Annotated in this window: 46 protein-coding genes and 1 pseudogene (1 of these 47 only partly in view); 2 read left to right on the top strand and 45 right to left on the bottom strand. The window is 43.1% G+C overall.

All coding sequences use genetic code 11. The annotated features are described in order from the left end of the window. Nucleotides 1–591, bottom strand: partial view of an N-acetyl-gamma-glutamyl-phosphate reductase gene (gene argC / locus J7E78_RS00255; protein ID WP_215074401.1) — the 5' portion only. Its footprint begins 459 nt before the window's first position; only the first 591 of its 1,050 coding nucleotides appear in the window; it begins with the start codon at nt 589–591; its stop codon lies off the left edge, out of view. A 330-nt stretch (nt 592–921) separates the two neighbouring features. Here argC and cls point away from each other — a divergent pair, with 330 nt between their 5' ends. Beyond that, complete coding sequence (cls, locus tag J7E78_RS00260; RefSeq protein ID WP_215074402.1) at nt 922–2,370, top strand: cardiolipin synthase; 1,449 nt, start codon at nt 922–924, stop codon at nt 2,368–2,370. A 247-nt stretch (nt 2,371–2,617) separates the two neighbouring features. Here the strand turns inward: cls and J7E78_RS00265 are convergent, their stop codons facing one another. The 7 genes from J7E78_RS00265 to J7E78_RS00295 all read right to left on the bottom strand — a co-directional run bounded on the left by J7E78_RS00265 (nt 2,618) and on the right by J7E78_RS00295 (nt 13,096). After that, complete coding sequence (locus tag J7E78_RS00265) at nt 2,618–3,526, bottom strand: YitT family protein (RefSeq protein ID WP_215074403.1); 909 nt, start codon at nt 3,524–3,526, stop codon at nt 2,618–2,620. 135 nt (nt 3,527–3,661) lie between these two features. Then, a protein-coding gene (gene prfB / locus J7E78_RS00270; protein WP_215074404.1) for a peptide chain release factor 2 occupies nt 3,662–4,775 on the bottom strand; the annotation gives its coding sequence in 2 pieces (ribosomal slippage) (nt 3,662–4,702 and nt 4,704–4,775; 1,113 coding nt in all). Between the two features lie 441 nt (nt 4,776–5,216). Then, nucleotides 5,217–7,721 (bottom strand): preprotein translocase subunit SecA, encoded by a 2,505-nt coding sequence (secA, locus tag J7E78_RS00275; protein WP_215074405.1) that lies wholly within the window; start codon nt 7,719–7,721, stop codon nt 5,217–5,219. A gap of 980 nt (nt 7,722–8,701) precedes the next feature. Next, nucleotides 8,702–9,265, bottom strand: coding sequence for a ribosome hibernation-promoting factor, HPF/YfiA family (hpf, locus tag J7E78_RS00280; RefSeq protein ID WP_017691993.1), 564 nt, complete (start codon nt 9,263–9,265; stop codon nt 8,702–8,704). Nucleotides 9,266–9,689: 424 nt separating this feature from the next. After that, a complete protein-coding gene (gene ltrA, locus J7E78_RS00285; RefSeq protein WP_215074406.1) occupies nt 9,690–10,982 on the bottom strand; it encodes a group II intron reverse transcriptase/maturase in 1,293 nt (430 codons plus the stop codon). A 631-nt stretch (nt 10,983–11,613) separates the two neighbouring features. Further along, a complete protein-coding gene (locus J7E78_RS00290; protein WP_024631599.1) occupies nt 11,614–11,811 on the bottom strand; it encodes a cold shock domain-containing protein in 198 nt (65 codons plus the stop codon). Nucleotides 11,812–11,992: 181 nt separating this feature from the next. Then, on the bottom strand, nt 11,993–13,096 hold the full coding sequence (locus J7E78_RS00295) for a hypothetical protein (RefSeq protein WP_215074407.1): 1,104 nt from the start codon (nt 13,094–13,096) through the stop codon (nt 11,993–11,995). A 219-nt stretch (nt 13,097–13,315) separates the two neighbouring features. Here J7E78_RS00295 and J7E78_RS29205 point away from each other — a divergent pair. Next, nucleotides 13,316–13,600, top strand: a pseudogene (locus tag J7E78_RS29205) (transposase); the annotation flags it as partial. A gap of 183 nt (nt 13,601–13,783) precedes the next feature. Here J7E78_RS29205 and J7E78_RS00300 read toward each other — a convergent pair. The 37 genes from J7E78_RS00300 to J7E78_RS00480 form a co-directional block, all read right to left on the bottom strand. Continuing rightward, on the bottom strand, nt 13,784–14,221 hold the full coding sequence (locus J7E78_RS00300; RefSeq protein ID WP_215074408.1) for a formyltransferase family protein: 438 nt from the start codon (nt 14,219–14,221) through the stop codon (nt 13,784–13,786). Between the two features lie 128 nt (nt 14,222–14,349). After that, entirely contained in the window at nt 14,350–14,577 is a 228-nt protein-coding gene (locus tag J7E78_RS00305) for a hypothetical protein (protein WP_215074409.1), read from the bottom strand. Beyond that, nucleotides 14,574–15,011, bottom strand: coding sequence for a polysaccharide deacetylase family protein (locus J7E78_RS29925; protein WP_397330434.1), 438 nt, complete (start codon nt 15,009–15,011; stop codon nt 14,574–14,576). Before J7E78_RS29925 ends, J7E78_RS00305 begins: the two co-directional genes overlap by 4 nt. Then, entirely contained in the window at nt 14,935–15,891 is a 957-nt protein-coding gene (locus tag J7E78_RS00315) for an IS30 family transposase (protein WP_215074411.1), read from the bottom strand. The genes J7E78_RS29925 and J7E78_RS00315 overlap by 77 nt, the downstream gene beginning before the upstream one ends. Nucleotides 15,892–15,995: 104 nt before the next feature. Beyond that, nucleotides 15,996–16,589, bottom strand: coding sequence for a polysaccharide deacetylase family protein (locus tag J7E78_RS00320; protein WP_215074412.1), 594 nt, complete (start codon nt 16,587–16,589; stop codon nt 15,996–15,998). A 45-nt stretch (nt 16,590–16,634) separates the two neighbouring features. Further along, nucleotides 16,635–17,792 (bottom strand): DegT/DnrJ/EryC1/StrS family aminotransferase, encoded by a 1,158-nt coding sequence (locus J7E78_RS00325; protein WP_215074413.1) that lies wholly within the window; start codon nt 17,790–17,792, stop codon nt 16,635–16,637. Between the two features lie 7 nt (nt 17,793–17,799). After that, complete coding sequence (locus J7E78_RS00330; protein WP_215074443.1) at nt 17,800–18,438, bottom strand: acetyltransferase; 639 nt, start codon at nt 18,436–18,438, stop codon at nt 17,800–17,802. Nucleotides 18,439–18,493: 55 nt separating this feature from the next. Further along, complete coding sequence (gene neuC / locus J7E78_RS00335) at nt 18,494–19,633, bottom strand: UDP-N-acetylglucosamine 2-epimerase (RefSeq protein WP_215074414.1); 1,140 nt, start codon at nt 19,631–19,633, stop codon at nt 18,494–18,496. Then, a complete protein-coding gene (gene neuB, locus J7E78_RS00340; protein ID WP_215074415.1) occupies nt 19,630–20,658 on the bottom strand; it encodes an N-acetylneuraminate synthase in 1,029 nt (342 codons plus the stop codon). Before neuB ends, neuC begins: the two co-directional genes overlap by 4 nt. 50 nt (nt 20,659–20,708) lie before the next feature. Beyond that, a complete protein-coding gene (locus tag J7E78_RS00345) occupies nt 20,709–21,410 on the bottom strand; it encodes an acylneuraminate cytidylyltransferase family protein (protein ID WP_215074416.1) in 702 nt (233 codons plus the stop codon). Then, nucleotides 21,407–22,426: a UDP-N-acetylglucosamine 4,6-dehydratase family protein gene (locus J7E78_RS00350; protein ID WP_215074417.1), complete on the bottom strand. Its 1,020-nt coding sequence runs from the start codon at nt 22,424–22,426 to the stop codon at nt 21,407–21,409. Before J7E78_RS00350 ends, J7E78_RS00345 begins: the two co-directional genes overlap by 4 nt. Before the next feature lie 380 nt (nt 22,427–22,806). After that, a complete protein-coding gene (locus tag J7E78_RS00355) occupies nt 22,807–23,145 on the bottom strand; it encodes a hypothetical protein (RefSeq protein WP_215074418.1) in 339 nt (112 codons plus the stop codon). Next, nucleotides 23,138–23,530 carry a flagellar export chaperone FliS gene (gene fliS / locus J7E78_RS00360; RefSeq protein WP_215074419.1) on the bottom strand — a complete coding sequence of 131 codons (393 nt, stop codon included), beginning with the start codon at nt 23,528–23,530 and terminating at the stop codon, nt 23,138–23,140. The genes J7E78_RS00355 and fliS overlap by 8 nt, the downstream gene beginning before the upstream one ends. A 15-nt stretch (nt 23,531–23,545) precedes the next feature. Beyond that, complete coding sequence (gene fliD, locus J7E78_RS00365) at nt 23,546–25,381, bottom strand: flagellar filament capping protein FliD (RefSeq protein WP_215074420.1); 1,836 nt, start codon at nt 25,379–25,381, stop codon at nt 23,546–23,548. Nucleotides 25,382–25,402: 21 nt separating this feature from the next. Further along, nucleotides 25,403–25,777, bottom strand: coding sequence for a flagellar protein FlaG (locus tag J7E78_RS00370; protein ID WP_215074421.1), 375 nt, complete (start codon nt 25,775–25,777; stop codon nt 25,403–25,405). Between the two features lie 91 nt (nt 25,778–25,868). Continuing rightward, nucleotides 25,869–27,677, bottom strand: a complete 1,809-nt coding sequence (locus J7E78_RS00375) for a motility associated factor glycosyltransferase family protein (protein WP_215074422.1) — start codon at nt 27,675–27,677, stop codon at nt 25,869–25,871. Nucleotides 27,678–27,785: 108 nt separating this feature from the next. Continuing rightward, nucleotides 27,786–29,021, bottom strand: coding sequence for a flagellin N-terminal helical domain-containing protein (locus J7E78_RS00380; protein WP_215074423.1), 1,236 nt, complete (start codon nt 29,019–29,021; stop codon nt 27,786–27,788). 144 nt (nt 29,022–29,165) lie between these two features. Next, complete coding sequence (gene csrA / locus J7E78_RS00385; RefSeq protein WP_215074424.1) at nt 29,166–29,411, bottom strand: carbon storage regulator CsrA; 246 nt, start codon at nt 29,409–29,411, stop codon at nt 29,166–29,168. A gap of 3 nt (nt 29,412–29,414) precedes the next feature. Beyond that, entirely contained in the window at nt 29,415–29,897 is a 483-nt protein-coding gene (locus tag J7E78_RS00390) for a flagellar assembly protein FliW (protein WP_251034723.1), read from the bottom strand. A 52-nt stretch (nt 29,898–29,949) separates the two neighbouring features. Further along, nucleotides 29,950–30,519, bottom strand: a complete 570-nt coding sequence (locus J7E78_RS00395; protein WP_215074425.1) for a DUF6470 family protein — start codon at nt 30,517–30,519, stop codon at nt 29,950–29,952. A 15-nt stretch (nt 30,520–30,534) separates the two neighbouring features. Next, nucleotides 30,535–31,455, bottom strand: a complete 921-nt coding sequence (gene flgL, locus J7E78_RS00400; RefSeq protein WP_215074426.1) for a flagellar hook-associated protein FlgL — start codon at nt 31,453–31,455, stop codon at nt 30,535–30,537. Nucleotides 31,456–31,479: 24 nt separating this feature from the next. Beyond that, entirely contained in the window at nt 31,480–33,033 is a 1,554-nt protein-coding gene (gene flgK / locus J7E78_RS00405; RefSeq protein ID WP_215074427.1) for a flagellar hook-associated protein FlgK, read from the bottom strand. 19 nt (nt 33,034–33,052) lie between these two features. Next, the gene (locus J7E78_RS00410; protein WP_215074428.1) at nt 33,053–33,556 is read right to left on the bottom strand and encodes a flagellar protein FlgN; all 504 of its coding nucleotides are present in this window, start codon (nt 33,554–33,556) and stop codon (nt 33,053–33,055) included. An 11-nt stretch (nt 33,557–33,567) separates the two neighbouring features. Continuing rightward, nucleotides 33,568–33,852, bottom strand: a complete 285-nt coding sequence (gene flgM, locus J7E78_RS00415) for a flagellar biosynthesis anti-sigma factor FlgM (protein ID WP_047840678.1) — start codon at nt 33,850–33,852, stop codon at nt 33,568–33,570. Nucleotides 33,853–34,028: 176 nt separating this feature from the next. Next, nucleotides 34,029–34,433 (bottom strand): TIGR03826 family flagellar region protein, encoded by a 405-nt coding sequence (locus J7E78_RS00420; protein WP_215074429.1) that lies wholly within the window; start codon nt 34,431–34,433, stop codon nt 34,029–34,031. A 242-nt stretch (nt 34,434–34,675) separates the two neighbouring features. After that, nucleotides 34,676–35,572, bottom strand: coding sequence for a ComF family protein (locus J7E78_RS00425; protein ID WP_215074430.1), 897 nt, complete (start codon nt 35,570–35,572; stop codon nt 34,676–34,678). Nucleotides 35,573–35,683: 111 nt separating this feature from the next. Beyond that, on the bottom strand, nt 35,684–37,573 hold the full coding sequence (locus tag J7E78_RS00430) for a helicase-related protein (RefSeq protein WP_215074431.1): 1,890 nt from the start codon (nt 37,571–37,573) through the stop codon (nt 35,684–35,686). A 456-nt stretch (nt 37,574–38,029) separates the two neighbouring features. Next, a complete protein-coding gene (locus tag J7E78_RS00435) occupies nt 38,030–38,407 on the bottom strand; it encodes a hypothetical protein (RefSeq protein WP_215074432.1) in 378 nt (125 codons plus the stop codon). Nucleotides 38,408–38,765: 358 nt separating this feature from the next. Further along, a complete protein-coding gene (locus J7E78_RS00440) occupies nt 38,766–39,488 on the bottom strand; it encodes a response regulator transcription factor (protein ID WP_026081439.1) in 723 nt (240 codons plus the stop codon). 7 nt (nt 39,489–39,495) lie between these two features. Beyond that, a complete protein-coding gene (locus tag J7E78_RS00445) occupies nt 39,496–40,656 on the bottom strand; it encodes a sensor histidine kinase (RefSeq protein ID WP_192135010.1) in 1,161 nt (386 codons plus the stop codon). Nucleotides 40,657–40,703: 47 nt separating this feature from the next. After that, on the bottom strand, nt 40,704–43,427 hold the full coding sequence (locus J7E78_RS00450) for a stalk domain-containing protein (RefSeq protein ID WP_215074433.1): 2,724 nt from the start codon (nt 43,425–43,427) through the stop codon (nt 40,704–40,706). Between the two features lie 301 nt (nt 43,428–43,728). Continuing rightward, a complete protein-coding gene (locus J7E78_RS00455; RefSeq protein ID WP_215074434.1) occupies nt 43,729–47,511 on the bottom strand; it encodes an S-layer homology domain-containing protein in 3,783 nt (1,260 codons plus the stop codon). Between the two features lie 218 nt (nt 47,512–47,729). Then, nucleotides 47,730–48,932, bottom strand: coding sequence for a methionine adenosyltransferase (metK, locus tag J7E78_RS00460; protein WP_215074435.1), 1,203 nt, complete (start codon nt 48,930–48,932; stop codon nt 47,730–47,732). Between the two features lie 257 nt (nt 48,933–49,189). Further along, nucleotides 49,190–49,462 carry an alpha/beta-type small acid-soluble spore protein gene (locus J7E78_RS00465; RefSeq protein ID WP_105406868.1) on the bottom strand — a complete coding sequence of 91 codons (273 nt, stop codon included), beginning with the start codon at nt 49,460–49,462 and terminating at the stop codon, nt 49,190–49,192. Between the two features lie 149 nt (nt 49,463–49,611). Further along, complete coding sequence (locus tag J7E78_RS00470) at nt 49,612–50,202, bottom strand: hypothetical protein (RefSeq protein WP_215074436.1); 591 nt, start codon at nt 50,200–50,202, stop codon at nt 49,612–49,614. A gap of 172 nt (nt 50,203–50,374) precedes the next feature. Next, nucleotides 50,375–53,002 (bottom strand): hypothetical protein, encoded by a 2,628-nt coding sequence (locus J7E78_RS00475; RefSeq protein ID WP_215074437.1) that lies wholly within the window; start codon nt 53,000–53,002, stop codon nt 50,375–50,377. Nucleotides 53,003–53,485: 483 nt separating this feature from the next. Next, nucleotides 53,486–57,160, bottom strand: a complete 3,675-nt coding sequence (locus J7E78_RS00480; protein WP_215074438.1) for an Ig-like domain-containing protein — start codon at nt 57,158–57,160, stop codon at nt 53,486–53,488. Between the last annotated feature and the right edge of the window lie 511 nt (nt 57,161–57,671).

The raw sequence follows: 57,671 nt of genomic DNA on the forward strand, positions 1-57,671 counted from the left end.
ATAATGGTTTGTCAGACTTGTTCCGCGTCCTGCTCCAGATACACCTGATTTAGCATCAATAATGATAGTAGAAGGATTAATCCAGCCTGCCTCTACAGCAGGGATCAGTCCAAGAAGTGTAGCCGTTGGATAACAGCCCGGGTTCGATATAAAATTCTGTCCCTTCACTTTTTCACCATACACCTCAGCCATGCCGTATACCGCTTGCTCCAGCAAAGCAGCTGAAGGCGCCGGATGTTTATACCACTCTTCGTACACCGTTCCATCCTTGAGTCTGAAATCGCCAGACAGGTCAATGACCTTAAGCCCTGCTGCCAGCAGGCTTGGTACGAGCTTTGCACTTACGCCGGACGGGGTCGCTGTGAATACCAGATCCGCACGACTCGCAATTTCAGCCGGATCTACACCGTCGAGTGGCCTGTGAATCACGTCCGTCAAATGCGGAAATCCATCTGCGATGGACTCACCACTGCTCGATGATGAGATCACCGATGTGATTTCAACCAGCGGATGGTTCTGGAAAAAACGAATCAGCTCCACCCCGCCGTAGCCGGTGGAACCGACGATTGCTACTTTTAATTTGTTATTCACTCTCGCTCCCCCAATCTCGATGTATGCGCTACTTGTGCTATGTCCTTGCCTGAAGGATACTTGAACACAGCAATTCCGTCGCTTATATGCATATTTGTGTATTATTATACGACTATGGTTATATAAATACAACACTCTATCATCAATTTCACATGGATTTCCATCCAATCCGAACATATCTTTTTTACTATCCGGGACGAATAGGTATACATCTGTTAAAATACGTATTAGTAGGAAACATTACAATCAGGGTCTCATTCATAACTAACCTGCTAATCAAGGACATATGAATAGACTCATGATGGTCATTATGAGACATGGGGGACTATAGTGCATATCGAATCCATTTTACTTATTGTGCTCTTGGGCCTGAATATTATTTTTGCGGCAGCCGTCGTTTTCTTCGAACGGAAGGATGCCAGCGCTTCCTGGGCTTGGCTGCTTGTATTGAACTTTATTCCGGTGTTTGGGTTTGTACTTTATCTTTTAACCGGTCAGAATCTGACCCGATACCGGCTTTTCCAGTGGAAAGAACGTAAGAAGCTTGGGCTCGAGGAACGTATTGAAGCCCAGCTCGCACAGTTGCATGATAATCGTAACCCCTTCCGCAACCAGGCAACCGAGAGTAGCCAGGACATGATCTACATGAACCTGAAGCAGAACGGCGCACTGCTGACAGAGGACAATGCCGTTGAGATCATTACGGACGGAACGGACAAATTCCAGCGTCTCCTGGACGACATCGAAGCGGCTCAGGATCATGTGCACGTACAATACTACATCTATAGAAGCGACCGTCTGGGCAAAAGAATCCGGGATGCACTTATCCGCAAAGCGCGGGAAGGCATCAAAGTCCGTTTACTGTATGACGCACTCGGCTCACGGCGGGTATCCAAACGTTTTTTCAAAGAATTGCGCGAAGCAGGCGGTTTGGTTGAGGTCTTTTTCCCATCCAAATTCAGTCTGATTAACTTGCGTATGAACTACCGGAACCACCGTAAGATTGTCATTATTGATGGTAACCTTGGGTACACGGGTGGATTTAATGTCGGAGATGAGTATCTCGGACTGAACTCGAAATTCGGTTACTGGCGTGACACACATCTGCGTATTCAGGGGAATGCCGTTCATGCGCTGCAGACCCGTTTCCTTCTGGATTGGAATGAAGCGTCCAAGCAACACGACACACCTTACGTTCCGGCGCATTTCCCTCATATCGAGGGCACAGGAAAGATTGCCATGCAGATTGTCTCCAGTGGACCGGATGCAGAGACCGAGCATATCAAGAACAGTTATCTTAAGATGATTAATGGAGCCAAACATTCGATTCTGATTCAAACGCCTTATTTTATCCCGGATGCCAGTGTATTCGAAGCTATTCGTCTCGCGTGTCTGTCCGGCATAGATGTTCGCATTATGATTCCAAATAAACCCGACCATGCCTTCGTATATTGGGCTACGTTATCTTATATTGGTGAGTTGCTGAAGGTTGGCGCCAAAGTATTTATATACGATAATGGCTTCATTCATGCCAAAACACTTATCATTGACAGTTTGGTTGCATCCGTGGGAACCGCCAATATTGACTACCGCAGTTTCCGGTTGAACTTTGAGGTTAATGCTTTTATGTATGATGAAGCGATTGCGACAGCACTTGTACAAACCTTTGAGCACGACCTGCATGTATCGCGGGAAATGACACTCGATGAATACCAAAAACGCAGTCTGATTATCCGCTTCAAAGAAGCCATTTCCCGTCTGTTATCTCCTATTCTGTAGCGGAGGCACTTCAATGACAGAATCGCCTTCCGATCGCTGTTATCTCCTGGATAAAGGCGAACGCTTCGTTTCTTCAGGCTATTCCTGTCCTCTACGTTATCGTGAAGTTTAGTTGAAATTATAGTAATAGTAAAAAACAGGCATATCCTCTCCCGTCATTTTGGAGAAGGATGTACCTGTTTTTTTCTTGTTTTGAACTTCCAAACGTATGAGCCTACACGGCTCAATCGCTATTTCTCACACCCGTTCACACATGTTCTCCCCGCTTAAAACCTTCGCCGAGCACTTCGTGCGCGTTACTGATAATGACAAAAGCTCCCGGGTCCACAGACCGGATCAACGCTTTGAGTCTAGGAACCTCATTTTGCCCAACAACTACCATCAGTACTGTTCGTTGATCGTCGGTGTAACCACCTTTGGCTTCCAGCTTCGTTAATCCGCGATCCAAGTCATCCAGAATCACTTTGCTTATCGCTTCCGTCTGGTTGGAGATAATATACGCCACCTTGGAGAAGCCGAGCCCCATCTCGACGGCATCGATCACTTTACCAGTAACATACAATCCAATTAGCGCATAGAGAGACTGCTCCAATGACAATACAAAAGCAGCCATAATAATAACCGTAGCATCCATGATGACTACACACAATGAGTAACTCAGTCCGCTGTATTTCTGTACGATTCTGGCAAGAATGCTCATGCCCCCTGTTGATCCTCGTCCACGGTATACAATGCCAATCCCCAGACCCACACCAATTCCGCCATATAGTGAACCAAGTAGCGGATTTGTTGTTGGAATGGCCCAATCCTTCGTGAGATAGACTAACAGTGGCAGGACAATACTGCCAAGGACTGAACGGATCCCATACTGTTTACCAATGAGCAGGAAACCCGCGATCAGGAGTGGGATATTAATTGCCCACTGGGTGTATGCGGGCTCCCAATTAAGCCATTCCTTGCCTAGGATTGATAACCCGGACACCCCGCCTGAAGCAATCTGATTGGGTAATAGAAATAAATTAAAGGCCACTGCAATTAAAAACGAGCCTACAATGATAGATACCGTATCTACCACGTTCCTCCATGGGCCATTAAGTGGAATGAGACTAGTTATCCTCTTTTTGCGATTATTATGAAATTGTGATCGTTGTTGCATGTTTATCGTGCTCTCCTTTGTTGTGACCGATCAGTTGTTCGTTCATATTCTCTGTATCCTATAAAATGATTCAAAAAAAAGCTCCCGTATACACCAGCATACGCCTACACGTATGGGTCCATACAGGAACTTATTTTAATCGGTTTCTACTTTAATCTGGCTACGCAAATAAGCATCGATGAATGAATCGAGGTCGCCGTCCATCACTGCTCCTGTGTTTCCAGTCTCTACACTTGTACGGTGATCCTTTACCATACTATAGGGATGGAACACATAGGAGCGAATCTGGCTACCCCATGAAATATCCGACTGATCTCCTCGGATTTCATCCAGCTGTTGTTTTTGTTCTTCAATTTTACGCTCATACAATTTCGAACGGAGCATCGTCATCGCTCGCTCACGGTTCTTGATCTGTGAACGTTCATTCTGACACGTTACAACTACACCTGTCGGAAGGTGAGTAATCCGTACGGCAGAGTCGGTGGTATTGATATGTTGTCCACCCGCGCCACTTGCCCGGTACGTATCGATCTTGAGGTCCTCTGTACGAATGTCCAATTCAATGGTGTCATCAATCTCCGGTACCACATCACAGGATACGAAGGACGTATGTCTACGGCCCGATGAGTCAAAAGGAGAGATCCGCACCAGTCGGTGTACACCCTTCTCGGCTTTCAGATAACCATAAGCGTTATGTCCCTTAATGGACAATGTAACACTCTTGATCCCAGCCTCATCACCTGGCAGATAATCCAGTACCTCAACCTTGAAGCCACGCTTCTCGGACCAACGTGTGTACATCCGAAGCAGCATCTGTCCCCAGTCCTGGGACTCGGTACCACCCGCACCCGGGTGAAGCTCCAGAATCGCGTTCATCTTGTCATATGGTTGATTCAGGAGAAGCTGAAGCTCGAACTCTGCAACCTTATTCACGATCGCGGTAATACTGTTACCAATCTCGGTAGCGAGGTCTTCGTCGCCTTCTTCGTCCGCCAGTTCAATCATCATCACTGCATCATCATAATCCTGCTGGAGTTTGGTGTATTGATCCACAGATCCTTTCACCGCATTTAGCTCGGCGATTACCGATTGCGCCTTGTCGCTATCGTCCCAGAAATCTGGCGCAGACATCTTCACTTCGAAGTTGCCGATCATCTCTTGCTTCAGATCTAAGTCAAAGAGACCCCCTAAGGTTTGTTAGTTTCTTGCCTATTTCACGCAGGTCATGCTTCACGTTTGGATCGATCATGTGTAATTCCTCTTTTCATTAAGATAAGCTCCCCGCATCCAGGACATTCCTCCAGATCAAGTATGCGATGCGTCACCCTGGTGTTGAGACAACTGTTGTATCAGTATATCTCTTCTCCATGATCATGGTCATAATATTATAACTATGCACCATTAACCGGTTTTGCATCCTTCACTTCATCCTATGGAATACCCGGCTGCGAGGAGCCGTTCATGTCATGCTATTTAAGTTGAGCCAGCATTCTTTACACCATATCACTCCGATTGCAGTAGCATCTTCGGATCGCTCTTATCCCCAGATTTTCTTAATCCCCTTACAAAAGGGTAAAATCCGGGGATAAAGGCGAACGCTCCGCTTCTTCAGATTGCTTCTGCACTCTCCGTTATGGTGTAAAATCAAGGTTCAACTTATTACACTATAGTGTATATAAAAACCATCGCTCTACTCTTGACCGTGGCAGTGTTTGAACTTCTTACCACTACCACATGGGCATGGATCGTTACGTCCGATTTGGTCAGAAACCTTCACTGGACGTTTCTCAGCAGGTTCACCGCTTGTCGAGATCTGACTTTCCTCAACAACCGCTTGACGCTCCTGATTGCTCTCGATCTGAGCTCTCATCACATAAGTCGCTACTTCTTCCTGAATCGAAGCGATCATCTGATGGAACATCTCAAAGCCTTCGAACTGGTACTCACGCAGTGGATCTGTACCGCCGTATGCGCGAAGGTGGATACCTTGACGCAATTGATCCATTGCATCAATATGATCCATCCACTTGCTGTCTACTGCACGGAGCACAACCACTTTCTCGAACTCACGAACCATCTCTTCGCCAATTCGCTCTTCACGTGCATTGTACTTGTTCTGTACTTTCGTGAACAGGAACTCGATAATCTCTTCTGCTTCCTTACCCCACAGATCATCTTTTGTTATCGAACCATCGTCCAACAATTTGCTGTTCATGTAATCGGCAACTTCCTGCAACTCCCAGTTTTCCGGAATATCGTCATTACAGTGAGCTTCAACGATACGTTCAATGGAAGGTTTGATCATATCCATAACGATTTGTTTAATATTTTCGGACTCCAGTACCTCACGGCGCTGTTTATATATAATTTCACGTTGTTGGTTCATGACATCATCATATTGGAGAACGACTTTACGCACGTCAAAGTTGTTACCTTCAACACGCTTCTGCGCCGATTCTACTGCACGGGTAATCATCCGGCTCTCAATCGGTTGGTCTTCTTCAAAACCAAGGCGCTCCATCATGTTCAATACATTGTCTGCACCGAAACGTCTCATCAATTCATCACCCAGTGACAGGTAGAATTGTGTTGAACCCGGGTCACCTTGACGTCCTGCACGACCACGCAGCTGATTATCAATCCGGCGTGATTCGTGACGCTCTGTACCGATGATATGAAGGCCGCCTACTTCAGCTACACCTTCACCCAAGATAATATCCGTACCCCGTCCAGCCATGTTGGTTGCAATCGTTACTGCACCCGCTTGACCAGCTCCTGAGATGATCTCTGCTTCTTCCGCATGGTACTTGGCGTTCAGTACCTGGTGTTTGACACCACGGCGCTTCAGCATGTCAGAGAGACGCTCAGAGTTCTCGATGGACACTGTACCTACCAGAATCGGCTGGTTCTTGCTGTGGCGTTCCACGATCTCTTCCACAACCGCATTGAACTTGCCGTCGATGCTCTTGTACACAACATCTGCCATGTCATCCCGTTTGTTTGGACGGTTGGTTGGAATTTGAAGTACTTCGAGACCGTAGATTTTTTTGAACTCTTCTTCCTCGGTTTTCGCTGTCCCTGTCATACCTGCAAGTTTACGGTACATCCGGAAATAGTTCTGGAAGGTAATCGTAGCAAGCGTCATGCTTTCGTTTTGTACTTCAATGCCTTCTTTGGCTTCAATCGCCTGATGCAATCCATCACTGTAACGACGTCCAGACATCAGACGACCTGTGAATTCATCAACGATCATAACTTCCTCATCACTCACCACATAATCCACGTCACGACGCATGATTACGTTGGCTTTCAAGCCCTGTACGATGTGATGGTTAAGTGTAACATTGGCATGATCATACAGGTTCTCGATACCAAATGCTTTCTCTGCCTTGGCAACGCCCGCCTCAGTCAACGCTACGGATTTCACCTTAATGTCTACCGTAAAGTCTTCTTCAGGAACCAGACGCTTCACAAAGCGATCTGCTGCATAGTACATATCCGTCGACTTTTGAGCTTGTCCAGAGATAATGAGTGGCGTACGCGCCTCATCGACCAAGATGGAGTCTACTTCATCAATGATACAGAAGAACAATGGACGTTGTACCATTTGCTCTTTGTATAGCACCATGTTGTCACGCAGATAGTCAAAACCAAATTCATTGTTCGTTCCGTACGTAATATCACATGCATACGCATGTTGTTTCAAAGCATGGTCCATACCGCTCAGGTTAACCCCTACCGTCATGCCCATGAATTCATAGATTTGTCCCATTTCCTGGCTATCCCGCTGTGCCAAATAGTCATTGACCGTCACCACGTGTACACCTTTGGACATCAATGCGTTCAGATATACCGGAAGTGTTCCTACCAGCGTTTTACCTTCACCCGTTTTCATCTCGGAAATACGGCCTTCATGCAGAGCGATCCCGCCCAGCATCTGTACATCGTAGTGACGTTTGCCCAGTACACGGCGTGAAGCCTCACGTACGGTTGCAAATGCCTCTGGAAGAAGCTCATCTGTCGTTTCGCCCTTTTCAATACGAGCACGGTATTCGTCAGTTTTACCTTTCAGTTGTTCATCAGACAACGCCTGAAATTGTGGTTCCAGTTTATTGATCACATCGACCGTCTTCATCAGACGTTTAACATCACGTTCGTTCATGTCGCCGAAGATCTTTTTGACAAGTCCTAACATGGTATACCCCTTTCGTGCAAAACAGAATAGACCCCCTGTTGCCGCCACGCGACACCATCGGATGGATGTTGCATCCACTTGCCCGGGGGTGACAAACAATATGATTTGAGCTTAATGAAGGTTACACTTCATCAACTCAGTTGCCAGAATGTCCTTTCGATCGCTGTTATCCCCTGATTTCTTTTAAACTCTCTTCTCAGAGGGGGAAATCCGGGGATAAAGGCGAACGCTTCGCTTCTACAGATCATTTCCGCCCTCTTCGTCATCCGTGTAAAAATCAAATTCAAATCATATGCTAATAAGTAATATGATGAATCAACTCCAGGCTTGCCAAGGGTTCTCATGAAGCTGATTCGGTATTCAAACGGATTCGGTTATTAAAAAGTAGCCGAAGCCCGAGCCTTGCGAATCATGTTCATGGTGCTGTGCCTGTCATTGATTATGATTAGCGATCATTCGTTGACAATTCCTCATCAGGACAATGATTCTCTTTGCATAAATTGTAACAGTTTGTAAGAGCCGCCGCAACACGCCACGGCACACTTCTTTGAACTTCTGAGACATATCAAATGGAGTTTAAGTGCAAAAAATCATAGTCGTTAGCGGAAGCGTTCGATTGTCGTGTTTCGTTTTGCAGGATAGACAGCCCTGCCAACGAATTTTGATGGTAAATTTGGATAGAAATCTCAAGATCCAGTTCTAAAATGTAGGCGTACAAATATTTTGTAAGTATCGGAATCTGGCAGTAAACTTTTACAGTTTGTGCTTCTTCTTACTATCTATTAGACGCAGCAGCATAGGGAATAGTTTCACCATTTTATTTCCAAAGGTCATTTCCCAGCTCCTCTACGCACAAAAGAGCCCCATCCCCTAAGGGATGGAAGCTCTTGTTAAGTCTAATCCAGGAAACGACAGTTCCTGTGTTCATTATTATTAGATATTCAAACGCAAATCCGATCCGATGATCCTGTACGTTAAGATTAACCTTGTTCGATCAATCCGTACTTACCATCGTTCCGTTTGTAAACAACACTCACTTCTTCACTGTCGATGTTAGAGAATACGAAGAAATTGTGTCCAACCATGTTCATTTGGAGGATAGCCTCTTCCACGTCCATTGGTTTCAACATAAAGCGTTTCGTCCGTACAACTTCAAAATCATCGTCATCCGTGTCCGCATCCAGTTCAGCTGTAGCTACAGTACCCGTTGGATCTTCAACGAAGAGTGTCTTCAGGCTGCCTTCCTGGCGGAACTTACGGTTAATTTTTGTTTTGTGTTTGCGAATCTGACGTTCCAGCTTGTCCACCACAGAGTCAATGGATGCGTACATATCGTCGCTCTCATCCTCAGCGCGGAGCACAATGCCTTTCAAAGGGATCGTCACCTCTACCGTATGCAAACCTCTCGTCGTGCTCAATGTAACAGCACCGTCAGAGTTAAGGGGTGCATCGAAATACTTCTCGAGTCTACTCAACTTTTTGTCGACATAATCCTTCAAAGCATCAGTAACCTCGATTTGTTGACCTCGAATACTTAAATTCATAGGGCACTCCTCCTTTTTCCTTTGCCACTTCATTATAACACGAATGTAAGCGCCATGTAAAAACTCCCGGTGACCGAATAATGACATCTGTTCAAGCCACATCTGTCAACGTAGGCATAACGCCATATTTCGCGATATTTCATCATATTCAGCCATAATCGAATATTTACTTGGTATCAATTATTTGGCGCTTGATGATGTATTTAACCGTTTTTGAGCTTGCTCAATCTAATATGTAAAATGAACTTCAATCTATCTCTTGAATCTATTAAATTCAATAGAAAAATGTTCCTCGGATGATTCTCAAATCTCTTATCTATTCTAGAGTAAAAGGCTGGGCAAAACCCAGCCTCTCCTCATCAAACCGTACGTGAGGTTTTCCCTCATACGGCTTTCCGATGTTTGTCATTCATGGGCATGCAGATTACAATAGCGTTTTTAATCCATATTGCCTGGCGATATATTTCACCTCGATCTGTGAGCCCATCCATCTTCTGCGTTGTCTCTTCTTTGCATACCACCGGGTTAATCGCTCTAAAATGTACCAGTCCAGCTTCGCTAATTTCTTTTGGCTGTAGTTCGTGTAATAGTAGTTCCTCCATCCCTGAATCTTCGGATTGAGCCACGCTACCTGCTCCACGAACGTTTTTGCACGCATATGTGGCGGGGCCAATCGTTCTTTAACCACCCCTCGTATACGCTCTTCTGCCTTTTTCGTTAGCCACTGCTGCGTCGTATAGTACACTTTGCCTTGAGACGTTTCTGCTTTCGTTCTCCGGTGATGCATGCCTAGAAAATCGAATCCTTCTTCCCCTGTCCACAGGCCTACGATTCGGGTTTTGGTTGGGTGTATCGTCAACTCCAGACGTTCCATGATTTGGCGTATCAGTTCGTACGCATGCTCGGCGTCCTTTTTCGTTTTACAGACCACTACAAAATCGTCCGCATATCTCGTGAGTTCCCCGATGCCACTCCCGTACTTCTCCCACAATCGGTCGAAGTAATTCAGATAGATATTCGCCAGAAGTGGTGAAATGACCCCTCCTTGCGGTGTCCCTAAATCCGAACGCCTCACCGTTCCTTCTTCCATGACTCCCGCGCTTAACCATTTTCGGATCAGCTTCGGGAGCCGCCTGTCATTGACCCGCATCTGCACGAGTTTCATCAGCTTCTCTTGATTAATGTTGTCAAAGTAGCCTTGGATATCCACGTCGATGACCCAATTCCCTTTGCGGTTACAGGCTTTTCGGACTCGCTCTAGCGCTCCTTTGGCACTTCGTTTCGGGCGAAAGCCAAAGGAAGCATCCTTAAAATCGGCTTCAAAGATGGGTTCGATCACCAGTTTGGTTGCCATTTGTATGACTCGGTCACGTACGCTCGGAATGCCGAGTGGTCTTGGCTTCCCGTCTTTCTTCGGGATGTAGTGCCGCCGTACGGGCTGCGGATGGTAGTTACCTTCTTTCAGGTCTTGCTCGCAGTCCTTGAGGAAGTTCATTTCTCCTTGTTCCTCCACATCTGCCAGCGTCATGGCATCTACACCTGCCGCTCCCTCGTTCGCTTTCACTCGTCTCCAAGCTTCGCACAAGACATCCCACCGGTAGACTTTGTCGTACAAGGCATGGAATTTACGCTTGCTGTTCTCCTTGGCCGCATGACCTAGCTTTTCTTGGAGTTGTTGAACTTTTTCCTTTGGTGTTGTTAGCCGATTGGCATTCACTCACTCGTACCTCCTCCAAAAGCATAAACAAAGCAGGGCTCCTTCCCTCCCCAAAGTTATGTTGTCCTTGGGTTCTTCGGTACTATGAGCCCCTCGGACTCCCTTCCCACAGACGGCTCACTTCGTCTTTTGGACTTATAGAGTGCCTCTTTACGAATTCCTAAAAAAAAAAATCCGTGTGGGGGAGGGTCTCCCCAGTTCACTGCATAATCTTTCAAGCCATGCCGTTCCCTATACGCCGGAGGGTTCTTCACTGTTGTTCCAAGTTCTCTACAGCTTCCTTGGCCTTCGTCTATGTTTCCGAGACTCGGCACCCTCTTTTCCCCCTTGCAGGGCCTTTTTGACGACGCGGCAGGATTCACTTGATGTTGCGGCCTGGCTTGTTGCTCGCCCTGTCTCTGACAGGTACTTTTGTCGATGCGCTTTTACACACAGATTTCGCCATATGCAAGCATCCTAGCTACCAAGGTGGCTTGGCCCCTCCTTGAGTTGGACTTTCACCAACGAGATCATGCGTGCCTCTGGGCACGCGAAACAAAAAAAGACCCCGGAAAGTACCGGAGTCTGATGCTAGCGATAATTCAATTTGGTAACCATCTAACCATATATGTAGGTCGGATTGTCCGGATGATTATAATTTGATTACGTTAGCTGCTTGCGGTCCACGCGCGCCTTCGACGATGTCGAATTCTACGGATTGACCTTCTTCCAAAGTTTTGAATCCTTCGGATTGAATTGCGGAGAAATGTACGAATACGTCGCCGCCATCTTCAGTCTCAATGAAACCGTAACCTTTTTCTGCGTTGAACCATTTTACTTTACCTTGCATGCACTAACATTCCCTTCGTCATCAAATGAAGTGAAGCTTTCGGCCTTAACCTCTGCCCACAATTCAGATAATACCATCCAAAGTTATCCATTGTCAATTGGAAAAGTAAATGTTTTCTTGGAATTTTTTGTAGATTAATTGGGGATAGTGATGAATGGTGGGGTATTGTTAATATATCAGGTTATTTGTAATATACTGCCGTAGGAAATGGTTCTAATCCTTTGGCATACCAATAGTTTAAACTACTCGCAAAATCTATGACCTTCTTTTTGTCCAAATCGTACACCAAGAGATCTGGATCACCCGCCATATCAATTTCGTCTAATCTTCGAGGTGTCTTTCTACCCGATACATCATCAAAAGTACTCCAGCTTCCCACACCAGAAACAAATTCAGACCGGAAGGAAGTAAATAATGTCTCTTTATCTAGAACAATAAAAACAGCATTGTCTGAATTCACATATTGAGATGTATATTTAAATGGGATAGTCACACTTTTAATTTTCACGTCCGATATATCATGATTCAACGATGAATGTGCGCCACTATTACTAAAAGTATATGTTCTATACCAATTAAGATGAGCATTTATATTGGAAACAGAAGACGTGTTCCCAACCTTTAATCCATTGACAGTGATATCTCCGTTGGGATACTCCATAACAGCCGATATCAGATTTTCAGAATACGAAGTGAGCTTCGCTGTTTTGGCTGGATTATTGGGGTCAGGAATGACTGAGGGATTAGCCATATTAGCATGAATACTATAACTATCACCTAAAGTACCTGTAGATGTTACACGAAGCCCCCAATCCCCTGCTCCCAAATCTGTTGCAAATTTAATCTCACCTGCTTTTCCTCCAAATGGAGTCGGCGTTGCTGTTCCAGTACTCCAATCAATTGAATACAGATCAACTCTATAATTAGAGTTAGTAGATCTAATTTGAGTTAGTATACTACGATTCGAAGGGACACTAAAAAACCAAAAGTCTGATGGATCTGCTGCAGTTAAACTGTCATTAAAGCTCATTAGATCACCAGTAACATTAAAATTCGACATAATTGAAAACTCAGGTCGACTAACTTGGATAGTCTTTCCTCTAATCAATCCTTGTGTTGAAGTTGAATCTGTTAAAACTGACTTTTCAAAATTCGTTGGCAGTTCAATTTGGACTTTTTCTACAGATCCTTCCTTATTCTCAGCTAGTACAGTACTGCTAACTAATCCACTCAGTAAACTAATACTTAATAAACAACTTGCTGTCATCAATCGTATTCTTCTCATCGTTCTACCTCTCTTCTTTTTTTCCTTATAAGTACCAGAGAAAACACTAGTTAGGTAAATTATAAAGGTATATATAATATATTATGTATTTATATTGAATTTCCTTCCTTAATGTGTAATTAGTTATGATAGCGTAAATTATATTGTGTAAATAGAAAAGGGAAGACCTTTTCTAATAAGAATTGAGTTACCACACAACAATTCAGAGAGGTCTTCCATATGAATCATTTTACAACGGATTTAGTTCAGCTCTAGTAACATACCAGGAGTATTTCAGCCATTTAGAGTCTATCATGAATCATCTGCTCGAAACCGCGCTTACGGCATTTCTAGATTATGAAAAATATGACCGTGCTGGCGTGAATTCAGCAGCTCTCGTAACGGATCGTACACCCGTACGTTTTATACCGAGTATGGCGACTTGCAGCCCACTATGCCCTAGGATCCTCCATCATTCACCTGTTTCAAAAGGGCGTCACCCTGACGGAAATCGCTGACCTTATCTAGAAAATGTATGGTCATCACTATACACCTGAAGCGGGAAGAGTAACGCCAATCTACAAGAAAAGGTTATTATATCTACACAAAAATCTTGACGCTTCCTTAAGGCTTCATTAGAGGGATTGGTATAACCTTATTCTTTAAAAGTAATATTATGATTTAAAATACTATTAAGATAAAAATATATTACAGAATAAATGGATTTAAAAATTGGTGACTGTCTCTATTCTCTATTTTCCCCTTTAGATTTGTTAGATCAGGTAGATTTTCTAAATATTTTTTTGCGATTTCATCATTAAAATCAACATTTCGAGTATATCTGATTTCTAACTCCCTATTTTGTTTAACAGCAACAAATTTTTCAATTAAGCCATTGCTAATATAAGTTACCAATGATTTATGGGCACTTTTAACAGCATTCATCCCTAGGATAAATGGATCAATTGCCTCTAGCTTAGGAAACGCATGAAATAGCATGTCGCCTGAATCTAGTCCTTTACTTAACATATGAATGGTTGCTCCCACTAACTGAGGGTTTCCGTCATACATAGCCCAAAAGTTACAAGAATTCCCTCTATAATATGGTGATACTCCCATATGAATATTAATTGCCTTGTTTTTCACCAAGAATTCACACAAAGGCCCTTTTATATAACTGGCACCAAAAATTATATAATAATCTGAGTTAAGCGCTGGAGAGAGGGTATTTAAATCAACTTTATTAAGATCACCCAGTTTGAGTGCTAATTGTGTTACATTGTTTGATGTAAATCGTAAATTCCCAAAAACTTTATTTTCTGCTCAATAACATGTTCAAAATACTCTTGCATAATTTCGCTCTTTTTGAAAAAATCATCTATTTGTCCAGGAAATACGGTATTGCATTCCTGTACTGCATATACTTGGTCACTTATCTCTGCTAAGGATTCAATTAAAGCAAGATGGCGCGGTTGATTTGAAGTAAATACTGTAATTTTCATTGTATTTTATACATCTCCTTTATAATGTTTGTATGATCTTCTCTAGGAAATTCATACTTAGTATAATGGTTCTCCACCATATTAGCCCGAAACCCCAAGTCAATTTGCAAATTCCCCAGAACAGAAATGGTGTCTTGATTGTAAGAATTGCAAGGGTGAGACATTGATTTTGGGGGAATGCCCAGTAACTTTTTAAGGTAATTATAGTTTTGAGTATATTCACTAATTTGCTGAGCTTCAGACAGTTTATTCATAGATGTCGGGTGAGAGTGAGAATGTAAACCAACAATATGTCCCTCTTCATGCAGCTGAATAAGATTCTCTTCATCCATCCAAAGTTTATTTTTCGACGGATTGTCAAACCAAGCGCGACAGTTCCTCTGTGAAAGATTCGTGAGCAGTTCTCCACCCCAAGCATTTTCGGGGCCTGTTATTGATTAAATTCAGGGAGTGGGCGAGATATTCATCCTCCACTTGTGCAAAATCGGTGCCCTTGGGGGGAAACTCTCGAAGTAATCCATTCCCATTTTCGTTGGAACCACGTTGCCAGGATGAATACGGGTCAGCAAAATAAACATGGAGGCCGTGGGTCGTCTCTAGATTGGCGTAGCAAGCAAACTCCTTCCCTCGGTCAGCGGTTGCGGTGAGGAAGGCCCCTTTCGGGTACTGTGAGATGGCTACACCAAGCGCAATCTCCATGGACAATGCGGTACGATCAGGCATGAGAATCGCGGTATATAGACGCGTTTTACGTTCAATGAGTGTAGCTACGCAACCTTTACTTTTCCCACGACCCGATACGACGGTATCCAGTTCCCAGTGCCCAAAGGTTTCACGGGAACGGACTTCTTTCGGACGATCTGAAATGGTTCTGCCAATGGCGAATTTACCGCGAGTTTCTGCGGGTTTCTGACGCTTCCCTTTGTGACGTAAGACCTGTAATGTACCTTGAACCAGACGTCCTGCGTAGATCCAGCGATAGATGGTTTTGAAGGAGACTACAAGCAGGCCATCAGCGCGGAAACGTTCGGTGATTTGTTCTGGAGACCATGTGGCCACAAGTTTTTCCTCCAGCGAAATAGCCAGGGAATTCGACCATTTCCCTGAAGGAACCGTGGCCTGACGACGTTCCTGATATGCATGCTGAGCTTGTTCTGCTTTGTAGGCTTCGGATGAAGCTGTGCGCGCTAATTCACGACAAATAGTCGAGGGATGTCTGCCCAGCTCCTTTGCAATCGCTCGTGAACTTTTGCCTTGCTGGTGGAGGATTTCTAGCTTGCTGCGTTCGATTATGCTAAGATGTGTGTAGCTCATGGTGGATTCTCCTTGTGTGAATGGTTGTTGTGGTGACTTCATTCTACACGAATCCGGCCATGGGCCCTTTTTTTATTTATTTCCAGTAGGTGTCGCACTTCATATTACAATCCGTCTTTCAAATTTAGTAGATCTACTTTATAATCCCTCAGCATGAGTTTCATAACATGATGGTATCGTTCTGGTCCTAAGACTTCATCTCGTATATATCTAAAAGTTCGATCATTATCAGTATAGAATGGGAAATCAGAAAGGTGTTGAGACGGAATAAAATTCTCCATTTCTTTTAAAATTTCATGTTTGTAGTCAGTAAGTTTAAGATAACTAAAAAACTCATTATAAAAATCATCAATGTCTTCAAAATTAGAAAAGCGAAAATATCGATAAACTTCTAACCATTCCAATTCTCCCTGAAAAGGAGAACTGTATACAAACCAAAAAGCTGTTATTCCATAATATTTAAAGACCGGATAAGCAACATCAAATTGACACTTTAATCCATCATCCAAAGTTATACACAAATCAGTTTCCTTAAGTTTGTTATTAACTGCTCTTTCATACCATTCATCTGCCGACAAAATATTCTTTCTACCTATATATTCTATCATTTTTTCCAATTGCTCATTTGAAATAGAGCCCTGCCCTTTAATATGCCTATCATTATGAAAATGATGAAACATAATTCCATGTGCTTTCATTAAATCATCCTTCTCTCAACTTCTCTGATGAACCTAAGAACCTACCTATAAATATGCCTTATTTATCGCATCGATAAATTGCATAATGACAAACTCTTGATTATTCTTAGTCATATTAGTATCAGAAGGGAGGCAAATGCCATAATTAAATAGTAATTTGCTCACATCCTGATTATCGTCATGGAAATAATAATCGGTACCCTCAAAAATCGGCTGCAAATGAAGTGGCTTCCATACAGGACGGGACTCAATATTGTTTTTTTCCAAATGATTAATAAGTGACTCGATAATATCATTTTTTTTATGGTTATGGACTATAGCTGTTGTTAACCAACGAGTTGAGTTTCCATAACTAGCTTCTGGCATAAAATTAAAACTATCAATATCAGAGAGACATCTAAAGTATCGCTCAAAAATCTCTCTTTTCTGTTCAATTCGCTCATTTAGTACTTTAAGCTGGCCACGGCCAATACCTGCGAGCACATTGCTTAACCGATAATTGTAACCAATCTGACTGTGTTGATAATGTTTAGCTATGTCCCTTGCTTGAGTAGCATAAAATCTTGCTTTATTCAAGCTCTCAACATCATCTGAAACAAGCATGCCCCCACCTGAAGTGGTTATGATTTTATTACCATTAAACGAGTACACACCAAACTTACCAATAGTTCCACTCATTTGCCCCTTATATGTAGCACCAAGAGATTCCGCAGCATCTTCAATAATAGGTACTTCGTACTCATCGCATATTTTTTTCAGTGAATCGTAGTCTGCGCTCTGCCCATACAAGTTCACTATAATGACCGCTTTGGGTTTCTGACCTTTATATGCATAAGCCTTCATGGCACGTTCCAAAGCAAGTGGAGACATATTCCAGCTATCAGGTTCAGAATCAATAAATACTGGTGTTGCTTTTTGGTATAAGATTGGATTGGCACTAGCGACAAAGGTCAAAGAAGAACAAAAAACAATGTCTCCTGCTTGTACATCAAGTAGCACTAAAGCCAAGTGGATAGCAGCCGTTCCGGAACTTAAAGCGACGGCTCCAGCACTACCAACATAATCAGCCAGTTCCTGTTCAAAAGCATCTATGTTAGGCCCGAGTGGTGCAACCCAGTTACTTGTAAATGCTTCATTGATATATCGTTGTTCCAACCCGCTCATATGGGGAGAGGCCAAATAAATACGATTTCGCTCTGTCATGTGCTTTTCATCCCTTGCTTTTGAAATGTTTATTGATTTTGGCTGGGCACCCTACAGCAACTACTTGCTCAGGAAGACTATGAATAACAACAGCCCCTGCCCCCACAATAGTCCCTCTACCAACCTTAACTTGTGGTACTATACTCGCACCAATCCCGACATGAGCAGAACAACCAATCTCCACACCACCAGCCAGATGAACACCTGGTGACAAATGGACGAAATCGCCTATAAGACAATCATGATCAACAGTAGCAGCAGTATTCACAATAACATGTCTACCTATCTGAGCATCAGCATTAATTACTGTATTAGCCATAATAACGGATCCATCGCCTATGACAACATTAGATCCTATAATGGCGGTTGAGTGTATCGCTTTTCCAAATTGAACATTGCTCTGTTCAAAAATGTTGGCTAGTTTGACTCTTGTAGCATTATGTCCAATTGCTATGATATAGAGGCTTTGTGGATACTTAAGGTTAATCTTTTCTAGCTGGTCTAATCCACCGAGCAACGGGATTCCCCTCCAATCGCTACCTCTCTTATGATCATCCATAACTCCAATGATTTTTTCACCACATGAATGCAGGTTATCTAGCACTACCTTTCCGTGACCACCCGTACCAAAGATAATATAGCCCAGAAAAAGACCTCCCTATTCATGCTAAAATACAAATACCACGAAGAGCCCTTCTCAATTAATACGTAATTGTTTTCTGAATCAGTTGTTCAGTCCAACTAATATTTCTGAGAATATTGACAATAACGCTGCTTGTATTCTCTTTAGCATATACATTTTTTGTTTCAGAGATAACTTTCTGAAATTCTTGCGAATTTGCTTTTTCCAGCGCTTTTTGAAGCTCAATATCGTCCTCCGGGATGTCAATCACGTTAAATGACCGCTCTCTGCGCCCTTGTCGTACACCAATGTTAATAACTGGTTTATTAAATGAGGCAGCTTCAATGATTCCAGACGATGAGTTCCCTACTAAAATCTTTGCATGCTTCAGCATCACCAGATAATCCAACGGCTCAAAATTGGTTATAAGATGAACATCAGGATTTACGACAAACTGATTATAAATATCAACAAGTGCGTCTGATCCTGCATCTGAGTTAGGCATGATACATATAATCTCGTATCCCTGGTTCAACAACATCTGCAGCATCCTAGCCAGCATCTGCAAATTTGTTGATTGGGTAGTGACAGGATGGTATGCAAATAAAACATATTTATTTTTCAGGTGAATATTGTATTTATTTGCGGTTTGCTCATAGTCAGGAAGGACAGTATTCATTATCGTTTCAATTCTTGGAGCCCCTACGACATGAACTCTCCATGGATCCTCACCAAGTCTAATTAATCTTTCTTCACTCTTTTCAGTAGCGACCAGATGTATATGTGCCAATTTGCTGATCGCGTGGCGAACGGATTCATCTATAGTGCCTGTCACTTCCCCCCCGTGCAGGTGGACGAGAGGAATATTAGTATGAGAAGCCACAATAGCTGCCGCAAGCATTTCTCCCCGATCTCCCAACACTACAACCACATCTGGCTGAATGGTTTCCAGCGCTTGAGTCATTCCGATAATAGCCAATCCTATAGAACGAGACATGTTGGCATGTGAGGAGCCTTGTAGCAGACAATCCACCTGTGCTGAGATTTGAAACCCATCTTGTCTTATCTGTTCTACGGTATTACCAAACTGTGGAGACAAATGCATGCCCGTTACTAAAAGATGCAGATCAAGGGTTTCTTCTGCATTAATTGCTTTTAAAACAGGATAATAAATGCCATAGTCTGCTCGGGTTCCGGTAACCACTACAATTTTTTTCATCGTAAATCTTCCCATGATAATAATTGATCTTCAACAATATCCCTAGTGAGTTGCTTACCTATGAATTCAGTATAAAATTTAGGTTCAATTCCTGTTCCAGGACGCTTAATATGGATATCTTTTTCTTGAAGTGTGTCGCCAGCTTGTAATGATCGGCCTGCAACAAGACTTTTCCTCGCAACTGCCTTAGTACTTTCTTCAGATGGCATACAACGCTTAATTCCATTACCCAGTACCTTTTCCACTCTTCGAATGGCCTCGATCATAGTAGCAAACTCTGATGGCTCTAAAGATGCTTGGTGATCCGGGCCAGGAAGGCTACGATCCAATGTAAAGTGCTTTTCTATAATCTTTGCCCCCATTGCTACAGCAGCAACAGCCACTTCAATACCATCTGTATGGTCGGAGTAACCGGTGATTCTGCCAAATTCATCCGCCATTGCTTTCATTGCAAGTAGGTTAACGTCCTCCAAGGGGGCAGGGTAATCTGATGTACAATGGAGCAAAGAAACATTACTTTTTGTAAAAATTTTCATTGATTCCCTTATCTCATTCATATCAGACATACCAGTAGAAAGTATAATTGGCCGGCCGTACTGATTAAGTTGCTGGAGAAAGGGAGTATTATTTAAATCGCCAGAGCTGACTTTAAAAGCATTTACTTCAATAGAATCTAAAAATTGAGCACTTTCCTCATCAAAAGGGGTTGAAAGAAAATCAATTCCTTTCTTGTCACAGTAATTTTTGATATTTATAAATTCGGAATGACTTAACTCCAATTTTTGCAGCATCTCCAATTGGCTGCCTGAAATTCCTGTGTTTTCAGCTTGGTAGGCTGCCTTTTGAGCATGCCTAGTTACTAATTTTTTACTGTCAAACGTTTGGAACTTAACTGCGTCTGCCCCGCATATCGCAGCTTGGTCCACACACTGAAGCGCACGTTCCAAATTTCCATTGTGATTCACCCCTACTTCTGCAATAATATACACCGAACCAGCGTTGATTTTTGATAAATATTTGCCCATTCATGTATACTTCCTCTCTATCAAATGGATACATCGTTATATGAATTATATTACACTCGATTTTGCATAAGAAATTCTGCCCACTTCAAATCCATTTCATCATCAATATCTACAGATCGCTCTTTTGGCATGATATAGCCAATATTATTTGGGCCTACCATCAAGTTTTCAATCATCAGCAGATCTCTTTTAATTATATATATTGCTCCATTTAACATGTAAAGTTCAGGCAACTCTTGCCTTCTAAGGTTTCCAGCTTGATCTTTCAAATAAGGTTGAATTATTCCCTGATTCCATTCCCTTAAAAGATAGGGATGAGTATCGGCTAACGTAATACTTTGTAATGAATCTGCCTTATGGGTTATAAATAATTGGTACGCCTCACGAATATCGTAATCATTTCGCAAAGGAGAGGTAGGCTGAAGCAACATAATGTATTGGAAATGATGATTCTGCTTAAGCTCATAAAAATGAACCGCATGTTTTAATACATCAATACTCGCTGCTTCATCAGTAGCCAGTTCTACCGGACGAAGAAAAGGAACATCAGCCCCAGCCAACTTTGCTATTCTTGCTATTTCATCGTTGTCTGTAGACACTAATACTCCATCCATACATCCGCTTTTAAGAGCAGCTTCAATGGTATATTCGATTAACGGATTTCCGCCTAAACTTCTTATGTTTTTTTGAAGCAAGCCTTTCGACCCCCCCCTTGCAGGGATCACCGCCAGACATTTAGCTGTTTTATTCATAACACAACTTTTGAAAAGCCTAGACCACTGGCTTCAATAAGTTCTCTAATTTCTACTGTATAAATTTGCTTAGCTGTTTTGGAGGAATATTCTTGACGCTCTGCTTTTCTAAAACCTTCGTAGTGATACTCCTTTTCCAGAAATAAAGACGGAATAATATACATTTGTTCATTTTCCAAAGCTCTTTCCGATTCTTCCAGGGTCATAAGCTCTTCATATAATTTTTCTCCAGGTCGAATACCCGTTTCAATCACCTCACCGGAATACCTTAGAGCTCCCGCTTGTTCATATGATTCAATCAGACACTTTGCCAGGTCTGTGATTTTGAGGATTGGCATTTTAAGTACAAATACCTCACCGCCTTGAGAGTATTTCGCAGCATCGATAACCAATTGAGCAGCTTGTGGAATGGACATCATAAATCTCGTCATTTCCGCATGTGTGACCGTTAATGGTCTCCCCTCAACAATCTGATTCTTGAACAATGGAATAACCGAACCCCTAGAACCCATTACATTTCCGAAACGAACACAAGAGAATATAGTTCGTTTGCTACCCTTATAGAAAATCGCAGCCGAAATCAGTTTTTCAGACAATAGTTTGGTCGCTCCCATTGTGCTTGTGGGATTAACAACTTTATCTGTACTAATAGCGATGACCTTCTCAACATTGTGATCAATAGCTGTTTCGATTATATTTTGTACACCAATAACATTCGTTTTGATGGCTTCCATCGGATTGTACTCACAAGAAGGAACATGTTTTAAAGCAGCTGCATGAAAAATTATATCCACATCTTCCATGGCATATCCAAGCCTCTGTTTATCTCTAATATCTCCAATTAAATATCTTATATTTCCAAATTCTTTAAGTTCCTGTTGTAATTCAAATTGCTTACTTTCATCTCTACTGAAAATTCGTATTGCTTTTGGACGGTAGGTCAATAAATTTCGCACAATTTCACTGCCTATTGATCCGGTTCCCCCAGTAACTAATATTACTTTGTTATTAAACATACTGTTAACCTCCAGTCCAATTTACGTGCTATTTATCAATCTGTTTTTTTATATGAACTAGGGTACTAATAATGTACAAACACACCATTTTTCGTACATTCCTTCACTAGTCAATTTTAAAGAAGTTTCAATGATTGAAAATATTGAAGTATTTAGATAAATCCAGGCTGATTCTCATATATTAAAGTGTTGTGTACATTTTAGTCTACATCCATGAAACTTTTTTTATTTCACACAATAAGGTGCCAGACTTCGTATCACAGTCATTAGATTAAATACTTTACTATCATATATCGGTTTAAAACAACCTTCTATGAATCTTTAGAGTAAAAACCCTCTCAGTGTATAACCTGAGAGGGTTTCTTTTAATAATATTTCTATCATTTCCTACGATCCATAAGTATGCTACCCGGGGAGAGATTAGATTCATACGCACTACGCTGAGTTGCCGCTTGCCTACGATTATACAACCATTCCTGAGCTTCGAGGCGGAGTGTTTCCATTCTCCCCAGTATAGTTGGATCCAATTCCAGTACTCGTTTAATTCTATTCTTTTGATTTTCAGTAGATACTTCTTTATTTAGTAACGCCACATTAATGAGATCAATAATGGATTGTCTCTTTGTAATAAACTCTTCTATTTCCTCGTAAGAGCATATTTCGATACTATCCATAAATGAAATGGTTAACTCTTCTAATTGTTCGATATAATTATCCATTAGCAGTTTCCGCTTGACCTAATGCTATTTTATTGGCCTGAATCCAAGTCTCACGTAACTCAACTAAATAACTTAAAGCTTCTTCTATTTTTTGTTGATCTTTACGTATATTCGCCTCAATAAGCAGATAGTTGGTGTATTCATAAAGAGAGTACAAATTCTTTGATATTTCATAATCAAAATTAAGCGTGCCCATCAATTCACTGACAATAGATTGAGCTTTACCAAGATTGGTACTTGTCTTTTCATGATCATGTTGCTGCAGGCCTTGGAGCGCAGTTTTGATAAACCTTATAGCACCATCATACAGCATAACAACAAGTTGGGCTGGAGTTGAAGTTTGGACTGCTGATTGCTTGTATTTATTGTAAGGAGAATTAATCAATTCGCTCACCTCTAACTATGAATTCGAGCCCAGACTTGATAACAAACTGGAAGACTGGGAATTTAATTTGCTAATTGCCTGTTCCATTGCAGTAAATTGTTTGTAATATCTATTTTCAGCAATAGTAAGATTTTTCAGCATTGTATCCATACGGCTATCATATGACTTTAGTTCACGTCCCATAACACTCTCAGGTTTATAAGCTCCTGTTACTGAACCGGAAAAACGGTCAGTACCCGCACGGTCAGAGATCATATTGATTGAACTACTAACTTTCTCAGCGAGCTTATCAAAAATCCCCGTAGAAGGAGAACTTACTGGCCCTTGAAATAGATCCAATATTTTTTGAGGATTATCAGAGATGGCCTTCTTCAATTTAGACTCATCCAGTATAAGTTTACCTTCATCATAATACTTACCCGTTGTTATCCCCATAGCACTAAGATCACCCAAATTTGCGGTGATGATCATCCTCATCTGCGAAACCGTCGATGTCAAAATATCATCATTTTTCAGCAAACCACTTTGTGATTTTTCTGTCCAGGCTTTGATATCAGCGTCTTTCATTTCCTTCTTTTGCTCATCTGTAAGTGGTGCAAAATTACGATATTTAGCTTCACTCGTTTTGGTATTCAATGTACTGAGTAAAGAATTATAATCTTCAATGAATCCTTTAACAGTTTCCAAAACATTATCTGGATTTCTCTGAGTTGTTATATTAACGGTCTCCCCAGATGGGGTCGTTGAGAGCAAATTGAATGTAATTCCATTTAATATGAAGTTGTTGCTATCTTTCTCAACATCTATTCCGTTAATATTTAATTTTGCATTTTCACCCGATTTGAAATTTTGCTCACCTTTAAACAGCGCCAGTAACGTATTATCACCTGTATCGGTTCCAAGTTTAATTGGAGTTCCATCTTTGGAGGTTAAGACTAGTTTCCCAGACTTCTCATCAAAACTTGCTGTTGCATTTGCACCTGTACGAGCCGAGATTTCTGTTATAACATCAGCGATGGATTTAGAACCTGCAAAGCTGAAAGTTTCATTGTTAATTTTGAGAGAAAAAGGTTCAGCGGCTCCAGTCAGGTCAGATAATTTAGTGCTTCCCAAAAAACCTGAACCCGCGCCATTGGTCTCGATAACTGTTTTATTAGTTGGTGTACCACCAAATAAATTAATAACAGAATTTGAACCAGTATTACCTCCGATATCTACCTTACCAGCAGGGCCACTTGTCTTAGAACGAATGATCAACTGGCCTGTTAATTCGTCATAACTTGCATTGACATTCGCTTTGGTATTAGAGTTAATTGTAGAAATCATACTTGAAATTGATGTAAGACCATTGAATAATGGCTTTCCATTATCATCTTTGAAACTTACACCATTGATGACTAGATCGAAACCTTTATCAAGATAATCCTTACGGTCAGTTTCACTCATCCCTGCTAAATTAACACCGTCAACTTCTGCAAGAGTAGAAGTACCTTTATAAGTCTTATCCGTACCTGTAGTTTGCACGGTAGCACTTGTTGCAAGTTTTGATATTTGTACTTTCATATCAATCCCATTTGCATCAGCAGTGGCGTCTGCTTTAAGTGCATCCGTATTCCCCGTTACAACAGCTTTATTCGCGTTCAGTGCTGAATCCTTACCATACTTGTCCGTTAGTTTATTAAAACGGAAATCATAGAGCTTGCTATTTATCTCCCGATAGCTGTCACGCTTCCATTCTACCAATTGTTTATTTTGGGTAATTTTATCGTACGAAGCACGTTTTGCAGTCATCATACTTTTCACAAGACTATCTATATCCATACCTGAAAAACCATTAATACGAGTCACCATAATCACTTTTCCCCCTTAGATTCAGATTTTTTCATCAATAAGAATACCAGCAATTTCCATCATTTTAGCTACTAAGTCTAGCGTTTTTTCAGGTGGGATCTCACGAATTAACTCTCCAGTTTCTCTGTTCAATACTTTCACCATAATATCATGTGTCTTTTCGTGAACACTAATTTCCAACGAAGTTTGTGGCCCTTCTAAAGACTTGATTGCCCGCTCTATTGTTTTAACAAGTTGTTCATTCACTACAGAATTCTGAACCACTGAGGTCTTCAATTCTTTAGGGTTAGAGACCGAAGGACCCGATTGTGCAGTCAACGAATGCTGATCGTTGTATTCAGAGTTATGCTGTCTGCTTATAGTAGTATTTGCCGTTAATGATAATTCTATATTCATGAATGCCCGCCTCCACAATAATTAATGTTATTATGTTTATCTTATCGGTATATTCTCAAAGTTCCATTAGGTAATTTTTGTATACTCCCCTTTATTCAATCTCCAATTGGTTTTCTAACACTGTTATAATTTCCGAGAGAACAAGTAGGCTTGTTTTCACAAATTCGATTTGAATTTCCCTGTTCTTGCTTAAATTATCTGCTGATAGGAATTGCTCTATCTCGAACAATCTCCACACACTAGTAATCAAAACGGCTTGTAAATTATGACGTAAAAGCCAGTTACTCATTAGCTCTCCAAAGAGAACATCAGTCTTTTCTAATATTTTTAACGACTTCAAAAGTTGAGATTGAGAACGTTGTTTGTGAATGACTAGTTGTTGGAGATTTCTAAGTTGTTTTTTTAATTTCATTTCTTTTTCTTTGAAATTCCCCAATTCTCCCTTTAAGCTATTTTTAATTTGGTTAATATCTACAGAATAATTATTAATTCCCTTTAACTCCTGAGAAACGTTCAATAAGTAAGAACTGGGGCCACAATATTGGTCATACACTTCTTTCAAACTCATCTGCGATGTATGATTGATCAAAGCCCCACCTTCTGTTGCATTAATAACATTTAGCTGTTTTGTATATATTTCTGTTTCAAACCAATTACGGAATGCATTCCATGTGTCAGTTGTCGCAACATCGCCGCCACTATACCCTTTTGTAAACACTTTCTTGGCCACACCATCAGCGCTTATAGGTTTCTGATCATAAATAGTATTGCTGGCATGAGTTTCCGCCAAAGAATTTCCATATGCAAGATCCTGTCCAACAAGAACAATAGGCGAAGCTCCTAGATGCTCAGCAAATCCAAAAGCAATATGTGCACAAGATAATCCAATGCTAATTGAATTATCCTGCGTTAGATTTAACATTTCTTTAAGCCAGTTATACTCTCCAACGTTTTCACGAATTGGAATAATCACTTCGCCTTTAAATTCTTCGAATATTTCCGGATAAACTAGTAGGGGGGCAACTAATGTAACTTCAGATGGATATGACTTATCCTTATAAAAATAGGAATAGGTTAATTCACCTCTTTCAATTGAGCAGATAAAGTCAGGTACAATCCCTTCTTTACACAATCTGTCAGCAATCGTATCAACCGCAACAATAACTGCCTTACCTATAAATTTTCTCAATTCTTTTATATTTTTATTAAGTGACGGGCCAGCTGCTACAACAATAGCAGGCATATCTTTAAACAAATCTTTTAATTGAGAAACATCCTTCGAACGCGCGAGATTTTTAACATTTAACATATTTTGTTTGAATCCTAGTAAACTATCGTCTACAGAGTTTCCATACAATGTCGTTTTATATTGAGCCACTTCTTTAATTTGTTTAACAACTAAAATACAAGAATCGACATCAAAATCCCGGTAATAAGTGGTGAAATAAAATTTAATGTTTTTAAGATAAAAAATCAGACTGGTAGAGAACATACGTTCCAAAAACATAGGCATACTGCTCAAATCATCAGCAAAAAGAATCACGTTCGAAAATTGGATAAAAGAAAGCTCTTCTTCGTTCAGAACGTGATTAAAAAATGAGAAACTCGGTTCTATAATGATCAGAAAAGACTCTTTGCTCATACTTTGAATTAATTGCTTAAGTTCTGAAACTGAGTATAGACCTATAGCAAAGATGAGTTCTTTCTTTAATACATTTGGTAAAAAGGTAGCATCAAAGCTATTCTTCAAATATATTATTTGGTTATTCACTTCAATTAGATCCCCTTTATCCGGATCTTTCTCATAGAGGTTAAAAGAAATATCATTGTTTTTGGGCTCACCAATCCAATGTAACTTGTTCATAGATAAAATATTAATATTTTCTTCAATTAATTTCACTGCATTTTCTCCTTAATTGCATATTTAAAAATAACCCATTATATATCAAACTATAAAAATAAAGCCCCACAGAAAGTGGGGCACATGTATTGAATGAGCTTAAACAAATTATCTAAGCAGTTGAAGCACGCCTTGTGGTTGTTGATTAGCTTGAGCCAACATAGCTTGGGAAGCTTGTGCCAAAATGTTATTTTTGGTTTGTTCCATCATTTCTTTAGCCATGTCAACGTCACGGATACGTGATTCAGCTGCAGTCAAGTTCTCGGAAGCTGTTCCCAAGTTATTGATTGTGTGCTCCAAACGGTTTTGTACAGCACCCAGTTTAGAACGTTCAGTGGATACTTTTTGTGTTGCTACGTCAATGACTTTAATAGCGACATCAGCTTGAGCTTGAGTAGAAATTTGCAACCCTTTTACACCCAATGCTGAAGTACCCATATCATTAATTGAAAGGTTCATTGATTGGCCTGTGTTTGCACCAATTTGGAATGTTGCCGTTCCATCGGTACGAACGTTAGCAGCTGCTGTTGTCTCAGTGAACGAAGAGAGTGCATTCGTAGCAGAAGTACGAGCATTACCACTTGAATCTTTAACGGAAATTGTGAGTCCATTTACCGCGCCAGTTGTTCCTGTAGTACCTGCTGTGACAACAAGTTTACCTGCACTAATAGTAAGTGCAGAATCAGCACCATCCAAATCAGCAATGTCTGAAGTACTAGTTACTGTGATATCCGTGTTAACAGTCGTGCCATCCTTAACATAAGATACAGTAATCGTGTCGCCACTCTTGATTCCAAGGCTGTTACCATTTTTATCAGTAAGATTAGTTAAAAGCGTAGTATCCGCAGTTAAAGCAGCACCTGCAGAGTTTTTAATAGCAGCATTCTCATTAATGTTTGCTACAGCAGTATTAACTGCACTACCCATGGAACCATCAAGCAGGTTTTTAGTATTGAATTGAGTAGTCGATTGGATACGATCGATCTCTTTATTCAATTGATCCATCTCATCTTGCAGGTTTTTACGGTCGCCAGAAGTATTCGTATCGTTACCCGATTGAACTGCGAGTTCGCGCATACGTTGCAGGATGGAGTGAGTTTCGTTCAGTGCACCCTCAGCAGTTTGGATCAAAGAGATACCATCTTGCGAGTTACGGGATGCTTGATCCAAACCACGGATTTGACCGCGCATTTTTTCGGAAATTGCCAATCCAGCAGCATCGTCACCAGCACGGTTGATGCGAAGACCAGAAGACAACTTCTCGATGTTTTTGTTCGTGTTAGTAGTGTTAGTAGACAGTTGACGGTGAGTGTTCAACGCCGCGATATTGTGATTAATAATCATTTGATATTTCCTCCCTGAAAATAAGTTAGTTCCACATCCTTGTGGTAAACGCCGCGACATTAAGGTCGGCCGCCCTGCCGAAGCAGCGTCTAAATAATATATCGACAGGAGAGGAGCAACTGTTTATAGCAAATTGGAATTTTTTTATTCTTTTTTAGTACTATCGTTTCGCAAGCGTTCCATAAACGCTTCAACGTTGGCTGCTAGAGGTGTTGCAGACTCACGATTTGCTTCCTGAATGGATGTATAAATCTCCTGTCGGAATATATCAATATGCTTGGGTGCAGAGATACCTATTCGAACCGTATCACCTTCTACAGCAAGTACAGTCACCTCAATATGATCCTGGATGACGATGGACTCTCCCTTTTTACGTGATAGTACCAGCATATGTCAAACGCCACCTTTCTCTGATTTCGCTTCATCTTCTGCCCAGATAAGATGACGTGTATCGTAGCTGGTTTGATGGAGTACAACCTGCTTGCCCACCCGGTGTTCGGGATTAAGTACAACAGGTGCAAGAAGGTTCATGGTAGATTTATTCGTTTGGGAATGGATTGTAACCATAGAGTACACTGATACTTGGTCAATGATTCCCATCTCTTCCTTGTCTATCTCGCTCAGCTCAAAACTATAATCGGACACAAACGTAAATGGACTTACCAACAAGAACGATAAATTCGGCTCTCGTACGGACTGTAAATAAATGAACGGCGTTTCTTCCCACGGAATTAACGCAAACTCTGTCTCTTCTTCAAATCCAGGCAAACCTTTGGGAAACTGATATACGTCTTCTCCACTAATCTCTACTTCTCCCCACGTACTTGTATGAATAATAATAACGAACGCCTCCTTGGCGAATAATAAATTATACAAAAAGAGCCATAGAGGGCTGCATCCGAGACCGTCTATAGCTCTACATTATAACTCACAACCCCACATCTATGGCAGGTGGAGTGTATTGAACTGATGCATATTGTTTCACATAGATATCCAACTTACCTCTTTGATACTCAATTTCCGGTTTATTCACTACAACATTCATTTCGGAGACAGCTGATTCATAACTGATATCTGGCGGCCTTGTATCAATTTGAATATCTACGTTATCAAATGATGCAGGAGTCCTTGTTTCTGGAAAAGGCTTTGGTTGCCAATCCATACCAATAATATTAGCTATCGTATTGCTCGGTTTATGAATAGCAGCCAACTGATTTCCCTGTTGAACGCGTTCAGCCATGTTTTGCAAAAACTGTTGTTCAATGCCTGAGTAAATTCGGGCATTCAGGTCAATCATATTGCCACCATTGTAGGCAGAGAAAGCCTTGCTCTGATCTACATGAAGAGTGATTGGGTGACTCTCCACTGTAAGCTTGGCAGGTTTAGTGTTTAGCTGAACTTCTGCCTTAGGCTGACGAATAGAGTACTGACCAGGATTAGTCTCCATATTTAGGATAGAAGGTGTAGTTCTAATCTGAACTACAGGAAGCGTCTTCATGATTTAGATCCCCCTTTATCTAAGGAAATCCACCAAAGATGGAGAGATAATTTTTGCACCTGCAGACAAAGAAGCATTGTAGATATTTTCCTGAATTTTAGATTGAATGGATAACTCTGCATAATCTGCATCCTCAACCTTAGATTGAAGATCAGTTAAGTTAATGCCTAGATCATCCAATCTTCCCATCATCAGATCAACACGATTCGTCTTTGCACCAATTTCAGAGCGGATTGCCAGCATTTTGTCCATCCGACTGTCAATGTTGTCAAGTTGATTTGAAAGTTCCTTCTGGTCGCCATCCGACAATGCTTTCATAATTGTATTCATAACAACAAATAAATTGTCATCTTCTGTACCTGTACCAAACACCTCATTACCATCCACGTTAATTGGTAATTGTACACTCTCACCAACAATAAAATTAACCTTACCTTTATCCGTTACAACAGAAGCAGCATTGGTTGTGTCGAAAGAGCCATCTGGATTAGAAGGGAAATCATAAGGCTTAATATCATAGGTCTCGCCATTAAAAATATATTTTCCGTTCAGTTTACTGTTGGATATATCCACAAGCTGTTCCTTAAGTTGTTGTACTTCTTCATTGATACTATCCAATGCCGATTGAGGGTTTGTTCCCGTAGAAGCTTGCACCGTTAACTCACGAAGACGTTGCATTACGTTTCCAGCCTGATTCAAAACAGTGTCATTGAATTCCAGCCAAGAAACTGCACTATCCACGTTTTTCTGATATTGCTCATTAGAGGACAATTCTGCACGATAGCGAAGGGAATAGGTGATCCCTACAGGGTCATCAGAAGGCTTGTTTATTTTCCTGCCTGTCGCTAACTGAGTCTGGGTATTATTCATCTGTTGCGCATTCCGGTTCAAGTTCAAAAGCAGTTGCGAACTCAACATATTATTAGTAATTCTCATAATAGATGCTTACTCCTTCCTTAACTATCTGCCTACTACGCCAGTAGAGTTAATCAATTTATCAAGCAGTTGATCAAATGTGGTCATAAAACGCGCAGATGCACTATAGGCATGCTGGAACTTAATCATGTTCGCCATCTCTTCATCCAGCGATACACCACTCACGGATTGACGACGGGTATCCACTTGCTCTACCAGGAACTCCGAGTTGGATGTCTGACGAGCCGCTTCCTGAGATTGTACGCCCAGTTGTCCCACAATTGCACTGAATTGTGCACCGATCGTTGCATTACGTAAACCATCTGCTGATTTCATCGGTGTATCTTTCAGATTCGCAAGCAAGATGGCAAGTGTATTGTTACCTTTGATTACAGTCTCTGTACCAGAAGCATCCGATGTTCGGAGTGAGGTTGCGATCTTGTTCGGATCAGCTAGGATCTCTGCGTTCAATGAAATATTACCAGCTGTAATCGCTGTTCCACCACCCGCTGCTGTAAAGAATGGTAATCCACCTGTATTGGTTCCATCCATGCTATATCCAAGCTGATGCAGCCCATTTAGACCTTTGACTGTAACCTTCAAATCAGTTGCCAGTGTCCGTGCTGCACCTGTGTATGTAACACCATCCAGGACAGTATTATCCGGCAAGACAGAGCCTGCAGGAAGAGTGATCTCAATATCCCCATTAGCAAGGGTATTAGCTAAGTCATCCATTTGTTTCTGATAATCAGTCACCAACGTGTCTCTGGACTTAATCATGCCGTGGACCTCACCGTTGGTGAGCGTGCCTGCTGTATAAGCAGCATTCAGAAAAGCAGGATCTACCGCAACTTGTACTGCCCCGCCTGTGACGAGTGCCTGTCCATTCATCTGAACTTGGTATCCTTGCGGAGTATCCGTAACTGTAACATTCATGATTTTGGACAACTTGTCCGTCATCAGGTCACGTTGGTCACGTAAATCGTTGGCATTGTCGCCAAGAGACTCGACTTTTACAATGGCACTATTAAGGTTCGCTATATTTCCGAGGTAGCCCTGAATTTCATTGCCTTTCACAGCGATGTTACTATCAAGATCCTCGCTAAGTGCATCCAGTTGACGGCTAATCTGATTCATCGCATCGGTCAGAGCCAACGTCGTTTCTTTTACGATCCGCCGTGCTGTGACATCCTCAGGATTTTTACTCAGATCTGACCATGATTTGTAGAAGTTATCCATAACGGTTCGAAAACCGGTGTTTGATGGTTCGTTTACAATCGCTTCAAGTTTCTCAAGTGTGTCTCGTTGGATGGACCAACTCCCGAAGTTGGTGTTCTCATTACGATATTGGTCATCCAGGAATTTCTCACGCACACGTGTAATGGAGTCAAATTCTACCCCTGTACCGAGCTGTCCTGGTGTTGTGCTATGCAGAAATGCGAATGGCTCCATCGGAATAGATGCCTGCATGTTTACTTTTTGGCGTGAGTAGCCCTCGGTATTGGCGTTGGCTATGTTGTGGCCTGTTGTGCTAAGAGCTGTCGTCTGTGTGAACAAACTGCGTTTAGCCGTTTCGATTGAATGAAATGTAGATGTCACCTGGTTTCCCCCTAATTAATCAGGCACGTGTGTCAAACAGACCGATTCGCCCTGGATTGCCGTTCTTATCAGCAGGATGCTGATACGTGGCATCCTGTTCTGGCCGAGAAGCAAAGATGTCCATTGAGAGATCAATAAACATCAAGGATTGCTCGATCAGCATTTGATTCAGTTGATTAATTTCTTTTAACTCCTGCAGTGTTCCCGCCAGCTTCTTCTGGACTTCAAGCAATCGCAGTTTGTCAGCCGGATCAAAAATCAGCTTCGAGATCTCGGTGATATTCAGGTTCAGCATAGATTTGATTCCACGCTCCTGTAGCAGTTCGTGTACTGCGCTCTGCCGTTCGATCTCCAATGGCTCCTGTTGTTTCATGAAACGAGATTCTTTGTTGAGGAGGGCAATGAGTTCATCCACATCGTTTTTGACAATGACCTGTCTCTTGACCTCGCTGAGTGCCAGCATATCGCGGTGACTTTGTTCCATTTGCTGCAAAACTGTAATCAATCTGTCCAGTGCTGCCATTACGTGATCACCTATTCCTTATCAAAAGACTTAAAATACGGCAGCAGCTTGTCAGCTAGCTTGCTGCTATCTACCTGATACGTTCCGGAACTCACCTGTTCTTTCAGTTCCTGTATCCGTTGTATGCGTCCTGCATCCTGTGTACGACTTTGTTCCTCAAGCATCTTCATCGCCTCCGGAGAAATGGATACTTCGTCCTTACGGCGGCTCTTCTTGGCATCAGCCTGCTGATTGGATTCAACGTTCCTTTGATAGGAATTGATGGCGCCAATTCTACTCGGTTCATTGATTTTCATTTCAATTGCACTTCCTTCCACAATTAGGTTTTTACGACGATATACGTTTTTCTTACTTTATCTTATGTTCTCAAAATGATTAGGATAATAAAAAAAACCGATAATCTTTAATAAGTTTATCGGTACGTTTCAAAACATTTGTTATAGCAATATTCGTATTTAAGACCTCGTTCCTACTAATCGCGTAGTTTGTCGAGAGCATTGTAGGTTCGTCCGCCTATATTGCCGTTATCCTTCTGACCTACTTCGCGGGCTGCCCCTGCCAAGTCTTTCGTCAAACGATTACGGCAAGAGTCACACATATGACCTTCACGAATCAATGTTCCGCATACTTCACAAGGATACATCATATTCGGGGCGTTCTCGATGGAAATTCGTCCCTCACGGATGAACTTGGTAATGTTTTTAATTGAAACTTCTGTTGCATCGGATAGTTCCTGTATGTTGGTGCCCTTGTTTTCGCGCAAATAATCTACACAGATCTGATATTCCTGCTCTATTTCCTTAATACAGTTCGAGCATACATCTCGAAAATTCAACGCATATAATTTACCACAGCGAGGACAATTACCTAAATTCATCGCTAAAACGCCCCTCTCAAACTTCCATTTCCGAATAGATAATAACTATACATTACCTTATTTTCTCCGATGAAGCCATAGTCTATTTACAAAACAAAAAAGGGAAACAGGATGCATATATACGAAAGCCCACTCATGGCTACTTTGGTTAAAATATCACTCCAATCTCCTTCCGTTGAGCATATTATTCGTATATTAAGAAGTAAAGTATTCCATAAGTAGACAACAGTTCCATTTGTTAATTAGGATCTTGCCAGTGTCAGTGTATAAATCTCGACCGGAATCTCCATGGAGAAGCCTGCATTTAGGATAACCTGCCCACAAGCATCTAGCGTGCTGCCTGTTGTGTATATATCATCAATTAGCAGTATCTGTATGGGTTTGGCATGTGACATGCCCTTTTGTGTTGGTAGATGAGATCGCCTGTATAGTTCTTCAATTAACTGCATGCCATCCGGGTTGATGGAAAAAGCTTTCTTCATCGTCTCTATACGCTCACCACGCGATTTGAAGCTTTGTTTGGTGGTGTTGATCTGGCGCTGCAACAGATCAATGATAGGTAGGCGGCAGGCGGTGGCGAGTCCAGCAGCCAGTTGCTCTGCCTGATTGAAGCCGCGCTCGGCCAGGCGCTCGCCGCTCACCGGAACATAGGTGACCGCGTCAGGCCGCCATTGCGGCTTCGTTTGTTGAGCAGGCGTGGCGGGATGAGCCACGGGGGCTGGGGTTTCTTTTGCCAAAGCAGCATTTTGTTCCTCACTCATCGCTTGAAAGGCTTGAATCAACAGCGCGGTTAGGAGCGGTGCGTATCTTTCGTGGCCTCTGAATTTGTACATGCCGATCCATTCTTTCATTAAAGGGTTGTACTGTACGGCGCTGCGGTTGAGGATAAAAGAACGGTTTTGCATATGTAGACGAGCACAGTCCGGGCATCCGACACCCCGACCACAACGCAGGCAGCGGATGGAACGGATCCATGGAATCAGCTCCACACAACGTGGGCATATACCCGGATAGAGCGAGGAAAGGATCGCTCGAGCGCCACATGTCAGACAAGTCGCTCCCGGTGGGGCGAGCAGATGGTGGAGGCGTTGGGTCAGATGCTGCGCGTGATCTGATATGTTGCTGAACCAGTTAAACATAATGGTGCAAACCTCCAATCTGGTCTGTAGAATCTAATGGTATGTACGGAAATATACGCTGTGTGTACTTTGAAATATGGATGCGAAACCATATATTTTGGCAGATGACAATTATGTTTGGGATGGCGGATGCAGGTAACCTTTGCGACGAGCGATGGTGTTCATTTTCTTGATCTGTGCAACGGCCTTCACCTGTGAACGTGTCCGACGAGACGATGCAAATACCACTCTGCCCGCCGGGTCATCTATGGAACGCCCTGCTCTTCCCGCCATCTGAACCAGCGAAGCTTCATCAAAGAGACCATTGTCTGCATCCAAAATAAAGACATCGCTTCGCGGAATGGTCACGCCACGCTCCAGAATCGTTGTCGTTACGAGCAAACGAATGGTACGTTCACGAAAGGCGATAACTTTGGCAGCCCGATCGGGGTCCTGAGATGACGTTCCTTCGATATGGATTCCGGGAAAAGTATGACGCATCAGGTTCACAAACGCTTCAATCTGGGCAATGCGTGTCACAAACACAAATACCTGGGCGTCACGCTTCAATGAGATTTGGATGTTAGTCTTTAAAGCAGAAGGAATATTTCGTTTCTTAATGCATTCAGCAACGGTGACCATCTTGATCAATCTTGGTACAGGCAACGGATGACGGTGGAAACGTACTGGAACTTTGGCATGAGTGAGTTTTCCCTGCGCTGCTTCTCTCTGTAGCCGAGCTGGTGGTGTAGCTGACAAATATACAAAATTCCCATCCAGTTTACAGGAAGATGCCGCCGCGTGAGCGAGCATGGGATCGTTATGGTACGGGTAAGCATCCAGTTCGTCGATAATGACGAGATCGAACCCCTGATAAAAACGCATCAGTTGATGTGTGGTCGCAAGCGTGAGCTGAGCATCTTTCCAGCGTTCCTCACTGCCTCCGTAAAGGGTAGCGAGTGAGGTGTCCGGAAAAGCTTTCGTTAGGCGCGGGGCCAGTTCCAGTACCACATCCCTGCGCGGTGTAGCGACCAAAGCTCGTCCGCCACGATCCAATGTATGTTGGAGCAGTGGGAAAATCATTTCCGTCTTGCCGGCCCCGGTCACGGCCCACAGCAAGAACCGCCCCGGCCCATCCCCTGCGGGTGGCCGGGCCAAAAACGCAAGCGCCGCGGCTGCTGCCGCGCTCTGCGCTGCGCTAAGCCCCCAACGGGCGAGCCCGCCGCCGGTGGGGGCCAAGGCCGTGCCACGCGGTGCTTCGCCGCGTACTGGCACGGCCCCTTGCGCTGCACTGCGTAGCAGCAGCGCACAAGCACGGCTGCGCCCTAGCGCGAGGCAAGCCTCGCAGTAGGCGCACGCCGCCAGGCCGCAGGCAGCGCAGGGCACGCGCTGCCTGGCTTCGCTGCCACAACGGTGGCAGCGGGGCGCGCTCCGCGCGCGTCCAAGCCACGCGTGCCGACGGCGCGTGGCAGGCCCTTCGAGGGCGGCTGTGATACTCAGCCGCCCGTGCAAGCGCGCGAGCTGCGCAGCCGCGCGCCACTCCCTTGGCGGCTGGGCGGTATCCGCCAGCAACGCCTCCGCCTCGGCCGCCAGCAATTGGCGGCCGCTGATCCGCTCAGCCAGCAGGGCCGCGTCCCGCTCCAGCTGAGCCCACTGCCCGGCGGGATACGGCTCTGGTATCCCGCCTATCTGAATGCGACGCACAGCGACACTCTCCGCTGTGCCTGCTATACCTTTTCTCGCCTCAATCTCCCCCGAGGCCAGTTCATACATTTCCAGCTTCCGCGCAAGATAACTCTGCCATTCACGCTCGCCCCACTGATCCATACCTCGCTCCATCTCAAAATGTTCAACCAACCAGGATGCCTGACTTAACGGCATCGCCGTATCTAACAGCAACCAGCGCAGCACATGTCGCCCACCTCCTCCTTCTAGCCACCAGGTCACATCCACTCGAATGTCAAGTGATAACACCATGCTCCACCCTTCCCCGACACGACACACATATAAGGCAACCTTCATTTATGTTCCTCCCCCCATCGCACATTCTCCAAACGCAAAAAAAGCACATGCCAACCCGGCTATTCGCCGGAGCATGTGCTTCATGTCCATATTCCATCTTCTTATGATTATCTACTTATCACTATACCAATTGAATCTCTACATCACAAGATTAGTCACACAACATGATTCCATCATACAATTCTGCTAATAACCAGAATCTTTCTATAAAATTGCGAAACTTTTTCCAATCTGAATCGTCTATACTTTTAAATTAAGAGTTCTGACTTCAAAAATCTTATTTCTGTGATCAAGAACTCGCCAGAACCCAGACAACAACCATAGATTGCATAAAAACCCATTTTCAATTTAAAAGCAGACTTGGCTACAATTACAAAAAAAGACTACAGCTTCTGCTGTAATCTTTTCACTGTAGATCTGCGAAATGTCAATCACATTTCCCGTTCACATCAAGATTTATTGCTCTGACTCACGCAAATCAATCAGTCGGAACGTGTGATCGGTCTGTGCTGCCTGTTCAATATCAGCAGGGACAGCAGGCAGATAAGATGTCTCCATCCCTTGCCTTTGCATAAGCTTTTCAATAATCGTAATCGTTTCCGCTTCTGTACGATCAGCAACAACGGTTAATCTGAAGCTCTTTCCACGGTATAACAATTCCCGGCAAACTTCTCTTACAATGCCTTCGATCCGCCCTGCCTGATTGGAAGGGATGAGCAGGATCTGCTCGAAACCTTCAGATTCCGGACGGGAAAGATGGCGCTGGTGCATGGCATGAACGGCCATTGCCGCCAGGAAGTATATGAGCAGAATCATAGTCAGATGAGCAACCATGGCAACTGCACCTCCTCGGAAGGTCATGCTCACCCATGGCGAACATCCCTGTATACAACAAGTATATGCTGTACTTCCTGAAGGGTTACACTTGCATTTCCTATCATTCATATTCCACGCTGATCAACACCGGACGAAGAAAGACAGGCCAGGTCATTCATTCACGCCTAAGCTTGAACATATGTTCCGCACAACCCTACGCTTTGCTCATTTGCAGTGATAAAGTCCATTAACCCGCAGACCAATCCAACATTCTGGAAAGGGCGCGAGTGAACACCAATCTATACTTCGTCTAGGTTGAATCAACCAATGGACTGACTTACCGTAAGAATATTGCTTTACGAAAAACATAAAAGTATTAGAGCGTAACCCAACCATACTTGATCGAGTTAATAACAGCTTGTGTACGGTCGTCCACTTCCATCTTCTGCAGAATACTGCTGACATGGTTTTTTACTGTTTTTTCACTGATGAACAGGAATTCACCAATCATTTTGTTGCTCTTACCTTCTGCCATTAAGCGCAGCACTTCAGCCTCACGACGTGTGAGCGGGTTATTGTCGCCAGCGACAAATTTAACGCCTGCTTCCTTCGAAGCTCCTTCACTCATTGCCCCTGTTTCATTAAGATACGTCATACGACGCAGCTGCATGATCAGTTTGCCTGTTACTTTCGGATGTATGAACGCATGTCCTTCATGCACGGAACGAATCGCATTAATCAGAGACTCGGCCTCCATATCCTTCAGCAAGTATCCGTTAGCCCCTTTACGAAGCGTCTCAAATACATAACTTTCATCATCATGAATGGACAAGATAATCACTTTGACATCAGGGAACAGCTCACGCAATTTCTCCGTTGCCTCAACCCCGTTTTCGATCGGCATGTTGATATCCATCAATACGATATCAGGTTTATCCTGATTGCAGAATTCGAGCACTTGGATACCATCGCCGCATTCGCCGATGACCTCAATGTCGTCCTCCATATTTAAAATGCGTTTCAGACCCTCTCGGAACAGCTGATGATCATCAGCCAAAAGAACTTTAATCGATGCTTTACCAGTATCACGGTTTTCCATCATCCTGCTACTCCTTTCCCTTATCCACGTTTGTCGGGATATGAATCACTATTTTGGTTCCTTGATTTTCTGCAGATTCAATCTCTATTCTTCCTTCTAACAGTTCAACCCGTTCTCTCATCCCAATCAGACCGAAGTGGGTATGATCCTTGCTTTTCTTCGCAAGAAGCTCCGGTTTGAACCCAAGCCCATTGTCCTGAACGACAATTTTAACGAGCTGAGCCTGATATGTAATTTCCACTACAACATATGTGGGATAAGCATGCTTTGCAGCATTGGATAAACCCTCCTGCACGAGGCGATAGATCGCTGCCTCCATCGCGGAAGATAAACGGTGTTCTTTACCTCTTGTTTCAAAAAGCGACCGGATTTTCGTTTTCACCTCAAAATCCTGCACGTACTTCCGAAGCGTTGGAATCAGTCCCAGATCATCCAGTGCCATAGGACGCAGATTGAAAATAACTTTTCTCATTTCTTCAAGACTGGAACGAACCTGGCCTTTCAAATCTACTATTTCGGCCTGGACCATCTTAAAATCCTGCTTAATGAGCATTCTTTCTACAATTTCCGTCCTAAGCACTAGATTGGCGAGCATCTGCGCAGGCCCGTCATGAATTTCACGAGCAATACGTTTCCGCTCTTCTTCCTGGGCCAAAATTATTTTCAAACCAATCATTTGTCGATTTTTGGCAGATTCGATGATCCGGGTCACTTGACCCAGTTCACCTGACAGATATTCGAGTACAACACCCATCTGCGAACCGATGGTCTCGGCACGCTCGACAGAAGCTTCCACATTTTTGGCACGCTTCTGCAGATCATCCCGACGAGCCTTCAGATACATTTCCTTCTCACGATAAATCATCAGATCCAGCTGCAGCTGTGTTGCTTTCTCGTACGCCTGCTTGATATCATGCTCGGAATAACGGACAAAGTCGCGGCTAACCTCAGTCAGCCGGATCCGGGAACGGCGGTAGTTCAGCTCCAATTGATCTACTTTCTCGATCGTTTCCGCCGTTTCCTTCAGCACTGACTTCAACTCCTCGTTGAGTGTTTTCAGCTCATCACGAGTTGCGTCCATAATTTCGAACATTTGATATTTGCTGTTTTCCATGACTTGTATGGCGTTTTTAATGACGCGGTCTATGGCATCGGCTTGTAAATCCACGTTTGTTCGACTCCATTTCTATCGTTTCCGGTATATATCATAACATATCACGATGAGATGGTAACGGTCTTCGTTTTCTGTTCCCATTTTACAGTCAGACCAAGTTGCTCGGAAACGAGTCTAAGCGGGACTAAAGTCCTGCCACCCGTTACGTATGGTGCAACAGTTGCGCTCTGTCTTTTACCATTCAGAATGAATTCTTTCTGCCCTACAACCAGATCAATCAGCTTACCACCACGTAATACCGTGATCCGCTGATTTTTGCTATCCCAGCTTGCCTGGCCACCAAAAGCGTCCAAAACATGTTTGATTGGCACATACGTTGTACCATTTTTCAAGATTGGTGCTGCGTCTATTGCGTTTTTGGTTCCATTCACCGTCATCGATTTCTGTCCAAGCGCAAGCGAAGCTGTACCCGTAGGCAATCCAACTTCACTGGACTTGGAAGGCATCGTGAATGCGATATTGTCAAAAGCAACCGTACCTGATTTCGCACGCTCATCCTGACCTTCTTCCACGTTCACCACATAGACCCGCTTCAGCTTCGCCGGATAGGCGATATTCAGTCCGTTCAAGTCCACGCTCAGTTTCTTCCATCCGTTCCAGTCAATCACCTTGGCGAGATCGGCATATACCGTTTTGCCATTGGCATCTGTGAATTCGGCGCGCAGCCAGTTCAGGCTTTTATCTCCCATAACATCCATCGAGATCGATGTAGCTGCAGCAGATACCTCTCTGCCGGTAGAACCATTCAGTTGTGCATAAGCATACATTTTGCCTGTTCCAGCAGTCATATCATAATCGAGTTGCAGCACATTGGAGCCGGCTTTTTCACCTGTTCCTGCTGTAACGGTTGCCGATCCGGTCACACCCGCTGCGTTTGTTGTGAAGTTAATCGGATAATTCACATTCTCGAAGTTCTCCCAGATCGTTTCGCTCGCAGAAGCCGAGAGTACCACGACTGTGCTGTAACCATCATAACGTCCAATCGCATATCCTACTTGTGCACCGGAATTGACGGAAGATACGGTTAATTGGTCAGCAGTAACTCTACCTTTGAATCCGATAAATTCCCATGTCAGCGAGTCTGCCGGAACCGTAATACTTTGTCCGCTCTTCGTTGTTGCCGTTACCGGAATAGACATTGTAGTTCCTGCTTTGAGCGAACCGAGACCCGATCCTGCTGTCAAGGAAGCCAATTCACTTCCACCCAGTACCGATACTTTAATGGAAGATGAAGTTCCATTGCTCGTTGCCGTCAGCGTTGCTGTACCGGGCTTCACGCCTTTGATCGTTCCATTGCTGACACTCACGATGCCGTTGTTGCTGGACTTCCAGGACATGCTGATATCGCCTGTTGCGATTGGGTTGTAGTAGGTGTCATATCCTTTAGCTGTGTACTTGCCCTCTTGCCCCACCAGCAACGTTTGGCTGCCACTCACGGCAAAGCCTTTCAGTTTACCTGCAGGAGCCGTAGAGAACACCCCCAGCGTGTTTACAACCTGACGTTGCTCGGTGCCATACTCTGTGTTGAACGTCAGACCAGCTGTCTGCTCACCTAGCGGACGTGTTACCATCGTTGTGGAACCGCCTCCGTCCAGGTTCATACCTTTCCAGACACCCACACTCGTCATAAAGGATTGCAGTTCCGTCAGCGACATACCGCTGCTGTTACTGTTTTTCTCCGCGGCGATGATGTAGACATACCGACCATCCTGGGAGTATCCTACTGCCGTTCTTGCACGAATGCCACCAATGCCGGAAGCAGCGATATTTCGCGAGAAGGTTGCTGCCTTTCCGCCGTTTACGAGAATCGTATGACCGCCAATCATCATATCCAAGTTACTTGGATCGACCGATTGCCCGGTTGTTTTAGCTTTTAGCTTGTAATCCGCACTCAAGGTTTGCCCAACGGATAGATGGCTCATGATCCATGTCGCCGCTGTTCCATGTGCACGCAAAATGTACCCATCCTTCGGCACCGTCATGTTTAGCGCTTTTTTATCCGAGATTTGGGTGATTACTCCGTTCTGCACAAGAACCTCTGTTGGGGTTGTGGAAGGATCATTTGGTCGTTTGCTCGATGTCCATGCCGGTGTATAAATATACATCGAGTTGGCATGACTATACTTCACCGCACCCGACTCTACCGTATAATCCTCTTTATTTATCCCACGCAAAGCAAAGGTTGAACCATCCTGTGCCTTCACAGTTCCGTCAAAGGAATACTCGTCGATCATCGGCTTGCCATCCTTGGTCACCGTGAGGGCATACATGCCTGACAGTTCGGAAGGTGTGGAGACCAGAACGCCATCGGAGACCTGTCCACCAATTGGCGAGAGTTCCCCGGATACATTGAAGTAATCGCCATTTACAGCAGCTACTGCACCGTTTTCCTTGGCCATGGCACCTGTGCTCTGTTTACTGTTCAGATTACCGCCCTTGCCTGTCATTACATCCAGCTTCACATACGGGTTCTGCAGATCCACCTGGATTACATCCGCCAGTACGTTGACCTTGGAACCGGAACGTGTTGTCGTATATCTGTATTTCATGAGCTTCGCACCCGAAGTCAGAATTTCTTCACTCAACTTGCTTGTATTCGTAGATGCCGCTGCGGCCACCGATTGCCACGAAGTGCCTGACCACATCTGCCCACCTGCGCTCATCACCGGTGCAATCCAGATCACACCCGCCAGCGTCACAATCGCCCATTTCTTCACCTTACTGCCCTTAACGTCTTCCAGCTGTTTCCCATGTTTCCCCAGCATGTCTGAAACGTCTCTCCCATCTTGTATATCAATCTTAGACATCACGAACACTGCCAAGTAGGCAGCCGATAGCGAGATCTCTAGTATACTCTTCTATTAATAGACTGCTTTTTGTGGAAAAAGTTACGCTTATAGCTAACTTTGAGGTATATATTGGTTGAAAAATTTAACACGATTCTGGTATGTTCTCTTTCTAATCAAAAAAATAGACTTCGTCTATGCCGGGTATCAGCATAGCAGAAGTCCATTTATGATTAATATATATCCTATTAATTTACCTCGTTCATTTATAAGGAAGATTTTATAGATATCCTAACTTGTCCAAAACCCGCTTCAACATGACTGCTGCCTGGGCACGAGTTGCATTTCCCTGAGGTTCGAAAGTTCTGGCTGTCATGCCTTGTATGATTCCCTCTTGCACTGCTTTGGCAACAGAATCCTTGGACTGGATTTTGTTACTGTCCTTGAACTTGGATAGAGTAGAAGCAGCCGAAGATTGAAGAGAGACTGTTTTCCCACCGTAGTTCATCGCACGTACCATCATAAGTGCCATCTGCTCACGCGTAATGGGGCGATCCGGCTTAAACGTACCATCGGTATTTCCCGTAATGATTCCCGCTTCAGCCGCAGCACCGATATAGGCACTTGTCACACTACCGCTACGAACGTCCTGGAAACGACTTGCTGCGGTTGGTTCTCCATTCAGTCCAAGACCTCTAGCGACCAATTCAGCAAATTCCGCACGTGTAATGTTCTCATTTGGTCGGTAGAAGGTACCCCCCGGTGTGTTAATAATCCATTTGGCTGAGAGCTCCTTAATGACCTCACTAGCCCAGTGTGACGCCGTATCCGGATAACTAACGATGTTGTTAACAGGGACTACCGACTGATTGCCATTCAGCTGTCCTCGAACAACTACACCACCTGTCGTATTTTTAAAGGAACTAGGTACATTGGATAACCTAAACGTAACTGGATCGATATACGTAAATCCGGATGTTACACTTGGGGTATTGGCAGCCAATTGCATGGCCAGTTGGCTTTTGACATTCTGATCTACACGTTGATCGCTTGTTCCATTACCGGCATACACATATACGTCCGTATAGTTGCCAAGCTTCTGTGCTCCTGCACCTGCAATCAAGCCTTCCATCGTCCCCGATGAAGACACAGGTACCGTCTCTAACTGAACGTATAAGGATGGAACTGCTGCTCCTGTCGTTGTACTTGTGTTTGACGTTCCTACACTCCGACTCATAGCCGCCATATCTAAATTAGACAGTGGCACCGTCCAGAGAAGATCGCCATATTTCACACCAATAATACCTGTGCGATAACTTGCAGCAATCTGAGTCAGTGCACTTAATGGGAATCCAACATACGCAGCCGATTCACTATCCGGTATCTCGAATACCACCGGCTGAGTCAATTTCCCGTTTGCTCCAGCGTATTCAAAGGACTGAATCAACTTGGTTGCATCCACGTTGAATTGACGAGTCGGGCGATTATAGTGTGACATCGCAGATACAGCAGAACCCGTAGTATTATTCATTACAAGTAAAGACTGACCATAGCTCGATGCATCCAATTCCGACAACCAGGAAGGACGATTTCCCGACTGATTATTATTCGAACTATTATTCGTCTGTTGCAATGTAAGTGGTCCAAATGCCGCTACAGTGACATTCGACGCATCCCGCAACGGCACTGCCCCAGGTACATAACTCACCGTTCCCGTCTGAGTAGCTGTCGATGCTACTGCTGAAGTATCCACTTTCAACGTCACCACAGAGCCAGAAGCTGAAGCAGACAATACAGTTGTGGTTGAATTACCAATCACTACACTGAACTGAGATACTGTTAGTGCAGCCTGGGACTGGATTGAATCACGGAAGTTAATCTGAACCGTGTCTCCCTGAAGCGTAGCCGACAGGATTTTTCCATTTCCATATGTGTACGTTACTGGAGTCAGATTGAGATATCCTGCCGGGTTATTGTTCAGATCCGTTAATCGCAATGCTCCGGGTACATATGATAACGATATATTTTGTGTATCTTTCACCGCTGAAGCCAGCGTTAACGTGACCAGATCATTTTCGATCTCGGAATCATTAACGAAGACTGGCTTGCCATCGACCAGAATAGAATATTGGCTGTTAAGCGGTTTATTCGTCGTGTTCAGTGGTTCATTGTAACGCATCCATAACTTATTCGCACTCACCTCAGCACTCTTGAACTCAGGTGGTTTGGTATCAATTGAATTGCGGACATAGAAGCCGCTGAATCCAGCAAGAGCCTGTCCACGTGTATCTTTTACAGGCCATGAACCTGGCGTGTATGCAACCTGAACGACTTCACCATCCGTAACGGATCGACTGAGATTCAACGTCACAACCGAGCTATTGTTAACCGAGATGCTATTAATGCCTACAGCCGACTGATCCGCAGTTACACTGAATTGTCTTGCTGCATCACTCGAAGTGATATATACCGTCTCAGGATAGTACAACGTAATTGTACTATAATACACGTTACCTTCTCGCGGCTTGGACATGACAGAATCTAAACCGTTCTCCACATCTCGTGCACCAAAAGCAGCCGCAGCATTGGAAGACTGATCTGTAAGACGATTACCTGTAGTACCCGGTGCATATGCAATCCGTACAACTTGTCCTACCGCTACCCCCGTATCCAATACTACATATACACTATCACCTGAAATATAAGTGGAGCTGACATTCCTCTTTTCACCATTTACAGTTACAGCATACGTACTACTCAGCGAATTAGTGCTGTACAGCCATTCATCATAGGTCAGGCGAATGGTGTTATTGCTATGCATCTTAGCATTCTTCAACACAGGTGCAGTTGTATCTGCACTTAATGTTTTAAAGGACCATGATGTAGACCCATTAAGACCTGTGAATGTATTTCCTGCTTTATCACGAAACGCATTGGCTGGAATATCTACCAAGTAATTTGTGTTGCTATCCAATGCGTTCGTAGGTGTAATAAGCAGTTGTCTATTGTTTGCACTATTCATGACTGTCTTGGATGCAACGGTTGCTCCATTTGCTTTTTTGAGCGTTACATTCTGAATGTAATTCGAATCAAGTTCTTTGTTGAACGTAACTGTTAAAACTCCCGTTAAGGGTGCATTGGTAGTACCGTTTGCGGGAGATACAGTAGATACCATGAGGGACGTCGGATCGGATATGACATTGAATCCCCAAACATTCCCACTAATTGCACTGATATCATTCTCATTGCTATCCCGCAAATAACCTTCTGGCATTACGATGTAATATGTAGTGTTGTTGTTCCAGTTATTCGTGGGAAAGATCGTAATCGTATTGGTTCCAAAACCTGTAATTCGAGGTGCTCCTGCGTTTACTGGAATCTGCTCAAATACTGTACCACCAACTCTTCCCTGATAAATAATGAGATTCCCTCTACCTGGGGTTACCGGCTTATCGAACGTCATCACTACCTTAGCTGAAAGGGATACCATTGCTGCGTTATCAGGAACTCTACTCACAAGGGAAGTTGAGCCTAACCCCAGTGTACTAAAAGTCCACTCTTTGTTAGTCAGTCCTGGAAATGGAGTATTGTCCGCGTAAACAAACGATTTATTATCTATCTCTACGTAGTATGTTGCTCCCGGTAGAGCCTTGCCCAGTGTAATTGTCACTCGTTGGCCACTAACTGGCGCAGGCGTGCTGTCCCCCGCACCGGGTGTCGTAGGATCTGTAATCGGTGGTGTAGGATCAATCACAACTTGGTCACTGGATACCAGCACCGAACCCATCGTTGTATTATCATCCAAACGCTTAATCAAGATTGAACTTTGTGTACCAGGTGCCTTCTGAACAGGTTTATCAAAATCAATAACGAATGGTACTGAACTATCCACATTCGTTCCTTTCACCGCAGGAACAGTATTCGTTATTCCATTTGCACTTAATGCGTGTGCCGCATATGCTTCCCGCTCAACTCCACTCCACCCCGTAAGCCAGCCTTGAGCCGTTAGCATGACGATCAAGAGTCCAAGTATGCCTTTTCTGGCAATTCTCTTCAATTTCACTGATCTTCCCCCTTATCTGAATTTCTTCTCTTGTCTGATGTGCAGACCTCATTATGTATTTCGGTTGGAGAAGGGATTTCATTTAGTTATTTGGGTATATATTCCATAATTCTTCCTTTGTCTATGACAAGCAGTGAAATCGATGGAAGCACAAAAAAGCCCTTAATTCCTGATCGGAATCAAGGGCTTCATTTAATGCACCACATACTTTTAGCTAATTACAGACCTGCTTGAGTTTTCAAAAGGTCTGCTTTATCCACTTGCTCCCAAGGTACGTCCAGGTCTGTACGGCCGAAGTGACCATAAGCAGCAGTTTGTTTGTAGATTGGGCGACGCAGATCCAGCATACGGATGATGCCAGCCGGACGTAGATCGAAGTTATTACGCACAAGCTCAACCAATTTCTCTTCACTGACTTTGCCAGTTCCGTATGTATCCACGTTGATCGATACCGGGTTGGCTACCCCAATCGCGTAAGCGAGCTGGATTTCTACTTTCTCTGCCAGGCCTGCAGCTACCAGGTTTTTCGCTACGTAACGAGCCGCATATGCTGCGGAGCGGTCTACTTTTGTCGGATCTTTACCAGAGAACGCTCCACCGCCGTGACGTGCATAACCGCCGTAGGTATCTACGATGATTTTACGTCCAGTCAGGCCTGCATCTCCCTGAGGTCCGCCAATAACAAAACGTCCTGTAGGATTGATAAAATATTTAGTCTGCTCGTCCAGCAATTCGGCTGGCACAACAGGCAGGATAACATGTTCTTTGATGTCATTTTGAATCTGCTCCAGTGTGATCTCTTCAGCGTGCTGAGTAGACACAACGATGGTATCCACACGTACCGGCTTGTCTCCGTCGTATTCAATCGTTACTTGCGTTTTACCATCTGGACGAAGATATTCCAATGTACCGTTCTTACGCACTTCCGCCAGACGGCGTGCGATCCGGTGGGACAATGCGATTGGCAAAGGCATGAGTTCCGGTGTTTCGTTTGTTGCAAAACCGAACATCAGACCTTGGTCACCCGCACCAATGTTTTCTGTTTCACGAGCGACTTGTTCCGGGTCACGGTTCTCAAGCGCTGCGTTAACACCTTGGGCAATATCAGCGGACTGCTCATTCAGAGAAGTTAGTACTGCACAAGTGTTATAATCAAAACCAAACTTGGCGCGTGTGTAGCCAATATCCTTAATTGTATTACGAACGATGGACGGGATGTCCACATATTCAGAAGCTGAACTGATTTCACCGATGACAAGCACTAAGCCTGTGGCTACGGAAACTTCGCAAGCTACACGAGCATTGGGGTCGTTTGCAAGAAACGCGTCCAACACGGCGTCTGAGATCTGATCGCAGATTTTATCCGGATGTCCTTCCGTTACAGACTCCGATGTAAATAGATGCCGGCCTTTAACAGACATGAAGTTTCAACCTCCCATAACTAGTAGTATGGCGATTGCCCGAACAAAACATGACAGCGATTCGTTCACTGTACCCTCGAAGCTTTCCAAAATGGAATAAGGACGCGGAGTCCGCAGCACCGAAGATAAGGATTTTTCAGGTAATTGCCTCAAACGAAAATCAACCTTTCCCTCAGTAGGAAAAGGTTGCATACCTCAAGTGCCATCTTAACTTATTTGTCAAGACGTGTCAAACGAAACGGGGTAAGGAAAATGCCCTATAAGTGCTGCTCTGCCTGGCGAATTAGCCTCTTGGTGATCTCTCCACCAACGGATCCATTCTCGCGGGAAGTCAGATGTCCCCACCCTTTGTATTGCCCATAAGAGTGATCACTCACTTCACCCAGTTCAGATCCAAATTCTGTATCCGCACCTGCCAGACCTCTGCCACCATACCCCACATTGAGACCAAACTCTGCAGCAATCTCATACTTCATCTGATCCAGCATCTGACGACTTTCGGGTACGACTCTGCGATTGCTTCTAGCCATAGTTCCTGCACCTCCGTTAAATGGGTTGTCTACAGTTATAGAGTGAGCAGGAACAAGGCAGACTAGCCGTATTAATGTTTGTTAGAACTGGGTAATCTGAGCAAATGAAATGTATGACTAATGAATAATTCCTTTAACATCTACAAATCCTATTTCAGAGTATATCCACCGCGAACCATTACGGTTAGGCTGTATTTATTACCATTCAATACCGTGATCCCCCGTCCATCCCTTGGAAAAGAGAGCAGGTGATTCGACGGCGCTGCCTGTCCATTCGTCAGGTCAATCCCGTCCGTCAGATCAGCTACACCATTTGTACCTTCACTGACGATCACAGCCTTGCCGCTACGTACAACGAACTCCGCGCCAGATTTTCCGATCAGCTGTTGACCCGGCTTCACCGTTACGATCTCAACGGCATCAGAAGCGCCTGAGACCAGTGGAGGAAGTGACGTATCTCCACCTGTGCTACCGGAGTTCCCGGTTCCGGTAGAGCCTGTATTGTTACCAGTTCCTGCATTGCTGTCTGTTCCCGTACTGGTACCGCTTCCTGACGGGATTTTACCACCCAAAGCCTGTTGAATCTGCTGATCTACATAACTCTTAGTTACGACTGGATCATCCGCTGTACCTGGTTGGCTGGTCCCTGCTCCAATGGCTGTATTGCTGTATACCGATCCAAACCACACACCAACACCAATGGCGAGCGCAGCTAGGGATACTTTCATATAAGGTTTCATGTGAATCTATTTCCTCCTCTGGTAATCTATCTATGTTTAACTATAGAGAAAAAATAGGGATGCGACAAGCAAAACCTCGTCTCCATGTTGTGGAAGACGAGGTTCGGCATTTCTAATTTGCTAGAAATACTAGCAAGTATTCTTATTACACATATTCCTGAATTCTTGTTACCTACTTATTCAGTTCCCCCTCAGGGAACACAGGAATTTCAGGTTCTTCTTTTGGCAACTTGGACACATCGTAACCATAAGCTTGCTCAGCAAGTAGCAGACGTTGTCCTTGGAACTGGTCATACAAAGCTAGTCGATAAGATCCTCCTCTTAATTTTTCGAAGAAGCTGTCCTCTACGCTCCAACTTAAAGTCTGATTGTTTCCTACTTTCAAATCCGTACCTGGAGTCAGTTCTTTCTCGAATACTTTTCCATTCTGCGCTGTAAATGCAAGAATCCATTTGTGCTCATTCTCAGCCATTTCGATCTCTTCACTACGATTAAGCGTGTAATTCATATCCACTTGTACGGAGTTACTGCCAACAAGATATGCACGTACACTATTAGCAGTGAGTGTATACGGATAAAGATCAATGTTGGTGAAGTTCCCTTGAACACTTAAGGAGGTTGGCGGTACCTCGAATGCCATTGCATTCACATAAGCGGTTGCTTCACCTTCACCTGTCACAAACTTGCTATCTGCAATGCCTTCACCCACAAGCAGACGCAAATCTGAGAAAGTAACTGACTTCGGAAGCTTAGCCCAGAACGTAACAATTGACTTCTGACCTGGACCAGGTGAGCGTTCAGATTGTTTAGCAGTTGCTTTGTAATACTGACCATCCGATGTCTTGAAGTAACCTACCAATTTGCCTAGTCCATTCTGACGAAGTGATTTATTGGTCATCTCAAATTCGGTATATACTATATCTGAGGATGTTCCAGGATAACGTATCGTTCTACGAACACTCATTTCAGTCTCTTTATCCGAAGCACCAGATGTATAAGTCTTACCTGAGCCAACATAAGATACAGGTTGAATCAATCCCGATGTGTTCAAGGTAATCCACTCATTCGTTTCTTCTTCACTAACTTTCTCGATCAAACTCACTTCAAGACGGCCCATGAGGAGTTCAGAAGGGATTTTGGTCAGAAGATACGCTTCAGTGGTCATGCCTGCCCCAAGAAGCTTCCCACTTTGGGTGTAGATCAGTTTCTTATCACCATCGATCTGAGCTGAATCAATCGTGAACATTGCTTCGAGCTCTGGAAGCTGCACTGTTTTGCTTCCCGCATTACGAATCGTGACTTTAGCTGCCACAATATCACTATCTAACCACGGCAACCGTTGTAATGAACCCAAAGATACGCCAAATGTACCTTTACTGTTCTTGATTACCGTCTCTGTAGTTAGACCATCACCGCTTGATACAGACTCTGGTATAGCATAGATTCCTACAGGATAGGAAAAAACTAAGGCGCTAGAAGAACTCGTGGATTCTGTAGTCTCGCTCTTATCCAAAGGACTCATCGCATATAACTTGATCTGACTTGTGTCACCGTTGCCTTGAATTGTGATATTAAGTTTAATCGTTTTGATATCTCCAGGATTTAACTTCAACGTATCTAGTGCCTTTGTTTCAATGGGATAAATGGTACCATCTGCAGTACGAACTTCAAAAGTGTAAGTAGGAACCTTAATCACCTTTTTGCCCTCATTCTTCAATACAAACTGCATATTCAAATCATATTCATTCTCATTTACACGTATTTTTGCAGACTCAAGTAAAGTGGACAGTCGTTGTCCGTCTACAGAAATTATATTAGGTTCATTTGCTGTCGTTTCTACGTTTGATGTGCTTGCCTGCGGTAATTGTAAAGCCGCAACAGGTAGTGCTGTCTTCTCTTCACCCTGTTCCTCTACCAGTAACAATTCTGATTTTAATAGCTTTACCGATGTTGGTAAGGACACCATTAAGCTAAGTGTCTTGTTTGCCTGCGCCTGAATACTGATGCTTGCACTATCCTTATCTGGAGTTAATGGATAATTGGTCCCGCTTGGCGTGCGCAAGATCCATTTAATATTTGGGTTCTCAAGTAATTTGTAGCTGATATTATTCAGGTTCACTCCAACTTTGACATATTGATTCTTATTTTCTCCAGGAAAGATCTTAATACCTGATACCTTCACCTTCACAGACGAGTCACTGAGACGAACTGTTTTTGTCTTCCCTACAGGTGTTGTAATGCTATATGATGCAGGAACATTAAATTTCCCTAAGGTACTTTCATAATTCGGTTTACTGAAATCCCACTTCACAATTAGGAAGTTCAGATCGCTTAATTTCACTTCACGTCCGACCTTCATCACATAAGTGAGTTCTACCGTGGAGCCAGGTGATACCGTCTTCTTCTCTTGATCCTTAGCAATCAGCTTGGGAGAGAAGCTTGTCCCACTTTTGGTTTTCACTTTGCTCCAGTAATCAAGCATCATCAAGGGTTTACTATCATTATTTTTGTACGTTAACGTGTACGTCACAGTATTCCCATCATCTTGAGCCATAATATTAACATCCGTTAACTGCGCCGTACTTCTAGCAGTAACTTTCACCGCTGGTACGTTTGCCAGTGTATGTACAACCTTTTTAGTTGTTGGCGTTTGTTCCTTCTCAGCTGCATTGCTATTTGCACTATTTGTCGTAGGTTTCCCCGTTTCTTCTGACATACTCACCGCTGTAATCCCCCCCCCACTGGAACTAATAAATAATATACTTGACAACAAAGTCATTACGGCCTTTTTATAATCCACTTCCAAACCTCCCATAGTTGCTTATTGTTTATAGTATAAACGTTCGGGAAGGCGAGAAAGTTACGGTGTTGTTGATTTTGAATCAAGATTATGATAATGAGTAATTCTTTTATCCTAGCTAAGTCAGAATCCTAAATACTTTATTTTGATACGTTTTATACAAAACTTAAATTTAATTTATTTTAAGCTTTTTATTTGCGTCTCACCACATAGCATGTCCGATTCCTTAACCACTGCCCCATTACAAGTAGATGATAGAATCGACCGTATAGCGAGCAGTTGCAGGTACTCCATCTCAAGTCTTGTCCTTGTTCAGTACACAAGAATTATATTTATTAGAATTAAAAAAGGTGAACCAGCTTACCTTAAACAATAGGTACTACTAATTTTTGAAATTGGGAACTCGAATCTTAGAAATAGCGCAAATGTCTAGGCACAAAAAAATCTACCCTTTGGGTAGATTTTTTTTGTTACAATGTGAAATTAGTTGAAGGAAACTGTAATTGTTTTTGGACCAGCATTGTTAGCAGTGAATGTAACAACATCGCCACTAGCAGTTGCAGTGTATCCAATCAGTTTAGTATTGATTGCACTTGCAATTTTTCTTGCAACATCTGCTTTAGAATCAGTACTAGATACAGAAACTGGAGCAGTTACATTAATCACTGCATCAGTGAAGCTTACTGTGTTAGTACCTGATTTAGTTGGAGCAGTTGTTACAGTTAACAAAGTAGTAGCTTTAGTACCATCAGATGGTGCAACACCAGCTTTTACTTCTGGATCAGCTGCAAGAGCTTGAGTACCAGTAAAGCCTGTAGTATTCGCAGCGATAGTTGCTGTTACTGTTTGGTTAGCAGCAGCATCTTCTGCTGTGAAGAACACATCTTCTGCAACATTAGTTACATCAAAACCAGTAACTTTCCCGTTGAATGCAGCAACGATTTTTCCAGCAACAGTTGCTTCAGTATCTGTTGCTTCTACAGTAACCTCTTTAGTTACAGTAGTGCTTCCTACTTTATATGAAACATCAAATGTCCCAGCTGCTGCAGTAGTAACTGCAACGCTAAATTTTGCAACTTGCTTAGTACCAGTTGATGAAGCAACACCTGTTACACCAGCAGATTGAGTAGCAACTGCACCGGTAACTACAGTGTTAATTCCACCAGAGTTAGATACATAAGTAGAAGAAGATACTGCAAAGTTTCCTGCTCTATCTTGAATGTAACGCGCGTCTGCTCTTACACTTACTCTATAATCGTCCGAAGTTTCAACACCACTATCAAGTTTGATGAGAATTTCATTTGAGTTAGTTCCAAGAGACGTAGTGTACTGTTCGAAATTCAACGGTACATTAGTTCTGTTGTTAACAACCAATAAATCTTTTCTATAATCAGTCGCATCAGCAGCTTTCAATGTCTCAGAGAATGGCAAGATGATTGTATCGTTACCAGTAACATTCAATCTTCCATTAGGATTGGAAGTAGACGTCAGTTCCACTTGTGGTTTAACAGTATCTTTAACAGTAACAGCTGTTGCAGTAACTAGATTACCAGTTACAGTTCTCAAAGAGTTTGTAGGAGCAACTGTTAACAACAAATCAGATGCGCTAGTTTTAGTTGTCAATCCAGTTTTGCTCAGACCCGCAACTTTAACTGTTACAAACTCAGTACCATCAGCAGTTGCACTAGTTACAGCACCTTGAGTTACTGCAAAGTCAGAAGCTTTAGCAGAAGAAATTGGTTGGTCAAAGCGAACTTTGATTGTTCCTTCCTCAGTCAACTCAGCTTGATGAGTATCACCAGTGCTGTATGCAGTCACTTGAGATGCAGCAACATTGATTGATTGAGCGCCAGCCCCAAGGTTAGTAATTACGTTACCAGAAAGATCTTTCAGCGCCAACAAAGTGAAATGAGTAATGTTTGCCGCGACTGCTGTGTCCTGAATTCCTACACGATCATTATCAATAAATTGTGGAAAGATGATACGTACTGCTTTACCTTCGTTAACTGGGCTTACCTCAGTTCCAGCCGGAAGTTGTTGAGAAACACCGTTAATAGTCACAAGGTAGTTAGATTTGTCACCAACAGATGTTGGATCCATTTTTTTATTGAAATTGATGTAAACTGTACGAGTTGCACTGTTACCAGAGTTGGATTGATATTGCGGACGAGCTGTATCTTTACCAGTTACAGTCGCAGTGTAATCCAACATAGTGTTGTTCAACTTAGTTGTGTCTCTAACTCCAACAATTTTAAGCGTATAAGAATTTTCGCTAAGGGCATCATACGTAGACAATTTGAACTCTTTATCTTCGAATGTACCATTAACCCCTGTAACTGATCTCAAAGCCACAGATTTACCATCAGATTTAGTCAAAGTGAAGTATTTAACATCCTCAACTTTTACTTCTTTGCTGAATTTAACATTGATCACTTTGTTGTCCGTGTTGTTCAGAGTTACTTCAGTAACTTCTGGACGAGTTTGGTCAACTTCTGCTCTCAATTTAGTTTCAGTAGCAGTGATTTGATTACCAGAGTAATCTTTAACATTTTCTACGAAGAATGGTGTTTCATAACCAGGGAACGGGTTAGACTTGAAGCTGAACTCATAAACTTCAGGTGATACTTGAGTGAAGGAGTTAGCAGCTTTTTTGTCGTTACCAGATTTCCAGTAAACGTTAGATGCAGACAACGTTTCCGGATCAATTTCTTCACTGAATGTTACAGTCGCTTTTTCAAGTGTAGCTGTTACGTTAGCGATTGTTGGTGCAGTAGTATCAGACACTACTTCGAACTCAACTTCTTTAGTCAAAGCTTTGAATCCGTTGAAATCTTCAACACCAGAAATTTCCAACTTATGAGTCCCTACAGTCAGATCAGTGGAGCTATAAGGCTTCAAGATAACATCACGTTTACCTTCAGTCACGCTACCGAAGAACGTTTTGCCATCCAATTTAAAGTTAGCGGATGTAGCGGATTTAACTGGCTCAGTGAATGTTACTTTCACTGCTTTAGTTCCCAGAGATTTCACTGTCTCAACTTCTGGAAGAGCGTTGTCAAGAGGTGTGAATTCTTGGTTAGTTACACTTACAGTTCTGTCTCCTGCTTTAACATTACGAACAGAAATTTTGTAAGCTTTTTGGTTTTGCAACGCGCCAACAACAGTCAAACGAACTGTTTTCTCGTCGGATTGCAGTGCAGCAGATTCAATTACTACAGAGCTATCTACTGAGTAACGATCTTTGTCTTCTGCAGTCAACTTGTCAACTTTACCATCGAAAGCAACATCGATTTCTTTAAGGTTGCTAGCTTTTACACTTTCAACTTTAGTTGCAGAAGTTACTACATAAGTAACTTTTTCAGTGAATTCTTTGTCTTTATAAGTAAACTTCACTTCAGTTTCTTTGTTAGCTTCAAGCGCTTTATCCAAAGTAACTCTTACAGTTTCGCCGTCGCTGATTTTGAATTCAACAACTTTTCCACCTTCAGTTACTGTGTAAGAAGATACTTTCAAGTTTTGCGCTTGGTCAATTGCGTAAGCAGCGCCTACAAGCAATTCACGGGAAGCGTTAGCTGTGAAGTTAGTGTCAGCATCGATCAGACCTGCATTGATTGCTGCTTGAACATAACCTTTAGCCCATGTTGCTGCAGTGTTGCTTGTTTCAGCTGGGATTTCAAGATCCAATGCACGAGTCAGGATTGTAGCCATCTCGGACACAGTCACTTTACCGTTGAAGTCGAAGATTTTCTTCTCAACGTTTTTACCTTCCATAATACCAGCAGCAGTTACTGCTTCGATGTAAGGTACTGCCCAGTTTTTAGCTGTGTAGTTTTTGTCAGTGTAGGAAAGAGTTCCAGTGATCTCTTTCAGACCCAGCAATTTAGTGATAACTTTGGCAAACTCTGCACGAGTCATGTCTTTGTCAAGACCTGCTGTACCATCCGGATAACCGTTGAAGATACCTTTTGCTTTCAATGCATCAAACTGTTGTTGCGGGGAAACTGCTGTGTCACCGAATGCTACAGATGCAAACATTGAGAATGCCATTGCTGTAGACAATGCTACGGATAAAATTTTCTTCATAACTTTTATTTCTCCTCCTTGGGCGTTCATAACATTTGAATTTTCTTGTTTAATAGGGTCGCTCGTATTCCTCATATATTGTTGCACCCCCTTTCCAGAGTTGTGAGCAAGTTAATATAAATGATGTCTGTGAGCATATCACAGAAACTTGTAAACTAGGTTAGTAAAGCAGAATCACACGTAAATAGAGTAGTTTCCTAATCCTACCTTACATATTATACAATGGGTCTCTCGTGCCGTAAAGCAATTTTTTCTAAAAAATAGACAAGATTCTTCACGAGGTCGTTCTTGGTAACAGGCCCAATGTTTTCGACTCTACACTTTAAACGCAGTAGATTTCAAAAAGTTGCGGATTGCACAAAAAAAGTTTTGATTTTTTTTATGTATAGGTACAGTGCGGGTATTGAAGCCATTCAAAACCTTTTCACACCATTGATACAACAGTGATTTTAGAATTGTGATATGTGGTTTGTCTGTGCTACGAACGTTTATTTATACCTACAGCTTCAACCTATGAAGCGACAAAATTCACAAAAAATAAAACATAAAAAGCACCCCAATGGGATGCTTTGAACCGCTCCCTGTA

Source organism: Paenibacillus polymyxa (assembly GCF_018614975.1).
GTDB classification, from domain to species: Bacteria; Bacillota; Bacilli; order Paenibacillales; family Paenibacillaceae; genus Paenibacillus; species Paenibacillus polymyxa_E.

Excerpts from the sequence above, each read along its gene's own strand:
- J7E78_RS00305 (WP_215074409.1), bottom strand. The coding sequence starts at position 14,577 with ATGAAAATTACAGTATTTACTTCAAATCAACCGCGCCATCTTGCTTTA.
- J7E78_RS00435 (WP_215074432.1), bottom strand. The coding sequence starts at position 38,407 with ATGGTTGCTCATCTGACTATGATTCTGCTCATATACTTCCTGGCGGCA.
- flgL (WP_215074426.1), bottom strand. The coding sequence starts at position 31,455 with ATGAGAATTACTAATAATATGTTGAGTTCGCAACTGCTTTTGAACTTG.
- J7E78_RS00425 (WP_215074430.1), bottom strand. The coding sequence starts at position 35,572 with ATGTTTAACTGGTTCAGCAACATATCAGATCACGCGCAGCATCTGACC.
- J7E78_RS00370 (WP_215074421.1), bottom strand. The coding sequence starts at position 25,777 with ATGAATATAGAATTATCATTAACGGCAAATACTACTATAAGCAGACAG.
- neuB (WP_215074415.1), bottom strand. The coding sequence starts at position 20,658 with ATGGGCAAATATTTATCAAAAATCAACGCTGGTTCGGTGTATATTATT.
- J7E78_RS00290 (WP_024631599.1), bottom strand. The coding sequence starts at position 11,811 with ATGCAAGGTAAAGTAAAATGGTTCAACGCAGAAAAAGGTTACGGTTTC.
- J7E78_RS00325 (WP_215074413.1), bottom strand. The coding sequence starts at position 17,792 with ATGACAGAGCGAAATCGTATTTATTTGGCCTCTCCCCATATGAGCGGG.
- J7E78_RS00430 (WP_215074431.1), bottom strand. The coding sequence starts at position 37,573 with ATGAAGGTTGCCTTATATGTGTGTCGTGTCGGGGAAGGGTGGAGCATG.
- J7E78_RS00440 (WP_026081439.1), bottom strand. The coding sequence starts at position 39,488 with ATGGAAAACCGTGATACTGGTAAAGCATCGATTAAAGTTCTTTTGGCT.
- J7E78_RS00480 (WP_215074438.1), bottom strand. The coding sequence starts at position 57,160 with ATGAGGAATACGAGCGACCCTATTAAACAAGAAAATTCAAATGTTATG.
- fliD (WP_215074420.1), bottom strand. The coding sequence starts at position 25,381 with ATGGTGACTCGTATTAATGGTTTTTCAGGTATGGATATAGATAGTCTT.
- hpf (WP_017691993.1), bottom strand. The coding sequence starts at position 9,265 with ATGAATTTAAGTATTCGAGGTCAACAAATCGAGGTTACTGATGCTTTG.
- neuC (WP_215074414.1), bottom strand. The coding sequence starts at position 19,633 with ATGAAAAAAATTGTAGTGGTTACCGGAACCCGAGCAGACTATGGCATT.
- J7E78_RS00420 (WP_215074429.1), bottom strand. The coding sequence starts at position 34,433 with ATGAATTTAGGTAATTGTCCTCGCTGTGGTAAATTATATGCGTTGAAT.
- J7E78_RS00450 (WP_215074433.1), bottom strand. The coding sequence starts at position 43,427 with ATGCTGGGGAAACATGGGAAACAGCTGGAAGACGTTAAGGGCAGTAAG.
- J7E78_RS00345 (WP_215074416.1), bottom strand. The coding sequence starts at position 21,410 with ATGAATAAAACAGCTAAATGTCTGGCGGTGATCCCTGCAAGGGGGGGG.
- J7E78_RS00410 (WP_215074428.1), bottom strand. The coding sequence starts at position 33,556 with ATGGCAGCACTGGACAGATTGATTACAGTTTTGCAGCAAATGGAACAA.
- J7E78_RS00320 (WP_215074412.1), bottom strand. The coding sequence starts at position 16,589 with ATGAAAGCACATGGAATTATGTTTCATCATTTTCATAATGATAGGCAT.
- J7E78_RS00355 (WP_215074418.1), bottom strand. The coding sequence starts at position 23,145 with ATGGATAATTATATCGAACAATTAGAAGAGTTAACCATTTCATTTATG.
- J7E78_RS00295 (WP_215074407.1), bottom strand. The coding sequence starts at position 13,096 with ATGAGAAGAATACGATTGATGACAGCAAGTTGTTTATTAAGTATTAGT.
- J7E78_RS00315 (WP_215074411.1), bottom strand. The coding sequence starts at position 15,891 with ATGAGCTACACACATCTTAGCATAATCGAACGCAGCAAGCTAGAAATC.
- csrA (WP_215074424.1), bottom strand. The coding sequence starts at position 29,411 with ATGCTGGTACTATCACGTAAAAAGGGAGAGTCCATCGTCATCCAGGAT.
- J7E78_RS00470 (WP_215074436.1), bottom strand. The coding sequence starts at position 50,202 with ATGAAACCTTATATGAAAGTATCCCTAGCTGCGCTCGCCATTGGTGTT.
- J7E78_RS00380 (WP_215074423.1), bottom strand. The coding sequence starts at position 29,021 with ATGATTATTAATCACAATATCGCGGCGTTGAACACTCACCGTCAACTG.
- J7E78_RS00265 (WP_215074403.1), bottom strand. The coding sequence starts at position 3,526 with ATGCAACAACGATCACAATTTCATAATAATCGCAAAAAGAGGATAACT.
- J7E78_RS00465 (WP_105406868.1), bottom strand. The coding sequence starts at position 49,462 with ATGGCTAGAAGCAATCGCAGAGTCGTACCCGAAAGTCGTCAGATGCTG.
- J7E78_RS00350 (WP_215074417.1), bottom strand. The coding sequence starts at position 22,426 with ATGTTTAATAACAAAGTAATATTAGTTACTGGGGGAACCGGATCAATA.
- metK (WP_215074435.1), bottom strand. The coding sequence starts at position 48,932 with ATGTCTGTTAAAGGCCGGCATCTATTTACATCGGAGTCTGTAACGGAA.
- flgM (WP_047840678.1), bottom strand. The coding sequence starts at position 33,852 with ATGAAAATCAATGAACCGAGTAGAATTGGCGCCATCAATTCCTATCAA.
- J7E78_RS00395 (WP_215074425.1), bottom strand. The coding sequence starts at position 30,519 with ATGAAGACGCTTCCTGTAGTTCAGATTAGAACTACACCTTCTATCCTA.
- secA (WP_215074405.1), bottom strand. The coding sequence starts at position 7,721 with ATGTTAGGACTTGTCAAAAAGATCTTCGGCGACATGAACGAACGTGAT.